This window comes from Sphingomonas sp. SORGH_AS_0789, assembly GCF_031453055.1.
Lineage (GTDB): Bacteria > Pseudomonadota > Alphaproteobacteria > Sphingomonadales > Sphingomonadaceae > Sphingomonas.
In genome coordinates this window covers 1-57,309 of the sequence record NZ_JAVIYV010000001.1, presented here as the reverse complement: position 1 = coordinate 57,309, position 57,309 = coordinate 1, and the positions used below count along the sequence as shown (strand labels likewise).

The 57,309-nt window shown below is 68.9% G+C and carries 49 protein-coding genes and 1 pseudogene; 27 read left to right on the top strand and 23 right to left on the bottom strand.

The genetic code is table 11. The annotated features are described in order from the left end of the window. The first annotated feature begins 120 nt into the window (after positions 1-120). The 11 genes from QE360_RS00250 (at position 121) to QE360_RS00200 (ending at position 14,617) form a co-directional block, all read left to right on the top strand. The gene (locus QE360_RS00250) at positions 121-2,292 is read left to right on the top strand and encodes a TonB-dependent receptor domain-containing protein (RefSeq protein ID WP_309698363.1); all 2,172 of its coding nucleotides are present in this window, start codon (positions 121-123) and stop codon (positions 2,290-2,292) included. Between the two features lie 116 nt (positions 2,293-2,408). Then, entirely contained in the window at positions 2,409-4,256 is a 1,848-nt protein-coding gene (locus tag QE360_RS00245) for a methyl-accepting chemotaxis protein (protein WP_309698361.1), read from the top strand. A gap of 147 nt (positions 4,257-4,403) precedes the next feature. After that, a complete protein-coding gene (locus tag QE360_RS00240) occupies positions 4,404-6,089 on the top strand; it encodes an ABC transporter ATP-binding protein (protein ID WP_309698359.1) in 1,686 nt (561 codons plus the stop codon). Further along, a complete protein-coding gene (locus QE360_RS00235) occupies positions 6,073-7,146 on the top strand; it encodes an HlyD family efflux transporter periplasmic adaptor subunit (protein WP_309698357.1) in 1,074 nt (357 codons plus the stop codon). The genes QE360_RS00240 and QE360_RS00235 overlap by 17 nt, the downstream gene beginning before the upstream one ends. Beyond that, positions 7,143-8,579 carry a TolC family protein gene (locus QE360_RS00230; RefSeq protein ID WP_309698355.1) on the top strand — a complete coding sequence of 479 codons (1,437 nt, stop codon included), beginning with the start codon at positions 7,143-7,145 and terminating at the stop codon, positions 8,577-8,579. The genes QE360_RS00235 and QE360_RS00230 overlap by 4 nt, the downstream gene beginning before the upstream one ends. Positions 8,580-8,962: 383 nt before the next feature. Then, a complete protein-coding gene (locus QE360_RS00225; RefSeq protein WP_309698353.1) occupies positions 8,963-11,125 on the top strand; it encodes a TonB-dependent siderophore receptor in 2,163 nt (720 codons plus the stop codon). After that, positions 11,119-11,949, top strand: a complete 831-nt coding sequence (locus QE360_RS00220) for an alpha/beta hydrolase-fold protein (protein WP_309698350.1) — start codon at positions 11,119-11,121, stop codon at positions 11,947-11,949. The genes QE360_RS00225 and QE360_RS00220 overlap by 7 nt, the downstream gene beginning before the upstream one ends. After that, a complete protein-coding gene (locus QE360_RS00215; protein WP_309698349.1) occupies positions 11,946-12,221 on the top strand; it encodes a hypothetical protein in 276 nt (91 codons plus the stop codon). The genes QE360_RS00220 and QE360_RS00215 overlap by 4 nt, the downstream gene beginning before the upstream one ends. Further along, positions 12,218-12,514 carry a hypothetical protein gene (locus QE360_RS00210; protein WP_307104233.1) on the top strand — a complete coding sequence of 99 codons (297 nt, stop codon included), beginning with the start codon at positions 12,218-12,220 and terminating at the stop codon, positions 12,512-12,514. Before QE360_RS00215 ends, QE360_RS00210 begins: the two co-directional genes overlap by 4 nt. A 6-nt stretch (positions 12,515-12,520) precedes the next feature. Beyond that, complete coding sequence (locus tag QE360_RS00205) at positions 12,521-14,119, top strand: PepSY-associated TM helix domain-containing protein (protein ID WP_309698347.1); 1,599 nt, start codon at positions 12,521-12,523, stop codon at positions 14,117-14,119. Positions 14,120-14,188: 69 nt separating this feature from the next. Then, complete coding sequence (locus QE360_RS00200; protein WP_309698345.1) at positions 14,189-14,617, top strand: hypothetical protein; 429 nt, start codon at positions 14,189-14,191, stop codon at positions 14,615-14,617. A 50-nt stretch (positions 14,618-14,667) separates the two neighbouring features. Here QE360_RS00200 and QE360_RS00195 read toward each other — a convergent pair whose 3' ends face one another. From QE360_RS00195 to adh, 8 genes are all read right to left on the bottom strand, one after another. Then, positions 14,668-15,834, bottom strand: coding sequence for a GTP-binding protein (locus QE360_RS00195; RefSeq protein WP_309698343.1), 1,167 nt, complete (start codon positions 15,832-15,834; stop codon positions 14,668-14,670). Continuing rightward, a complete protein-coding gene (locus QE360_RS00190; RefSeq protein WP_309698340.1) occupies positions 15,827-15,967 on the bottom strand; it encodes a hypothetical protein in 141 nt (46 codons plus the stop codon). The genes QE360_RS00195 and QE360_RS00190 overlap by 8 nt, the downstream gene beginning before the upstream one ends. A gap of 10 nt (positions 15,968-15,977) precedes the next feature. Then, positions 15,978-16,541: a superoxide dismutase[Cu-Zn] gene (gene sodC / locus QE360_RS00185; RefSeq protein ID WP_309698339.1), complete on the bottom strand. Its 564-nt coding sequence runs from the start codon at positions 16,539-16,541 to the stop codon at positions 15,978-15,980. Beyond that, a complete protein-coding gene (locus tag QE360_RS00180; RefSeq protein WP_309698337.1) occupies positions 16,538-17,785 on the bottom strand; it encodes a GTP-binding protein in 1,248 nt (415 codons plus the stop codon). The genes sodC and QE360_RS00180 overlap by 4 nt, the downstream gene beginning before the upstream one ends. A gap of 176 nt (positions 17,786-17,961) precedes the next feature. Beyond that, positions 17,962-18,474: a GNAT family N-acetyltransferase gene (locus QE360_RS00175; RefSeq protein ID WP_309698335.1), complete on the bottom strand. Its 513-nt coding sequence runs from the start codon at positions 18,472-18,474 to the stop codon at positions 17,962-17,964. A 50-nt stretch (positions 18,475-18,524) separates the two neighbouring features. After that, positions 18,525-20,039, bottom strand: a complete 1,515-nt coding sequence (locus QE360_RS00170; protein ID WP_309694043.1) for an acetyl-CoA hydrolase/transferase family protein — start codon at positions 20,037-20,039, stop codon at positions 18,525-18,527. A gap of 50 nt (positions 20,040-20,089) precedes the next feature. After that, complete coding sequence (locus QE360_RS00165) at positions 20,090-21,124, bottom strand: zinc-dependent alcohol dehydrogenase (protein ID WP_309694046.1); 1,035 nt, start codon at positions 21,122-21,124, stop codon at positions 20,090-20,092. Between the two features lie 86 nt (positions 21,125-21,210). Continuing rightward, positions 21,211-22,722 carry an aldehyde dehydrogenase gene (gene adh, locus QE360_RS00160; RefSeq protein ID WP_309698333.1) on the bottom strand — a complete coding sequence of 504 codons (1,512 nt, stop codon included), beginning with the start codon at positions 22,720-22,722 and terminating at the stop codon, positions 21,211-21,213. A 186-nt stretch (positions 22,723-22,908) separates the two neighbouring features. On the opposite strand from adh, the gene QE360_RS00155 reads away from it, so the two are divergent. Together QE360_RS00155 and QE360_RS00150 are read left to right on the top strand one after the other, a co-directional pair. Beyond that, positions 22,909-23,946 carry a GAF domain-containing protein gene (locus tag QE360_RS00155; RefSeq protein ID WP_309698331.1) on the top strand — a complete coding sequence of 346 codons (1,038 nt, stop codon included), beginning with the start codon at positions 22,909-22,911 and terminating at the stop codon, positions 23,944-23,946. A gap of 85 nt (positions 23,947-24,031) precedes the next feature. Further along, positions 24,032-24,568: a hypothetical protein gene (locus QE360_RS00150; RefSeq protein ID WP_309698329.1), complete on the top strand. Its 537-nt coding sequence runs from the start codon at positions 24,032-24,034 to the stop codon at positions 24,566-24,568. A 7-nt stretch (positions 24,569-24,575) separates the two neighbouring features. Here QE360_RS00150 and QE360_RS00145 read toward each other — a convergent pair whose 3' ends face one another. From QE360_RS00145 to QE360_RS00130, 4 genes are read right to left on the bottom strand one after another with little or no spacing between them, the layout of a single operon-like run. After that, positions 24,576-25,283, bottom strand: a complete 708-nt coding sequence (locus QE360_RS00145) for a Crp/Fnr family transcriptional regulator (protein ID WP_309703991.1) — start codon at positions 25,281-25,283, stop codon at positions 24,576-24,578. 57 nt (positions 25,284-25,340) lie between these two features. Further along, a complete protein-coding gene (gene cydX / locus QE360_RS00140) occupies positions 25,341-25,457 on the bottom strand; it encodes a cytochrome bd-I oxidase subunit CydX (protein ID WP_307104256.1) in 117 nt (38 codons plus the stop codon). A gap of 12 nt (positions 25,458-25,469) precedes the next feature. Beyond that, positions 25,470-26,609 carry a cytochrome d ubiquinol oxidase subunit II gene (cydB, locus tag QE360_RS00135; protein WP_309698326.1) on the bottom strand — a complete coding sequence of 380 codons (1,140 nt, stop codon included), beginning with the start codon at positions 26,607-26,609 and terminating at the stop codon, positions 25,470-25,472. A 16-nt stretch (positions 26,610-26,625) separates the two neighbouring features. Then, positions 26,626-28,194, bottom strand: coding sequence for a cytochrome ubiquinol oxidase subunit I (locus QE360_RS00130; RefSeq protein ID WP_309698324.1), 1,569 nt, complete (start codon positions 28,192-28,194; stop codon positions 26,626-26,628). 124 nt (positions 28,195-28,318) lie between these two features. Here QE360_RS00130 and cydD point away from each other — a divergent pair, with 124 nt between their 5' ends. Further along, positions 28,319-29,956: a thiol reductant ABC exporter subunit CydD gene (gene cydD / locus QE360_RS00125; RefSeq protein ID WP_309698321.1), complete on the top strand. Its 1,638-nt coding sequence runs from the start codon at positions 28,319-28,321 to the stop codon at positions 29,954-29,956. Continuing rightward, positions 29,953-31,554, top strand: coding sequence for an ATP-binding cassette domain-containing protein (locus tag QE360_RS00120; protein WP_309698319.1), 1,602 nt, complete (start codon positions 29,953-29,955; stop codon positions 31,552-31,554). The genes cydD and QE360_RS00120 overlap by 4 nt, the downstream gene beginning before the upstream one ends. Position 31,555: 1 nt before the next feature. Here the strand turns inward: QE360_RS00120 and QE360_RS00115 are convergent, their stop codons facing one another. Then, on the bottom strand, positions 31,556-32,245 hold the full coding sequence (locus QE360_RS00115; RefSeq protein ID WP_309698316.1) for a Crp/Fnr family transcriptional regulator: 690 nt from the start codon (positions 32,243-32,245) through the stop codon (positions 31,556-31,558). Then, positions 32,235-33,557, bottom strand: coding sequence for a radical SAM protein (locus tag QE360_RS00110; protein ID WP_309703989.1), 1,323 nt, complete (start codon positions 33,555-33,557; stop codon positions 32,235-32,237). The genes QE360_RS00115 and QE360_RS00110 overlap by 11 nt, the downstream gene beginning before the upstream one ends. Before the next feature lie 127 nt (positions 33,558-33,684). Between QE360_RS00110 and QE360_RS00105 the strand changes: the two genes are divergently transcribed. Continuing rightward, the gene (locus tag QE360_RS00105; protein ID WP_405052540.1) at positions 33,685-34,386 is read left to right on the top strand and encodes an OmpW/AlkL family protein; all 702 of its coding nucleotides are present in this window, start codon (positions 33,685-33,687) and stop codon (positions 34,384-34,386) included. Positions 34,387-34,409: 23 nt separating this feature from the next. Here QE360_RS00105 and QE360_RS00100 read toward each other — a convergent pair whose 3' ends face one another. Next, complete coding sequence (locus tag QE360_RS00100; RefSeq protein ID WP_309698314.1) at positions 34,410-35,513, bottom strand: FUSC family protein; 1,104 nt, start codon at positions 35,511-35,513, stop codon at positions 34,410-34,412. 103 nt (positions 35,514-35,616) lie between these two features. Between QE360_RS00100 and QE360_RS00095 the strand changes: the two genes are divergently transcribed. Both QE360_RS00095 and lldD read left to right on the top strand, forming a co-directional pair. Further along, complete coding sequence (locus tag QE360_RS00095; RefSeq protein ID WP_309698312.1) at positions 35,617-36,495, top strand: LysR substrate-binding domain-containing protein; 879 nt, start codon at positions 35,617-35,619, stop codon at positions 36,493-36,495. 141 nt (positions 36,496-36,636) lie between these two features. Further along, complete coding sequence (gene lldD, locus QE360_RS00090) at positions 36,637-37,818, top strand: FMN-dependent L-lactate dehydrogenase LldD (protein WP_309698310.1); 1,182 nt, start codon at positions 36,637-36,639, stop codon at positions 37,816-37,818. 12 nt (positions 37,819-37,830) lie between these two features. On the opposite strand, the gene QE360_RS00085 is transcribed toward lldD, so the two are convergent. The 7 genes from QE360_RS00085 to QE360_RS00055 form a co-directional block, all read right to left on the bottom strand. Continuing rightward, positions 37,831-38,952 (bottom strand): alpha-hydroxy-acid oxidizing protein, encoded by a 1,122-nt coding sequence (locus tag QE360_RS00085; protein ID WP_309698308.1) that lies wholly within the window; start codon positions 38,950-38,952, stop codon positions 37,831-37,833. A 1-nt stretch (position 38,953) separates the two neighbouring features. Further along, positions 38,954-40,666, bottom strand: coding sequence for a thiamine pyrophosphate-requiring protein (locus QE360_RS00080; RefSeq protein ID WP_309698306.1), 1,713 nt, complete (start codon positions 40,664-40,666; stop codon positions 38,954-38,956). 67 nt (positions 40,667-40,733) lie between these two features. Continuing rightward, on the bottom strand, positions 40,734-42,191 hold the full coding sequence (locus QE360_RS00075) for an aldehyde dehydrogenase family protein (RefSeq protein WP_309698304.1): 1,458 nt from the start codon (positions 42,189-42,191) through the stop codon (positions 40,734-40,736). 54 nt (positions 42,192-42,245) lie between these two features. After that, positions 42,246-43,523 carry an MFS transporter gene (locus QE360_RS00070; RefSeq protein ID WP_309698302.1) on the bottom strand — a complete coding sequence of 426 codons (1,278 nt, stop codon included), beginning with the start codon at positions 43,521-43,523 and terminating at the stop codon, positions 42,246-42,248. Next, positions 43,520-44,524 (bottom strand): carbon-nitrogen hydrolase family protein, encoded by a 1,005-nt coding sequence (locus tag QE360_RS00065; RefSeq protein WP_309698300.1) that lies wholly within the window; start codon positions 44,522-44,524, stop codon positions 43,520-43,522. Before QE360_RS00065 ends, QE360_RS00070 begins: the two co-directional genes overlap by 4 nt. Positions 44,525-44,639: 115 nt before the next feature. Further along, a complete protein-coding gene (locus tag QE360_RS00060; protein ID WP_309698298.1) occupies positions 44,640-45,614 on the bottom strand; it encodes a hypothetical protein in 975 nt (324 codons plus the stop codon). Positions 45,615-45,671: 57 nt separating this feature from the next. Beyond that, a complete protein-coding gene (locus QE360_RS00055) occupies positions 45,672-48,458 on the bottom strand; it encodes a TonB-dependent receptor domain-containing protein (protein WP_309698296.1) in 2,787 nt (928 codons plus the stop codon). A 351-nt stretch (positions 48,459-48,809) separates the two neighbouring features. Between QE360_RS00055 and QE360_RS00050 the strand changes: the two genes are divergently transcribed. After that, on the top strand, positions 48,810-49,754 hold the full coding sequence (locus QE360_RS00050; protein WP_309698294.1) for a helix-turn-helix domain-containing protein: 945 nt from the start codon (positions 48,810-48,812) through the stop codon (positions 49,752-49,754). A gap of 40 nt (positions 49,755-49,794) precedes the next feature. Here QE360_RS00050 and QE360_RS00045 read toward each other — a convergent pair whose 3' ends face one another. Further along, positions 49,795-50,670, bottom strand: a complete 876-nt coding sequence (locus QE360_RS00045) for a helix-turn-helix domain-containing protein (RefSeq protein ID WP_309698292.1) — start codon at positions 50,668-50,670, stop codon at positions 49,795-49,797. A gap of 127 nt (positions 50,671-50,797) precedes the next feature. Here QE360_RS00045 and pobA point away from each other — a divergent pair, with 127 nt between their 5' ends. The 8 genes and pseudogenes from pobA to QE360_RS00005 all read left to right on the top strand — a co-directional run. After that, the gene (gene pobA, locus QE360_RS00040) at positions 50,798-51,985 is read left to right on the top strand and encodes a 4-hydroxybenzoate 3-monooxygenase (protein WP_309698290.1); all 1,188 of its coding nucleotides are present in this window, start codon (positions 50,798-50,800) and stop codon (positions 51,983-51,985) included. Beyond that, entirely contained in the window at positions 51,982-52,695 is a 714-nt protein-coding gene (locus QE360_RS00035) for a CoA transferase subunit A (RefSeq protein WP_309698288.1), read from the top strand. Before pobA ends, QE360_RS00035 begins: the two co-directional genes overlap by 4 nt. Next, on the top strand, positions 52,692-53,330 hold the full coding sequence (locus QE360_RS00030) for a 3-oxoacid CoA-transferase subunit B (RefSeq protein ID WP_309698285.1): 639 nt from the start codon (positions 52,692-52,694) through the stop codon (positions 53,328-53,330). Before QE360_RS00035 ends, QE360_RS00030 begins: the two co-directional genes overlap by 4 nt. After that, positions 53,327-54,034, top strand: coding sequence for a protocatechuate 3,4-dioxygenase subunit beta (gene pcaH, locus QE360_RS00025; protein ID WP_309698283.1), 708 nt, complete (start codon positions 53,327-53,329; stop codon positions 54,032-54,034). The genes QE360_RS00030 and pcaH overlap by 4 nt, the downstream gene beginning before the upstream one ends. Beyond that, complete coding sequence (gene pcaG / locus QE360_RS00020) at positions 54,024-54,719, top strand: protocatechuate 3,4-dioxygenase subunit alpha (RefSeq protein ID WP_309698281.1); 696 nt, start codon at positions 54,024-54,026, stop codon at positions 54,717-54,719. Before pcaH ends, pcaG begins: the two co-directional genes overlap by 11 nt. Beyond that, positions 54,716-55,858 (top strand): lyase family protein, encoded by a 1,143-nt coding sequence (locus QE360_RS00015; protein ID WP_309698279.1) that lies wholly within the window; start codon positions 54,716-54,718, stop codon positions 55,856-55,858. The genes pcaG and QE360_RS00015 overlap by 4 nt, the downstream gene beginning before the upstream one ends. Before the next feature lies 1 nt (position 55,859). Beyond that, complete coding sequence (gene pcaD, locus QE360_RS00010; protein ID WP_309698277.1) at positions 55,860-57,041, top strand: 3-oxoadipate enol-lactonase; 1,182 nt, start codon at positions 55,860-55,862, stop codon at positions 57,039-57,041. After that, positions 57,041-57,309: pseudogene (locus QE360_RS00005) on the top strand (acetyl-CoA C-acyltransferase); the annotation flags it as partial. The gene pcaD and the pseudogene QE360_RS00005, both read left to right, overlap by 1 nt.

Below are 57,309 nucleotides of genomic sequence, written 5' to 3'. Positions count from 1 at the left end.
CGCCTGCCATGAAAGAATTTGGGGGCAGGGCGGACAATTGTTCGTTGGTGCGCCGCTTTCCACTGCGATAGCCAAACAGTGCTCCGCAAGAGGGAGCGTCGCCATTCTCGCAGGTTCGCCATGTCTTCGTTCGTGCATGCCGCATGTCCGATCCCGCAACGTCGATCATGGCTCGCCCGGCTGACGTCGGGTATTTCCCTCGCGCTGGTCGCGCCGGGTATCGTGCTGGCCCAGACCTCGCCGCTCCCGCCGCCATCCAAGGGGGAGGACAAGGAGGTACTGGTGCGGGGCCGCCGCCTGCCCGCCAAGCGGACGCTGGAGGGTGTGGTCTATTCCACCGCCGATCGTGTCCAGGGCGAGGGCGGAAGCGCGGTCGACCTCCTTAACACCATCCCCTCGGTCCATATCGCGCCGGATGGGCGGGTGACGATGCGCGGCAGCGACAAGGTCCGCATCCTTATCGACGGACGCCCTTCCGCCGCGCTGAATGGCCCGGAACGGGTCATGGCGTTGGAGGCATTGTCGGGCGGGTCGATCGAGTCGGTGGAATTGCTGACCAACCCTTCGGTCCGCTACGACGCGAATGGCGGCATGATCCTGAACATCCGCCTGAAGAAGCCGAAAGAGGAGGGGTTGCGCGGCAAACTCGCCGCCAGTGCCGGCGGTCGCGGCCGCCGGACACTGTCCGCCAACGGCACGTTGCGGTCGGGCCGGTGGAAGGCGTCAATCGATACCGCCCTGCGGCAGGATGTGCGGCTTACCACCGTCCGCGATGATCGGCGTCTGTTGGATCGCGACGGCGGCGAGATCGGTCGATTTGCCACGGTCGCGCGCTTTACCCCGACGTTCAGCCGATCGGCCAGTCTTACCGGCACCCTATCCTATACCGCGACCGCCAACGCCGAGATCGGACTGGAGGCGATGGGCTCACGCGGGACGCCGATCAATACCGTATTCGAGGATCATCGCGACCGACTGCGTGACGGTGTGACGGCCCTCTATCGGCGCGTCCGGGGCGGAACCTATTGGAACGACGCGCGCGACGTTTCGCTCTATTACCGGGAAAAGGTGGCGGCCGACCGTCCGTCCCTGTCGGTCGAGGCGCAGCATAGCGAGACGGGGCTGCGGTGGGACCGTCCCTTCACCACGATCCATGACAGCCCGGTACGACCGGCTTCGGGTCAGATCGTCCTGTTCCGCAGCCGCTCGACCATCGACCGCGTCGCCATCGACCATAGCCTGCCGCTCGGCAAACGGTGGACGCTGCAATCGGGGGCGGAGTGGAAACGCGAGGGGGAACGGGTCGCGAACGGCGCGGCGGCCTTCGACCCCGCCCAGGCGGGCGCGCTTCCCATGCCGTCGCTCGCCACCTTCGATGGCGTTCAGACCATCGCGGCCATCCATGCTGCGGCAGCCTATCGTGACCAGGACTGGGCGATCGAAGCGGGGACACGGGTAGAGGCTATTCGCATTACGGCCGCGACCTCACCCGAAGCGACGTCGGTACGGCGCAGGGGCGCGGGATTTGCGCATCGCTTGTCGGTCACGCATGACCTGGGACGCGACCATCTCGCGTTTCGCATGTCGCGCAGCCGCGAGCGGATCGATCCGACCGAGCTTAGCCCGGTCGTCGTGACCATCGATCCGCAGAACCTGTTGATCGGCAATCCGCTGCTCCGCCCGCAGGACGTCACGGGTGTCGAGGTCGAATATGGCTTCGACCATGCGGGCTTTCGGGCGACGGCAACGCTCTATTCGCGGCGGACCGACCGGTTGATCGGAAACTCCTATGTGTTCCAGTCGGACAATGTCCTGCTTCGCATCGCGCGTAACAACGGCACATGGCATTCGGTCGGGGGAGAGGTCGTGCTGTCGGGCCCCGTCGTTGGGACGCTGCGATATTCGCTGACGGGGAATTTGCGGACCGACTGGACGGCGAGCGGCGATCAGGCGGGCACGTATCGCGCCGCGCTTCTGAGCTATGCGCTCCAGGGCTCGCTCGACTGGCAGGCGACGCACCGCGACACATTGCGTGTCGACGCCGACCGGCAAGGGCCGGAGCTGATTCCGCTGGGCCCCCGGACCGGCACCAGCGCGGTCAATCTGGTCTGGCGGCACAAGATTTCCCCGCGCTGGTCCACATCGCTGACCGCGCGCGGCCTGGTGCAGGACAGCGCGATCCGCACGGTGATCCGGACGCCACTGGCGATCGCCGTGAACGATCGCATCACCGATACCCGCGCGATCCTTTTCGGCCTGTCCCATGACTGGGGGCGAAGGCGGCAGCGGTGACGCTTCGGCACGGGTAGGGTTTGATTGCAAAGGTTTTTGTTAACCCGGCATGTCTATCGTCCCACGCCACTATGCGGGGGCATGGCGACGAATTCGAGGGACACAGGGAGTTTGCAATGAAGAACCTGCGGATCGGTACGAAGCTGATAAGCTGCTTCGCCGTCGTGCTGGTGGCCTTGCTGATCGTCGGCGGGCTGTCCATTCGCAATCAGACCGCCCTGAGCGCCAATGCCGCCGACATCGCCCAGCGGCTGGCACGTCTCCAGAAGCTGACCCACAGCATCGATACGCAGACGTCGAACACCCGCGCCGAGGAAATGACCCATATCGTCAGCACCTCGCCCGAGGTGATGGACGCGCATGAAAAGGCGATGCGCAAGGCGGCCGACATGATCAACACGTCGCTGGTGAAGGTCGCGTCGCTGGAACAGGACCCGACCGCGAAGGCCGCCATGCAGGACTTCGCCGCCGTCTGGCAACGCTATTTCGACCATGTCCCCGCCACGATCGCCCTGTCCCGCCAGGGTGAGGTCGCCGCGGCGCAGGCCAGCGCGCTGACCGAGGTCAAGGACTATGACGCGCAGAACGCCGCGCTCGGCCGGGCGGAGGAAGCCTATACCGCCGCGATGGACGCGGCGCGTGCCAAGGCGGATTCGATCGCCTCGACCGGGCGACTGATCACCCTCGCGATGATCCTAGCGGCGGTGGCGCTGACGGTGGCGCTGCTCGTGCTGTTGATCCGCCAGATCGCCAAGCCGTTGGGCACGATGACCGAAGCGATGGGCCGACTGGCGGCGGGCGACATGCATGTGTCCGTCCCCGAAGCCGATCGCCGCGACGAGGTCGGCGATCTGGCCCAGGCGATGACCCGGTTCCGCGACCAGCTCGCGGCGGCGGAGCGCGCCAAGGCTGAGCAGACCACGCTGATCGTCGACAGCATCGGCCATGGCCTGTCGGAACTGGCGCGCGGCGACCTGCTGACCCGGATCGACACGCAGCTGACCGGCCCGTTCGCCAAGCTGAAGACCGATTTCAACGCCGCCGCCGAGGCCTTGCAGGACGCGCTGGGCCGGGTGTCGACCGCCGTGTCGGGCATCAACGGCGGCGCGAGTGAGATCCGCACCGCCTCCGACGACCTGTCGATGCGCACCGAGCAGCAGGCGGCGAGCCTGGAGGAAACCGCCTCGGCGATGGACGAGATCACCGCGACGATGCGCTCGACCGTCGAGCGGACCGCCAGCGCCAATGCGGCGGTGCGCAACGCGCGCGAGCTGGTCGAGCGGTCGGGGGGCATCGTCCGCAACGCGGTCGAGGCGATGAGCGGTATCGAGCGGCGGTCCAACGAAATCTCCGAGATCATCGGCGTCATCGACGGCATCGCCTTCCAGACCAATCTCCTCGCGCTGAACGCCGGTGTCGAAGCGGCGCGCGCGGGCGATGCGGGCAAGGGCTTCGCCGTCGTCGCCTCCGAAGTCCGCGCACTGGCGCAACGTTCGGCCGACGCCGCCAAGGACGTCAAGGACCGGATCAGCGCTTCGTCCGAACAGGTGGCCGAGGGTGTCCGTCTGGTCGGCGAAACCGGGGACGCGCTGACCGGCATCATCGACCGGATCGTCGAGGTCAGTAACCTGGTCGGCGAGATCGCCAGCGCCGCCGAACAGCAGGCGGCCGGGCTCCAGCAGGTCAATACCGCGGTCGGCGAGATGGACAGCGTGACCCAGCAGAATGCCGCGATGGTCGAGGAAGCGACCGCCGCCGCGCGCAGCCTGGCGGCGGAAGCCGATGGCCTGGCCAACCAGATCGCCCGTTTCCGCATCGGGCCCCCCGCGCCCGCGCCGACCTCGCCGGTCCATGCGCTTCAGGACCGGGTGGCAACCGCGGCACCGCGCATCCGCAGCAGCGCCCCGGCGCCGCGTGTCCAGGGCAATGTCGCGCTGGCCGACGATGACTGGGATGCCTTCTGATCCGTCCGTCTCGCTGCGGTCGTGCAGGAAGGCATGATGGGAAAAACGACATAGATTAGGCCGCTTCGTACCTTTCTTTACGCCGCAGAAACGATCCAGAAAAATTTCGGTGCGATGGGGCGCGTCGAAACGGAAAAGGGGGCCTTCGTGGCAGCGAAGCGGTTGGGATTTCGGGACGCGGTCGGCTGGCTGGCGCAGATCATGGGGCCGGACGCGGCCTATGTGCGGCTGGGCATGGTCTATACCATCGCGATCAGCCTGTTGGCGCTGGCCACGCCCATCTCGGTCCAGCTGCTGATCAACAGCGTGGCCAACACCGCGATGCCCGCCCCGCTTTGGGCTCTGTCGGGCGTGCTGCTGTTGTTGCTCCTGCTGGTCGCGGGGCTCAGCGCGCTCCGGGTGTGGATCATGGCCGCGTTCGAGCGCCGCCTGTTCTCGCGCGTGGTGGCCGAGGTCACGCTGCGCGCGGTGCATGCGCAGGACCCGTTCTTCGCCGACGGCAATCGCGGCGACCTGTTCAATCGCTTCTTCGATCTGGTCGTCGTCCAGAAATCGGTGCCCAGCCTGGTGATCGGGGCGTTCACCATCATGTTGCAGGCGGCGATCGGGCTGACGATCACCAGCTTCTACCACCCGGTCTTCCTGGCCTTCAACGCCGTGCTGGTAGCGGCGGTGCTGCTCGTCTGGCTGCTCTGGCGGCGCGGGGCGATCAGCGGCGCGGTCGCGCTCAGCCATGCCAAGCACAATGCCGCGCGCTGGCTGGAGAGCGTCGGCGGATCGAACGGCTTCTACAAGTCGCTGCGCCACCTCGACTTCGCGATGGCGCGGTCGGAGGCGATGACCGCCAGCTATGTCGACACGCATCGCCGCTATTTCCGCTATCAGTTCGCGCAGACGATCGCGTTCCTGCTGATCTATGCCTTTGCCAGCGCCGGGTTGCTGCTGCTGGGCGGGATGCTGATCCTGCGCGGGCAATTGTCGCTGGGCCAGCTGGTCGCCGCCGAGCTGATCCTGTCGGGCGTCTTCTACGGCATTTCGCAGCTCGGCTTGTACCTCGACACCTTCTACGACCTGGTCGCCAGTTCCGAGGAGCTGTCGCTGCTGTTCGCCATTCCGCAGGAGCCAAAGGTGCTGGGCGACAACGGCCCGCGCGACGGCGCGGTGAAGATGACCGATGTCCGGTTCGACCAGGCGCGGTACAATCTGACCCTGGCGGCGGGCGAGCAGCTCGTCACCGTCGCCGAACCCGGCGCGGAGCGGCGGCTGGCCATGTTGTTGAAACGGCATGTGGTGCCCGAACGCGGGCTGGTGCGGATCGGCGGCAGCGATCTGGGGTCGTTCGACATGTACCATCTGCGCTCGGACGTGACGGTGCTCGACCGTTCGACCATCGTCGAGGTCACGATCCGCGAATATCTGCGCCTGGCTTCGGGTGAACGTGCCGAGGATGCGATGGCGGCGCTCGCCATGGTCGGGCTCGAGCGGCGCCTGGCCAGCCTGCCGCAGGGTCTGGACACCCTGCTCGGCTCGACCGGCTATCCGCTCAGCGTCGGAGAGACCATGGCGTTGAAGCTGGCCAATGCGCTGCTCGTCCGGCCCCGGCTGTTGCTGCTCGGCCAGTTGTTCGACCTGTTGCCGCCGCAGCGGCTGCTGGCGGCGCTGCGCCTGCTGAAGACGCATGGCACCACCGTGTTGCTCTGCACCGGCCGACCCGAGGATCTGACGCTGGACGGGTATCTCTATCTGGGCCTGACCGAACAGCGGCGCTTCGACCATCTCGCCGATCTTCAGGCCGCCAATCGTCAGGAGGGTGGCGATGTCGCATCTGCCTGAGCATCTCGCGCATTTCCGCACCCTGGCCTCGCTGCGTCCGCCGCGCGTGGCGGTGGCCATCGCCTGGATCCTGACGGTCGGCATCGCGGTGGTGGTCTTCATCCTGTTCGCGGTGCCATGGCTCCAGACCGCGCAGGGGCGGGGGCAGGTCGTCGCGCTCGACCCGGAGGACCGCGCGCAGGACGTGACCGCGCTGGTCCCCGGACGGGTCGAGCGCTGGTATGTCCAGGACGGCCAGCCGGTGAAGCGCGGCGACCCGATCGCGCGCATCGTCGATCTCGACCCCAACCTGCTGTCGCGCCTGGCCGCCGAGCGTGCGCAGGTCGAGGCGGAGATCGCGTCGGTCCGCCAGTCGCAGGCGGTGGCGCAGATCGACGTCAACCGCACCCGCCAGCTGTTCGCCGAAGGGCTGGCCTCGCGGCGCGACTATGAACAGGCGCAGATCAAGGTGTCCGACTCCGGGGCCAAGCTGGCGGAGTCGCGCGCCAAGCTCAACCGGATCGACGTCCAGCTGAACCGCCAGTCGGCCCAGCTCGTCCGCGCCCCGCGCGACGGCCGTATCCAGAATTTGAACGCCACCGCCGGTGGTGCGCTGGTGTCCGCCGGGACGGCGCTGGCGGTGGTCGCGCCGGAACAGGTCGAACGCGCGGTCGAGCTGATGATCGACGGTCGCGACGTGCCGCTGTTGCGCCCCGGCCGCCCGGTGCGGCTGGAGTTCGAGGGGTGGCCCGCGATCCAGTTCAGCGGCTGGCCATCGGTCGCCTACGGCTTTTTCGACGGCCGCATCCGCAGCATCGACCCGACCGCCAACGCCCAGGGGCTGTTCCGCATCCTGGTCGAGCCGGTGCCGGGAAAGCCCGCCTGGCCCGAGCGGCGCTTCGTCCGGCTGGGCGGCAAGGTGCAGGGCTGGGTGCAGGGGGAAACGGTCAGCGTCGGCTATGAACTCTGGCGCCAGCTGAACGACTTCCCGCTGGAACTCGGCAAGGTAGCGACCGACAAGGCCACCGAGAAGGAGGACGACAAGAAGATCGCGGCCAAGGCGGGCAAGCCCAAATGATCCGGCCGCTGCTGATCCTGTCGATGCTCGCCGCGCCCGCCACGGCACAGCGGATCCAGCCCAACCCGGTGCCGGTGCAGGCCACCGGCGCGGGGCCGCTGACCCTGGACGAGGTGCTGCGCGCCTCCGCCCGCGCAGCGCCGCAGATCGTCGAGGCGCTGGCCAAGGTCCGCGCGGCCGAGGGGCGGGCCCTGACCGCGAACGGCGCGTTCGACACGGTGTTCGAGGCGGAGGGCCGGTCACGCACGCTGGGCTATTATGACGGCACCGTCGCCTCGGCCACCGCGACCCGTCCGCTGGGCGACAATGGCGGCTATGTCTATGGCGGCTACCGCGTCAGCCGGGGCGATTTCCCGGTCTATGAGAATCAGAACTATACCAACCGCCTGGGCGAGGTGAAGGTCGGCGCGCTCTATTCGCTGCTGCGCGACCGGCTGGTGGACGAGCGTCGGACCCGCCGCACGCTGGCCTCGGGCGATATCGACATTGCGCGGTTCGAGCGCGAGGCGGTGGCGATCGGGGTGCAGCGGCGCGCGATCGACGCCTATCAGAACTGGGTGGCGGCGGGCCTGCGGCTGCGCGCCTATCGCGACCTGCTGGCGCTGTCCGAGAGCCGTCGCGGCGGCCTGGCGCGTCAGGTCCAGCTGGGCGCGCGGCCCGACATATTGCTGGCGGAGAACGACCAGAATCTCGTGCGCCGCCGGGCGCTGGTGGTGCGGGCGGAGGGCGATTTCCAGGCGGCGGCCAATGCGCTGTCGCTCTATTTCCGCGATGCGGCGGGCGAGCCGCTGCTGGTCGGACCGGACCGTCTGCCGCAAGGGGCCGAGGCGCTGTCGGGGGTCGCGGCGGCCGCGCGCGCCGACTTCGCGCAGCAGCGGCCCGACATCCAGATGCTGCTGGCGCGGATCGACCAGGGGACGGCGCGGCTGGCCCTGGCGCAGAACGACCTGCGCCCCCGGCTCGACCTGCGGGGCGAAGCGGGCAAGGATATCGGCCCGGTCGGGCTGGGCGGACCGTCGCGCACCCCGCTGGAGGCGGCGGTCGGCTTTCGCTTCTCGCTGCCGCTCCAGAACCGCGCGGCCAAGGGTCGGATCGCGGAGGCGCAGGCGGAGATGGACGCGCTGGCGGCGCGCAGCCGGTTCCTGCGCGACCAGATCGCGGTCGAGGTGGAAGGGATATTGATCGGCGTCGGCGCCGCCGAGAAGCTGGCCGGGATCGCCGACCAGGAGCGGCAACTGGCCGAGCGGCTCGCGGCGGCCGAGCGGCGCCGCTTCGAACTGGGATCGAGCGACTTCTTCCTGGTCAACCAGCGCGAGGAAACCGCCAATGACGCCCGTGTCCGCCTGATCGACGCCCAGGCCCGGATCGCCGCCGCGCGCGCCGAACTGGCCAGCGCCACCGCCGATCGCGCTGCGCTGGGGCTCGACCCCTAGGTCGGATCGACATTCAGGATTGCGTCTTCTTTCCTCTCTCCTGGAAAGGGGAGAGGGTTAGCGAAGCTTGCCAGCCTGCTGGCTAGCGCAGCTTGGGTGAGGGGTTGAGCGAGCCCAAGGGCTCGCGCGCTGCGCGCATTCACCCCTCACCCAGCTCCGACTAAGCCTTTGCTCTCGCAAAGACCAAGTCTGCGCAACCCTCTCCCCTCTACGAGGGGCGAGGGAAGGAAGGCGTCGCCCTTTGCCGGATGTGGCCGATATTCCTCAAACATTACAACATCCTGTCTATATGAGATTGACTCTCATTAGCTGACGCTATTAGACGCTCCCAAATTATCACGGAAGCGCCGTCAGGGCGGCGCGTACCAAGGGGCGGGAGACGTATGAGAATCTGTTTGGGTATCGGGTTGCTGCTGTCGGCGGCGACCTCGGCCGAGGCGGCCCAGGATAACAAGGGCGATGCGCTTCGCGATACCGACATCGTCGTGACCGCCACGGGGCAGACCCAGGCGACGTCGGGCACCAAGACCGCGACGCGCCTGATCGAAGTGCCGCAATCCATCTCGGTCATCACGCGCGAGGAACTCGACGTCCGCGCGGTGCACAGCGTGACCGAGGCGCTGGCCTATACCGCCGGGGTCCAGGCCGAGCAGGACGGCATCGACAGCCGCGCCGACAGCTTCTCGGTGCGCGGCTTTTCGGCGGGCAGCTTCAGCGACAATCTGTTCCTCGACGGCATCCGGTTGCCCGCGGGCGGTCAATGGACGCGCACCGCCTTCGATCCCTTCGCGCTCCAGCAGATCGAGGTGCTGAAGGGCCCCTCGGCGGTGCTGTTCGGCCAGGTGGCGCCGGGCGGTATCGTCAATCTGGTGACGAAGCGGCCTACCGCGACCCCGCGCGGCGAGATCATGTTGCAGGGGGCCGGGTTCACCAGCCTCGGCAAGTGGCAGTATCAGGGCGCGGCGGACGTGTCGGGGCCGCTGACCGCCGATGGCACGGTCACCGCACGGCTGGTCGGCTTGGCGCGTTACGGCGATGCCCAGATCGATTCGATCAAGACGGGCCGCTATTACATCGCGCCCAGCCTGACCTGGGCGCCCGATGCGGCGACCAGCGTCACGCTGATGGCGCAATATCAGCGCGACGAGGGCGGATCGACCTTCCAGTTCCTGCCCGATATCGGATCGCGCCAGCCGGGCGCGGGCGGACGTCATATCCGGCTGGACGCGTTTCTGGGCGAGCCGCAGTTCAACACCTATGACCGCAACCAATATCTGCTCGGCTACGAGCTGCGGCATGCCTTTTCCGATCGCTTCGAGCTGCGGCAAAATGGTCGCTACACCCGGGTCGAGACGCTGTTCGAGGGGACGGTGCTGCGCGGCGGCACCCTGTCCAACGGCAAGACGATCAACCGGCGCGCGGTGCGCGGCGTCGGCCATTCCGACGGCTATGGCCTCGATACCAAGCTGGAGGGGCGCATCGACACCGGGCGGCTGGCGCACCGGGTGCTGCTGGGCGTCGACATGCTCGACACCGAATGGCGGCACCTGCGTGACCTGTCGACCGACGTTCCGGCGATGCCCGACATCTTCAACCCCGTGTCGCAAGGGGTGGGGCGGATCCTCTCGACGCTCCGGCCGCAGGTCCATCTGAACGCGCGCCTGGAACAGGTCGGCGCCTATGGCCAGGATCAGCTCTCGCTTGGCCAGCTGCATGTCACCCTGGGCGCGCGCTACGACTGGGCCAAGAACCATCAGGTCAACGAACTGGCGACCGGCGCCACCGATCCGGTGACGGTGACCAAGGCCGACAAGATGACGTGGCGCGCGGGCGCGACCTGGATCTCGCCGAGCGGCGTGGCGCCCTATGCCAGCTACTCGACCTCGTTCCAGCCGACGACCGGGCAATATTTCGACGGCACGCCGTTTAAGCCGACGACCGGCGACCAATATGAGGTCGGCGTGAAATACCAGCCGCAGGGCAGCAACGCGCTGATCACCGCCGCGATGTACCAGCTGACCCAGAACAACCTCGCCAGCCCCGACCCGGACGAAAGCCATGTCTGCGCGGGCACGACCTGTCAGGTGCAGACCGGCCAGGGTCGCATCCGTGGCGTCGAGCTGGAGGGCAAGGCGACGCTGATCGGCGGCCTGAGCCTGATCGCGACCGGCACCTATATGGACAGCGAGATCACGCGCGGGGCAAAGGGGCAGCAGGGCAACCGGCTGACCCAGGTGCCCGACTGGATGGGGTCGCTGTTCGCCGATTATCGCTTTGCCGAGGGCGGGGCGCTGGGCGGCGTCGGCCTGGGCGGCGGGGTGCGCTATGTCGGCGTGTCCTATGGCGATACCGCCAACGCCTATCGCGTGCCGGGCTATACGCTGTACGACCTGTTCCTGCGCAAGGCCTTTGCCAGCGGCATCATCCTGTCGGTCAATGCGCGCAACCTGACCAACCGGCGCTATGTCGCCCTGTGCTCGGCGGCATCGGCCTGTTTCTACGGGTCGGGACGCACGCTGAACCTGCGGCTGCAATACCGGTGGTAAGCGCGTGGCTGGCGGGCCTGCTTGCGCTGGCATCGCCGGTTGCGGCGGCGATGCCGGAGCCGCCCGCAGGACCGCCCTATACGCTGCCGCGCAGCGTCGAGCGGGTCGTCCATGCGCCGGACGGAGAGGCGTATCGCCTCTTCGTAGCCTGGCCGGAGGCGCCGCCGCCGCCCTCCGGCTATCCGGTGCTCTATGTGCTGGACGGCGAGGATAATTTCGCGATCGCGGCGCTGACCGCGCGTCGGCTGGCCGGGGCGGGCGCGCGCAGCGGCGTGGGGGAGGGCATCGTCGTCGGGATCGCGGCGGGCTCGCTCCAGCGCCGCGCCCGCGACTATACCCCCGCCACGCCCGGCTGGACGATCCCCGCGAACAGCCCTGGCAGTGGATGGCCGACCGGCGGGGCCGAGGCGTTTCTCGACCTCGTCGAGCGACAGGTGCAGCCGTTCGTCCGCCAGCATTGGCGGGTCGATCGATCGCGCGAGACGCTGCTCGGCCACAGGTTCGGCGGCCTGCTCGCGCTGCATGCCGCGCTGACCCGTCCGGCGATGTTCGGCGGCGTCGTCGCGGTCAGCCCGTCGCTCTGGTTCGGCAACGGCCTGATCGCGCGCGAGGCCGCGACCGCCGGGGCCTCGCACCCTCGCATCCTGATCGCGGAGGGCGACGCGGCCGCGGCCCCTCCCGCCGAGCTGGCGCGGTCGTTCGATCGGGGCGGCGGTGCGGACCATGCCCGCTTCCTGCCGCTGCCGGGCCAGACGCACGGAACGACGATGCTGGCGGCGATGGCACCGGCGATCCGCTTCGCCTTTGCACGGGCCGCGCCGTGATCGCGGCCTGGTGCGCCGCCTTCGCCATGATCGGCGGAGCTCTATGCCTTTATGTGGGCACGCCGCATCAGGCCCTGATCGCCGGTGGCGGGGCGCGGCGGTCCGGTCGGATCGCCGGGATCGTGCTGCTGGCGGTCGCGCTGGTGCTGCTGATGACCGTGCAGGGTCCGGCGACCGCCGTCTTCACCGGGATGACGGGGGCGATGCTGGTCTGGAGCATCGTCCCGGTGGCGGTCCGCTGGTGGCGCTTCCGGCGGGAGGCGGCGCGATGAGCCGTCCGCTTCTCACCAGCCGCGACTGGTTCGGCAAGGTATCGGCCGCCGCCCTGCTGGGGCTGACGCTGGCCCTGGCGCTCACCTGTCTGTTCGCCGCGCTGTTCTCGACGGACGATGGCCCGTTCAGCGCGCAGAAACAGCTCGCCATGTGGCTGGTGTCGCCGATCTGGTGCCTGGTGCTGGGCCTATGTTTCCTGTTCCGCAGCGGCGCGCGCGCATGGGGCTGGCTGGCGCTCGCCAATCTGATGGCCTGGGCGGCCTATATCGCCGCGCGCCTGCTTCTGGGGTGATCGCCGATGCGCACCGATATTCTGAAGACCTATAAGGATGTGCATAGCTGGGTCGGCATCATCGCCGGGCTGGCGCTGTTCATCGCCTTTTATGCCGGCGCGATCACGATGTTCGCCGAGCCGCTGAACCGATGGGCCTCCGCCCCCGCCAGCATCGCGCCGCCGCCGTCGCTGGATCGCACGCCCGAGCTGATCGCCAAGGTGCTGCGCGCGCGGCCCGATGCGCGGGCCGCCTATACCGTCCATTTCGACACCGGCCCCGACATGCCCGCACGGCTGAGCTGGACCACCGGCAACCGCCGCGCGCCGGGCCCGACCTTCCTCGCCGCGCTGACCCCGGAGGGCGCGTTGCAGGTGGTCCGGCAGGACGCCTCGCCGGTCGCGGAGCTGGTCGACGTGCTGCACCAGCAGGTCGGCCTGCCGCTTGATCGCAGGACGGCGATGCCGATCATGGGGCTGGTCTCGCTGCTTTACGCCGTCGCGATCGTCTCGGGCGTCATCTGCCTGCTGCCCAGCCTGGCCAAGGACCTGTTCGCGCTGCGCTTCGGCAAGAATATCAAGCGGATGTGGCTCGACCTTCACAATCTTCTGGGGCTGTTCAGCCTGCCCTTCCATATCGTCATGGCCATCACCGCCGTCATCTTCGCGTTTCACGACCAGATCTATGCCGCCCAGGGCGCGGTGTATCGGGTCGGCGCGGCGAGGGTCGAGCGGCGAGCCCCGCCGCCGCCTGGCCCACCGGAGCCGCCCGCGCTCGAGGCGGTGCAGGGCACCTTGTCGCCCGTCGAACTGCAACGGCGGATCGCGGCACAGGCGCCCGGCTTCGCGCTACGCTCGATCACCTATCGCCATGATGCCAAGGGGGGCGGCCAGGGCGATCTCACGGGCGTCGACCAACGCTATGGCATGCGCGCGCCCACCTATGGCCGGGCGGAGATCGACACCCGCACCGGTGCGATTACCGAGGCGGATTATATGCCGGGGCGGCAGGGGCCGTGGTTCGCGGCGGTCACCTCCTTCTTCGCGCTGCATTTCGGCAGCTTCGGCGGCGCGCCGGTGCGCTGGTCCTATTTCCTGCTGGGTCTTGCCGGTGCCTTCCTGTTCTACTCGGGCAATCTGCTGTGGATCGAGAGCCGCCGCCGCAAGGAGCGCAAGGCGGCTATGGTGGAGCAGACGCGCGCGACCCGCATCCTCGGCAGCCTGACCGTGGGCGTGCCGCTGGGCTGCGTCGCCGGAATCTCGCTGACGATCGCCGCCGCCAAGTGGCTGCCCGCCGACCGCGCCGATATCGGCGCATGGCATGGGCGCATCTATTATCTGGTGTTCGTCGCGGCGGTCGCCTGGGCGCTGATCCGCGGTGCGGCGCGCAGCGGGTCGGAGTTGTTGTGGGCCGCCGCCGGGGCGACCGCCGCCATTCCGCTGACCACGCTCCTGTCCCCCATATTCGCACAGGGTTGGAGCCATCCCGGTGCGAGCCAGTTGGTCGACGGGGTCGCGACCCTGGGAGCGATGGGCTTTGCCGTCATGGCGCGTGCCGCCCGGCGGCGTGCGGTGGCGTGGCCCCGCGACAGCGTCTGGGCCGCACCGCGCATCGCCACGACATGACTCTTTGTTGATAATGACTATCAAATGCTATAATGACGGAGTCCCAGTAAGGCGTCGAAGGAAACCGGCATGAGCCCATGTCCGAAGCGAGCGGAAAGCCTCATGAACCCGCCAGCGCCGATGGGCGCGGCCCCCGATGCCGCCGGGCTATTGACGGCCGCCGCGCGCTGCTGGCGCTATGCGCGCGACGGGGGCAGGCCGGTGCAACAGGCGTTGCACCGCATGCTGGCCCCGCATCGCTGCGAGATGCTGGCGCCGGTGTTCGACAGCTATCTGACCTTGTGCGAGGCCGCGCTCGGCCGTTGCATCGATGTGGGGGAGTGCGCGCGGTCGGCCGACGAATGCCTGCTGCTCGGGCTGCTCGACGGATCGATGCGCCGCCGCGCCTGTATCGACTGCAACAAGGGCGCGGCCAGCGCGCTCGACTGCGCCATCTGTTCGACGCGCATCATGCTGGCGATGACGCTGGGCGCGCCGCGAGGATATGGGCTTCAGTGACCGTCGCACCCTGGCCGCCCAAGACGATCGGGGCGGCAGGGGAGGGCGGGCTATGGAACGCCGAGCAGGCCGGAGGCGGGAACATCCTCGACCAGGCCCTGCAACCCGAAACAGTCCAGCCCCAGCGTCATCAGCGCCAGCGTGCCGCGCAGTTCGTCGGCGCTGACATCGCGGGTGATGAACACCAGCCGGGTGCGCCGGTCGTCGGACGGCCACGCTTCCAGCACCACCGGCGGGTGGAAGACATGCTGCACGCCGTGGATCACCACCGGGTTCGGCTCGTCCTCCAGATTGACGATGCCCTTGATGCGCAGGATGTCCGGTCCCTTGAACATGGCCAGGACATCGAGCCAGCGCTCGAACGCATGCGCCTTCAACGGTTCGTCGAAGGTCAGGCAGGTGGCGCGGATGCGATCGTCATGCCGGTTCACGTCATGATGATGGTCATGGTCGTGATGGTGGTGATCGTGCCCGTGATGATGATGGTCGTGGCCATGATGGTGCGGATCGTCATAGGCTTCGGCCGCCAGCCAGCGGCGGACATCGTTGGTCTTGGTCTCGGGATTGTAGAGACCGGCATCGAAGAGCATGTCCGGCGATACCGCGCCGTTGACCGCGACGATCAGCGGCGCGGCGGGGTTCAGCGCGCGCAGCCGCCCGGTCAGGACCTGCTGGTCCTGCGGAGAGGCGAGGTCGGTCTTGGTCAGGAGGATACGGTCGGCGACGGCGGCCTGCTTCACCGCCTCTTCCTGCGCGTCGAGCGTCGCCATGCCGTTGACCGCATCGACCGTCGCGATCACGCCGTCGAGCCGGTAGAGCGTGCGCAGCCGATGATCGGTCATCAGCGTGTGGAGGATCGGCGCGGGGTCGGCGAGGCCCGTGGTCTCGATCACCACCCGGTCGAACCAGCACAGGCCGTCGCGGGCGAAGCGCCAGGGCGCATCGCGCAGGGTGCGCGCAAGGTCGCCCCGGACGGTGCAGCACAGGCAGCCACCGATCATCTCGACCACCAGATCGTCATTCGACCGGGCGATGAGATCATGGTCGAGGCTGACCGCGCCGAACTCGTTGATGATGACCAGCGCGCGGCTCATCTGCGGCGCGCGCACCAACTGGTTGAGCAGGGTCGTCTTGCCGCTGCCCAGAAAGCCGGTCAGCACCGAAACGGGGATCAGCGACTCGGGACCGGAGAATAGCGCCGGATGCGACTCAGCCATGGGCGGTCCATCCCCGCCGAGCGAGGGCGCCGGAAAATGGCGCGATTGCCGGAGTGCGGGCCTTGCAGATCATGTCTTCATCCTTGTCGGGGGTGAACGGGTCGGACTTCGCGTCGTCGTGGAAGAGCGTCATGCGGAACGGCTCAGCGAAGGACGGCGCAGGCGATGCGCGCGCCTGCGCCGCCAATGGGCTGGGTCCGATAATCGTCCGGCTCGGCGTGGATGACGAGCGCGGCGCCGTCGGCATCGTTCAGCGCGGGGCGTCCGCCCGCGCCGGTCATCGATACCAGCGTGGAGTGCAGCTCGACGGTGGCGCTGCCGTCCGCCCGGACGAACAGGTTGGGCAGGTCGCCCGCGTCATTGGCGCCCGGCACCAGGAAACCGTGCACGACCGGCTTGGCGGCATGGACATGGCCGCCCGCCGAGGTGAAGCCCGCGCTGGAACAATCGCCCTTCTCGTGGAAGTGCATGCCGTGCCATCCCGGCGGCAAGCCGGTCGCCTCGATCCGCAGGAGCACGCCCGACGCCGTATCCCGCACGCTGACGCTGCCATGGCGCGTGCCGTCGGCGGCGAGGATCGGGCTCGCCTGGGGTTCGGTCGCCGCCACCGGGGCGGTCAGCGTCAGCATGAGCGGCAGGGCGCAGGCCAGCGAGGCGCGGAAGGGTAGGCGCGAAAGCACGTGCGCGGCGGTCGCGATCCGGCTCATTCGGCCATTTCCAGCGCGCGCTCGCCCCAGGCCGGGAAAGGATCGCGCAGGCCCATCCACAGGTCGGGCGTAAACGCCTTGACCGGCAACAGGCAGGCGTCGAGCCGGGCGCGGATCCGCGCCTCGTCCATGCCGATGCCGATAAAGACCAGTTCCTGCCGCCGATCGCCCCAGATCTCGTTCCAATGGCCCGCGACGAAACGCTCGAAACGGTCGTCGTCGGGCCACTGGTTCCGCGGGATGCTGGCCCACCAGCGGCCCAGGCGCGCGGTCATCGTCTGCGCGCCCGCGACCGCCAGTTCGCCGACCCAGTCGGGCCGCGTCGCCAGCCAGAAATGCCCCTTGGCCCGCACGACATGGTCCAGTCCGCCATCGGTCAGGAAGCCATGGAACTTCACCGGATCGAACGGCGCGTGCGCGCGGTAGACGAAGCTCTCAATGCCATATTCCTCGGTTTCGGGGACATGGCTGGCATAGCCATACAGCTCCTTCGCCCAGAGCGGATGCTGCGCGGCCTTTTCCTCGTCGAACAGGCCGGTGTCGAGAATGGCATCCAGCGGAACGCGCGCCTGGTCGCAGGCGATGATCCGGGCATCGGCATTCAGGCTGGCGACCAGCTTCTTGACGGTGGCGAGCTGTTCGGCGGACACCGACGACGCCTTGTTGACCACCACCACATCGGCGAACTCGATCTGTTCGACCAGCAGGCCGACCAGGCTGCGCGTGTCCTCCTCGCCCAGCGACTCGCCCCGATCGGCGAGGAAATCCTGGCTCGAATAATCCTTCAGCAGGTTGATGGCGTCGACCACCGTCACCATCGTGTCGAGCCGCGCGACATCGCCCAGCGACTGCCCCGCCTCATCGCGGAAGGAGAAGGTGGAGGCGACCGGCAAGGGCTCCGAGATGCCGGTGCTCTCGATCACCAGATGGTCGAACCGCCCGGCCTCGGCCAGCGCGCGCACCTCCTGCAACAGGTCGTCGCGCAGCGTGCAGCAGATGCAGCCATTGGTCATCTCGACCAGCGTCTCCTCGCTGCGCGACAGGGTGGCATCGCCGCCGCGCACCAGATCGGCGTCGATATTCACCTCGGACATGTCGTTGACGATCACCGCCACCCGCCGCCCTTCGCGATTGGCCAGGATATGGTTGAGCAGCGTGGTCTTGCCCGCCCCCAGAAAGCCCGACAGGACGGTCACCGGCAGGCGGGCCTGCCCGGTCTCGACGATCGAAAATGCGCTGTTCATACCAAGCTCTCATCATTGATATGATGTATCATTACGTCATCGAGGCGTGGCAAGTCAAAGCGTTTGACCCGGGCAGCCGTCGCATGGGTGGCGATCGGCCTGCCGACAGGAGGGGGAGGGCGGGTAGGTCCGCCCGCGGATCGCCGCCCCTGACGGGCGATCCGCGGGCCGTTCGGTCAGGGGATGGTGCGCTTCAGTCGGATCAGCATGGGGTCGCCCTCGACCGGATGGGGCTCGAAACCCATTTCGCGTTCCAGCGTGATGGCGGACCGGTTGTCGCGATCCTCCAGCGCCTCGATCGTGCGATATCCCTTCTGCCTGGCATGGCCGACCAGATGGTCGAGCAGCGTCCAGCCGATGCCCTGCGCCTTTCGGTCATGCCGGATCGCGATCGCCGCCTCGGCCGATTTGGTCGCGTCGTCGCCCACCAGCATCGCGGCCGCGAGCACCGACCCGTCATCGGCCAGGGCGATCAGGCTGGTGCTGGCGGCATCGTTGGCGCGGATCATGCCGGTCAACCGCTCGTGACTGACCTGCCGCACGCTGGTCAGGAAGCGGAAGCGCAAATCCTCGGGCGAGACGCGCGCGAAGAATTCGGCCAGCGCGGCCTCGTCCTCCTCGCGCGTGGGACGAACGTGCAGCCGCACGCCATGGCGAGTGACGAGCAACTCGGTATCCGCGATCATCATCCTGTCCTCCTGACTGGGTGCCATCATGGTCGGGGCGACCTTCGACATGGTCAAGATGGCCGCATCGTTCCCGTTTCCATGAAACGACGATGCCAGGACAACGCCTCGGCGGGCAGCGAGGGTGCATGAAGGCCATAGGAACCGCCCTCGGCCCGCAGCGCATAGTCGGCGAGCAGGGGGCGGTAATCGGGATGCGCGCAGCGTTCGATTACCGCCCGCGCCCGCTGGCGGGGCGACAGGCCGCGCAGGTCGGCGAGCCCCTGTTCGGTCACGATCACCTGCACGTCCTGCATGATGTGATCGACATGCGCCGCCTGCGGCACGATCGCGGAGATCTTGCCGCCCTTGGCGGTCGAGGGGGTCATGAAGATCGAGACATAGGCGTTGCGCGCGAAATCGCCCGATCCGCCGATGCCGTTCTGGATGCGCGATCCCATGACCAGCGTCGAGTTGACGTTGCCATAGATGTCCGCCTCGATCAGGCCGTTCATCGCGATGCACCCCAGGCGGCGCACCAGTTCGGGATGGTTGCTGATCTCCTGCGGGCGCAGGATCATGCGGTCGCGATAGCCCGCCATGTTCGCGTTCAGCCGCGCCGCCGCCTGCGGGCTGAGCGAAAAGGCGGTGGCGGAGGCCATGCGCAGCTTGCCGGCGTCCAGCAGGTCAAGCATCCCGTCCTGGATCACCTCGGTATAGGCGGTCATCGGTTCGAAGGGCGTGTCGATCAGCCCCGACAGCACGGCATTGGCGATGTTGCCCACCCCCGACTGGATCGGCAGAAGGGCAGGGGGCAGGCGCCCGCGCGACACCTCATGGGCGAGGAACTCGATGATATGCCCGGCAATGGCGCGCGCGGTATCGTCGGGCGCGGCGAAGGGCAGGTTGCGGTCGGGCGCGTCCGTCTCGACCACGGCGACGATCTTGTCGGGATCGCAGGCCAGATAGGGCGTGCCGATGCGGTCGTCGGGCCGCACCAGCGGGATCGGCACGCGGTCGGGCGGCAGGCGGGTGCCGTAATAGATGTCGTGCATCCCCTCCAGCGCCGCGTCCTGCCAGCGATTGACCTCCAGGATGACGCGCTTGGCCCGGTCGGCCCAGGTCTTGTTGTTGCCGACCGAGGAGGAGGGGATCAGCGAGCCGTCCGCGCGGATGCCCGACACCTCGATGATCGCGGTGTCGAGCGTGCCCAGCACCCCCTCCCACGCCATCGGCGCGACCTGGCTGAGATGCATGTCGAGATAGTCGATCTCGCCGCGATTGATCTTCTCGCGCGCGACCGGATCGCCGCTATAGGGCAGGCGCTGCGCGATGCCGTCGACCGCCGCCAGCGCGCCGTCCAGTTCGGGTCCGGTCGAGGCGCCGGTCCACAGGTTGACGCGGAACGGCCGCCCCTCGGCATGCTCCGCCGCCATCCGCCGCGCCAGCGCCTGCGGCACGGCCTTGGGATAGCCCGATCCGGTGAAGCCGCTCGTCGCCACCGTCTCGCCGGGGCGGATCAGGGCGGCGGCGCTATCGGCATCGGTGATACGCGAACGAAGGGTCGGGCAGGCGATACGATCGGTCATTGTCACTCCCAAAGCGGCGGGCGGCGCCGAAACCGCCGCCCGCCCTGATGTCAGGCGGCGAGGTCGAGGACGATGCGGCCCTCGATCTGCCCTTGGCGCATCCGGTCGAACACGTGATTGACCTCGGTTAGCGGCGCGGTGGAAACCGTCGCCCTGACCTTGCCGTCTGCCGCGAAGTCCAGCGACTCCTGAAGGTCGAGCCGGGTTCCGACGATCGACCCGCGCACGGTGATGCCGTTCAGCACCAGACCGAAGATGTTGAGCGGGAAGTCGCCGGGCGGCAGGCCGTTGAGCGCCACCGTGCCGCCGCGCGCCATCATGCCCACGGCCTGCGCGAACGCCTTTTCGCTGACTGCGGTGACGAGCGCACCCTGCGCCCCGCCGCCGGTCTCGCGCCTGATCGCCGCCGCCGGGTCCGCCTCCGTCCGCGCATTGACCGTGACCTTCGCGCCCAAGCGGCGGGCCAGGTCCAGCTTGGCATCGTCGACATCGACCGCCGCGACGTTCAGCCCCATCGCGACGGCATATTGCACCGCCATATGGCCCAGGCCGCCGATGCCGGAGATGACGACCGTGTCGCCCGGCTTGGTGTCGGTCATCTTCAGCCCCTTATACACCGTCACCCCGGCGCAGAGCACCGGCGCGATCTCGGTAAAGCCGATATTGGCGGGCAGGTGGCCGACGAAATTGGGGTCGGCGATGACATAATCGGCGAAACCGCCATTGACCGAATAGCCGGTGTTGAGCTGGCTTTCGCACAGCGTTTCCCACCCGCCCAGGCAATGCACGCAGTGGCCGCAGGCGGTGTAGAGCCAGGGGACGCCGACCCGGTCGCCTTCCTTGATGTGCTTGACGCCCTTGCCGACCGCCGAGACATAGCCGACGCCCTCATGCCCCGGAATGAAGGGCGGGTTGGGCTTGACCGGCCAGTCGCCCTCGGCCGCGTGCAGATCGGTGTGACAGACGCCCGACGCCTGGATCGCGACCTGGATCATGCCGTCGCCGACCTCGGGGACGGGGACTTCATCGATGCTGAGCGGTTCGCCGAACGCACGGACGACCGCCGCCTTCATCGTCTTCGCCATGGTGTTTCTCCTGTCGAATGAGGATAGGCCGGGGATGGGCGCGGCGGCCGATCCCCGCCTTGATCACGGTCAAAAGAAGCCTGGGGTCAAAAGAAGCCGAGCTTCTTGGCCGAGTAGCTGACCAGCAGGTTCTTGGTCTGCTGATAATGGTCGAGCATCATCCGGTGCGTCTCGCGCCCGATACCCGAGCGCTTATAGCCGCCGAACGCCGCATGGGCGGGATAGGCGTGATAGCAGTTGGTCCACACCCGCCCCGCCTGGATCGCGCGGCCCATGCGATAGGCGCGGGTGCCATCGCGCGTCCACACGCCCGCGCCCAGGCCATAGAGCGTGTCGTTGGCGATGCGCAGCGCCTCCTCATCGTCCCTGAAGGTCGCGACCGACACGACGGGGCCGAAAATCTCCTCCTGGAACACGCGCATCCGGTTGTTGCCGCTCAGCACCGTCGGCTTGACATAATAGCCCTCCAGCCCCTCGGGCCGGTTGCGCGTGCCGCCGGTCAGCACCTTCGCGCCCTCGTCGCGGCCGATGTCGAGATAGCCGAGGATCTTGTCCATCTGCTCCTGCGACGCCTGCGCGCCGACCATGGTGGCGGGGTCGAGCGGATCGCCCTGGATCATCGCCTCGACCCGCGCGACCGCCTTTTCCATGAAGCGGTCATAGATGGATTCGTGGACCAGCGCGCGGCTGGGGCAGGTGCAGACCTCGCCCTGGTTGAGCGCGAACATGGCGAAGCCCTCGATCGCCTTGTCCAGATAATCGTCATCCTCGGCCGCGACGTCGCCGAAGAAGATATTGGGGCTCTTGCCGCCCAGCTCCAGCGTCACCGGGATCAGGTTTTCCGACGCATAGGACATGATGAGCTGCCCGGTCGTCGTCTCGCCGGTAAAGGCGATCTTGGCGATGCGCGGGTTCTGCGCCAGCGGCTTGCCCGCCTCGACGCCATATCCGTTGACGATGTTGAGCACGCCGTCGGGCAGCAGGTCGGCGATCAGTTCGGCCAGCACCATGATCGACGCCGGGGTCTGCTCGGCGGGTTTCAGCACCACGCAATTGCCCGCCGCCAGCGCGGGCGCCAGCTTCCAACAGGCCATCAGCAGCGGGAAGTTCCACGGGATGATCTGCCCGACGACGCCCAGCGGCTCGTGGAAATGATAGGCGACCGTGTCGTGGTCGATCTCCGAAATCCCGCCTTCCTGCGCGCGGATACAGCCCGCGAAATAGCGGAAATGGTCGATGGCCAGCGGCAGGTCGGCGGCGGTCGTCTCGCGGATCGGCTTGCCATTGTCCCAGGTCTCGACGGTGGCGAGACGGCCGAGATTCTCCTCCATCCGGTCGGCGATGCGGTGAAGGATCAGCGCCCGCTCGGCGACGCTGGTGCGGCCCCAGCTGTCCTTGGCCTTGTGCGCGGCGTCGAGCGCGAGTTCGATATCGGCCGCCTGGCTGCGCGCGACCTGGCAGATGACCTGTCCGTCGATCGGCGATCGGTTGTCGAACCAGCGTCCGTCGACCGGATCGACCCAGCGCCCGCCGATGAAATTGGCATAGCGTTCCTTGAACGGCGCGGTGCGGGCCCTGATGCTTTCCTGGATCGTCATGAAACCTCTCCTTGGTCTGTTATGGTGCCAAGGCTCTGCCTGTGCGGCGCGCGGGGCAAGCCGATCCGCGACGAGATGCGCGGTGCCGATGGACTTTCCGTCGGCAAGGCGTAGCATGTGTCGCACGGCGCGACGCGAAAGCCGCGCCGGTGTCGCACTTTGCGACAGTCGGAGAAGGATGCGGCGATGGACGGCGCCGGGATAGAACAGGGCCGGCGAGCCTATTTCGACGAGGGGCAGCTGCCGCTCGAAAGCGTGCGCCAGCCGGTGTTGCGCTCCTGGCTGCGCTGTACCGACATGGGGCTGGCCCAGGGGCGGCTGCGCGACGGCGGGCCGCTGACCGAGGGCGAACTCCATGCGCTGCGCCAGCGTCGCGAGTCGCTGCGTCGCCTCTGCCGCCCCGAACTGGAGATGCTGGCGGGCGAGGCGCGCGACACGGGCAGCGTCGTGATCCTGGCGGATGCCGACGGCATGATCCTCGACACCATCGGCGACACCGGCTTCCTGTCGCGGGCGGCGCAGGTGGCGCTGCGGCCCGGCGTGTCCTGGACCGAGGCGAGCACCGGCACCAATGCGATCGGCACCGCCATCGCCGAGCGTCGTCCGATCGCGGTGCATGGCGGCGAGCATTTCTTCGCCGAACATGCGGTGCTGAGCTGCGCCGCGACGCCGATCCTCGATCCGCGCGGCGCGATCGTCGGGGCGCTCGACATTTCGGGTCCTTCGGTCAGCGGGCACGGGCATGCGCTGGGGCTGATCCGCCTGGCGGTCGACCAGATCGAGCACCGGCTGTTCCGCACCGGCTTTGCGGATTGCCGCGTGCTGCGCATGCACGACGATGCGGCGATGCTGGGCACGGCGCGAGAGGGGATATTGGTGTTTCGCGACGACCGGCTCGTCGCGGCCAACCGGCGCGGCCTCTCGCTGGTCGGGCGTAGCTGGGAGGCGCTGGACGACACCGCGCTCGCCGAGCTGGTCGACATGCGCAGCCAGGCGACGAAGGGGCAGCTGCGCCTGGCCAATGGCGCGACGCTGATCGGCGGTTGGGATGCGGAGGCGCGAAGCGGCGGCATCGAGCTGTCGGTCGCGCGTCCTCTGGCGGATGACCGGGCGGAGGCGATCGACGCGGCGCTGGCGGCCCATGGCGGCAATGTCTCGGCGGCGGCGCGGCAACTGGGCGTCCACCGCAGCACGATCCACCGGCATCTCGCCCGCCAGCGTTGAAGGGGCCGGGCGCCCGTATTTTGACCATCGTCAATGTCGGCGACGCTCTCCTGCGTCACGAGGGCGGCGAAGGAGACCCTGCGCGATGGACCGCAACCCGCTTCAAGGCAGCGTCGTGCCGTTCGCGCGTCGCTGGCACGTCATCCACGAAATCGACCTGGTCCGGCTGATTCAGGAACATCGCCGTCGCCTGGCCCTGTGCGACCAGGCGGAGGCGATCGCGGACAGCCTGCCGGCGCAGCCCGACGCGCCGATGACGGCGGCATTCCTGACGGCCTTGCAGGGGCTGGTGGCGAAGGGGGAGCGGGTCGATGGCGATTATCTGGCGGCGATGCTGCTCAACGGGCATGAAGACCCGCTCGCCTGGACGCTGCTCGACCATGTCCGGCATCGGCACATGGCGGACGGCGCGGCGGCGCGCGATCTGATCGAGGCTTTTGACGGGGCGGATGCCGCCATGGGGCCCGAGACGCTTGGCCATATGCTGCGCTGTTTCTTCACCGGGTGCCGCCGCGCGGTCGATTTCGAGCAGCTCACCATCATCGCCCTGGCCGGGCACCGCCTGACGCGCGAGGCCCGCGCGCTGCTGGTCGAGGCGCTGGCGGACAACGTCGCGGCCTGACCGCTTCTCAGGCTGCGGCGCGGGCGGCCAGCGCGTCGCGGTCGCTGATCGTGATGGCCCGGCCGCCGGGCAGGCCGATGATCCCGCTCTGCTTCATTTGGGTCAGCTGGCGGCTGACCGTCTCGATCGTCATGCCCAGCACGTCGGCGATCTGTCCGCGCGTCAGCGGCAGGTCGAAGGTAAGCGGCCCGTCGCGGCTGGCCCGGCACCCGCCGGCCCCGGCACGCGCCGCCATGTCGAGCAGGAACCCGGCCAGCTTCTCCCCCGCCGACTGGCGCGCCAGCACCAGCATCCGCCCGCGCGCCTCGTTCAGCGACTCGAAGGTCCGCTGGAGCAACAGCCGCTCCATGCGTTGGTGATCCTCCAGCACCCGCTCGAAGGCGACACGCGGAAAGACGCAAAGCTCGGCATCGGTCAGCGCGGTCAGGGTGAAGTCGACATCGCCCGCATAGGGCTGTCCGAAGAAATCGGCCGGATAGAGCAGGCCGACCGTCTGTTCGCGCCCGTCGGCGGTGGCGGCGACCAGTTTCAGCACCCCCGACAGCAGGTTGCCGCAGAGCACCGCCTCGTCACCCGCCCAGGCGATGGTCTGGCCCCGCGCGACATGGCGGCGCTGGCCTATCGTGTTGAGCGCGATCAGCTCGCGGTCGTCGAGGCTGCCGCACAGGGCCCGGTCGCGCACCGCGCAGTCGGCACAAACGTCGTTCGGGATCATGGCCTTGCCCGATAGCATGGCCATGATCCCTTGTCGTCGGACGGATTGTCCCATCCGTCAGTGTCGCGGCGACACATCCTCCTCCTGCGGCAAGTGGAATTCATGCCACATGCCGTTGAGGATGCCGAAGCCGATGGCCAGGCCGAGGCCGAGGACCCAGGAGAAATACCACATGGACGGGGCCTTTCAGTAGAAGTCGGGGTTGGTGCGCACCGCATCCGCCGTCACGCGGCCGAACATCACCCGGTAGGCCCAGGCGGTGTAGGCCAGCACGATCGGCAGGAAGACGATGGTGACGAACAGCATGATGCCCAGTGTCTTCTGCGTGGACGAGGCGTTCCAGACCGTCAGGCTGCTATGCGCATCGATGCTGGAGGGCAGGATGAAGGGGAAGATCGAACAGCCGACCGTGGCGATGATGCCCGTCGCGGCCAGCGACGACCCGGCAAAGGCGACGCTCTCGCGCCTGCTCCTGATACCGATCAGCGCCAGCATAGGCCCGGCAAAGCCCAGAATGGGCAGCGCCGTCATCCAGGGATAGGCGGCATAATTGTCCAGCCACGCGCCGCCCGCCGCTTCCGTCGTCATGTGCAGCGGATTGGACGGGCCGAGAGGATCGACCGTGCCGACGACATGATAGCCCATGCCGCCCCAGGCGACGAAGGCAAAACCGCCCGCGAACAGCAGGATCGCGGCGATCGCAGCCACCGTACCGAACGTCCGGGCGCGGTCGTGGACCGGCCCGTGCTCGACCTTGATCGACAGCCACGCCGCGCCGTGCAGCACCAGCATCGCCACCGACAACAGCCCGCACAGCAGCGTGAAGGGCGTGAACAGGCCCAGCAGCGTCCCGTCGTAAAAGGCGCGCAGATCGCTGTCGAGGCGGAAGGGCGCGCCCAGCAGGACGTTGCCGACCGCCACGCCGAAGACGAGCGCGGGCACCAGCCCGCCGACGAACAGCGCCCAGTCCCAGCGGGTGCGCCATGCCGGGTCGGGCCGCTTGCTGCGATATTTGAACCCCACGGGCCGCAGGATCAGCGCGGCGAGGACCAGGAACATCGCCAGGTAGAAGCCCGAAAAGCTGACCGCATAGACGAAGGGCCAGGCGGCGAAGATCGCCCCGCCGCCCAGGATGAACCAGACCTGGTTCCCCTCCCAGGTCGGCCCGATGGAATTGATGACCATCCGCCTCTCGGCATCGTTCCGCGCGACGAAGGGCAGGAGAGCGGCGACCCCCAGGTCGAATCCGTCGGTCAACGCGAAGCCGATCAGCAATATACCCAGCAGCGCCCACCAGATCAGGCGCAACATCTCGTAATCGAACATATCCCAGTCCTTTGGCTCAGGCGGCAACAGGAATGGCGGCGGGGATCGGGCCGGGGCCGGGCTGGTCGTCCCGTTCCTCCGGCCCGTGCGCGATGGCGGCCAGGATCAGCCGGACCTCGATCACGGCCAGCACGCCGTACAGCGCGGTGAAGCCCGCCAGCGTGGTCCAAAGCGCGCCGCGCGACAGCGAGCTGGTCGCGAGGAAGGTCGGCAGCACGCCCTCGATCGCCCAGGGCTGACGCCCCAGTTCGGCGACCAGCCAGCCCAGCTCGATCGCCACCCAGGGCAGCGGGATCGCCGCCACCGCCAGCTTGAGGAACCAGCGCGCATCCATGTGCATCCGCAGCGAACACAGGGCGAAGGCGGTCGCGAACAGCGCGATCATCGCAAAGCCGATCCCCGCCATGATGCGAAAGCTCCAGAAGAGCAGGCCGACATCGGGCACCGTGTCCCATGCCGCCGCCTCGATCTGCTGCGGCGTCGCGCTGCGCGGATCGGCCATTTGCCGCTTGAGGAGCAGCGCATAGCCCAGGTCGCGCTTATGCGCCTCGAACCGCGCCCGCTGGGCCGGGTCCTGCGGATCGGCCTTCAGCCGCTGTACCGCGTCATAGGCGATCACGCCCGATGCGATCCGCTCCTGCGCCTTCAGCACCAGTTCGGACATGCCCGTCACCGTGCCGTCCAGGCTGCGCGTCGCGATCAGGCCCAGGACCCAGGGGATCTCGACCTTGTAGCGGGTCTCATGCGCCTTGACGTCGGGCAGCCCGAACAGCGTCAGCCCCGACGGGCCGGGTTCGGTGTGCCAGACCGCCTCGATCGCGGCGAGCTTCATCTTCTGGTTGTCGGTCAGCGCATAGCCGCTCTCGTCGCCCAGCACGACGACCGACAGCGAGGAGGCGAGGCCGAACGCCGCCGCGACCGTCATCGACCGGCGCGCGACGGACACGAACCGCCCCTTCAACAGCCAGAAGGCCGACACGCCCAGCACCACGACCGAGGCGCAGACATAGCCCGCGCTGACCGTATGGACGAACTTGGCCTGCGCCACCGGATTGAACAGCACCGCGCCGAAGTCCGCGACCTCCATCCGCATCGTGTCGGGATTGAAGGTCGCGCCGACCGGGTTCTGCATCCAGCCATTGGCGATGAGGATCCACAGCGCCGACAAATTGGTGCCCAGCGCCACCAGGAAGGTGACGATCAGATGCCCCAGCTTCGACAGCCGGTCCCAGCCGAAGAACATCAGCCCGACGAACGTCGCCTCCAGGAAGAAGGCCATCAGCCCCTCGATCGCCAGCGGCGCGCCGAAGATGTCGCCGACATAATGCGAGAAATAGGACCAGTTGGTGCCGAACTGGAACTCCATGGTCAGCCCGGTGGCGACCCCCAGCACGAAGTTGATGCCGAAAATCTTGCCCCAGAAGCGCGTCGTCACCCGCCACACCGGGCGATTGGTCATGACATAGACCGATTCCATGATGACCAGCATCATCGACAGGCCCAGAGTCAGCGGCACGAACAGGAAATGATACAAGGCGGTGGCCGCGAATTGCAGCCGCGACAGGTCGACGACCCCGGGGTCCATGGCATGTCTCCATAAAAGGAGCCGCCCCCCGGCCCCTTGTCCACGGATTCGCTACGCCTCGGTCCACCCCCCGACATTGACCGCGGTCAAAGACGACCGCCCACGCCGCTGCGACGGTCGCGGCATGACGACGATCGCCCATGATGCCCCCGCCGCCCGGATGCGGAGCCGCTGGTTGAAGGATGCGGCCGCGGGCCGTGACGGGACGCCGGGCCTGCTGCTCCTCGATACGCTGGCCGCCATCGGCTTCGCGGCCGGGATCGCGGGGGGCGTCGCGGCGGTGGCGGGGCGGGGGGCGGTGCTGCCCTGGGCCCTGCTCGCGATCGGCATGGGGATGGCGCGCGGATGGCTCGCGATGCTGGCCGTGCGACAGGGGGCCGCGCGGGCGGGACTGGTCAAGCGGGCGCAACGGCGGCGCGTCGTCGCCGCCGCCCTGTACCGGCAGGCGGGCATGCCGATGGACAGCGGCCAGCTGGCGACGCAGGCCGTGGATGCGGTCGAGGCACTGGACGGGTTCGTCGCCCGTTTCCTCCCCGCACGCCGGGCCGCCGCCGTCGCGCCGATCCTGGTCCTGGCCGCGACGGCCTGTGCCAGCCCGGTCGCGGCCGTCATCCTGGCGGCGACGCTGCTGCCCTTCGTCGCGGCGATGATCCTGGCGGGCGGCGCGGCGGCGGACGAGTCGCGGCGGCAGTTCCTTGCGCTGCATCGTCTGTCGGCGCGTTTCGCCGACCGGGTGCGCGCCTTGCCCGTGGTGCTGGCCTTCCGCGCCGAGACACGCGAGACCCAGGCGATCGGCGCCGCCGCGCAGGAACTGGCGGAGCGGACCATGCGGGTCCTGCGGATCGCCTTCCTGTCGTCCGCCGCGCTGGAATTCTTCGCGGCGCTGTCGGTCGCGCTGGTCGCGGTCTATTGCGGTTTCTCGCTGCTCGGCCTGCTGCCCTTTGCGGCCCCCGAGACGCTGAGCTTGCCGCGTGCCTTCTTCGTGCTGGCCCTGGCGCCGGAATTCTATGCGCCGATGCGCCGCCTGGCCGCCGCCTATCATGACAAGCAAGGCGCGGAGACGGCCGCCGAGACGCTGATGCCGCTGGTCGAGCCGGGGCGCGCGGTTCCGGTCGCGGCGGCGGCGGCCGGGGTGCTGACCTTGCGCGATGTCACGATCCATTATCCCGGCAGCGACGCGCCCGCCGTCTCGCGTCTCTCCCTGTCCGTCGGGGCCGGTGAGACGGTGGCGCTGCTGGGGCCGTCGGGCAGCGGCAAGACCAGCGTGCTGCACCTGCTGCTGGGCCTTGCGCCGCTATCGGCCGGAACGGTCGAGATGGACGGCGCGGCCTTGACCTCGCTGGCGGGGCAGGCGAGCTGGGTCGGCCAGCATCCGTTGCTGATCGCGGGCACGATCCGCGAAAATCTGTTGCTGGCCCATCCCGAGGCCACGGCGCTGGCCCTGCAACGGGCCGTCGTCGTGGCGGGGCTGATGCCGATGCTCCGCCGTCGTCCGGGCGGCCTGGATGCGCCGCTCGATGCGCGGGGAAGCGGTTTGTCGGGCGGCGAACGGCGGCGCATCGCCCTGGCGCGCGCTTTGTTGAACCCCGCGCCCTTCCTGTTGCTCGACGAGCCGACCGCGCATCTCGACGCGGTGGCCGAAGCCGCGCTGATCCGGACGATCGGCGGGGCGGCGCGCGGGCGCACGACGGTGATCGCCACCCATAGCCCCGCGCTCGCCGCCATCGCGACGCGCGTCATCCATCTGGGACCCGTCGCATGACCCTTCGCACATGGATCGCCGCCGAACGCCGGAACGAGCGTCGCCGTCTGTGGCGGGCGGGCGGCTGTGCCGCGTCGGTGGCGGCCGCATCGGTGCTGCTGCTCGCGCTGTCGGGCTGGTTCCTGACCGCCGCCGCGCTGGCGGGCGGGGCCGGGATCGTGGCGGCGCAGGCGTTCAACTATATGCTGCCCTCCGCCGCGATCCGCCTGCTGGCGATCGTGCGGACCGGCGCGCGCTATGGCGAGCGGCTGGCGAGCCATGGCGCGGCGTTCGGCGCGCTCGCCCGGCTGCGGCCCGCGCTCTACCGCGCGATCACCGCCGCGCCGCCCCGGGTCGCGCTGGCGCTGGGGCGGGGCGAGGCGACCGCGCGGCTGATCGGCGATGTCGATGCGGTGGAATGGCGCTTCGTCCGTCTGTCGGGGCCGTGGGGCGCCGTCGCGGCGGTCATGGCGGGGGCGGCATTGACCCTGCTCGGCGGTTGGCCGGCGATGGTGGCGACGCTGGCCTGTGCCGGGGGCGTCCTGGCTCTGGCCCTTCAGGGCGCACGCCGGTTGGAGCAGCCCGGCCGCGCGGTGCAACGGGCGACGGGCGCGCTGCGCGAGGAGGTGGCGATGCTGGGAAGCGCGGCGGCGGAGCTGCGCTGCTTCGCGCTGGAGGACTGGGCGGCCGCGCGCGTCGCGGCGGCGAGCGATCGCCTGGCCGAAGCGCAGAACCAGCAGGCTGCGGTCGCCGCGCGGTTCGAGGCGCTGCACGCGACCGGCGTGGCCGTGGCGGCGGCGTCGGCCCTGATGCTGTCGCTCGACGCCGGTGCGCCGGTCGCCGCGCTCGCGGCGTTGGCGGCGGCGATGACCGTCGACGGGCTCGCGCCGATCCTGCGGGCGTCGACCGAAAGGGGGCGGCTGCGCGAGGCGGAGGCGCGGCTGGATGCGGTTTTCGATGCGGCGGCGGACCCGCGTCCCGCTGTCGGATCGCGCGGCCAGCCGATCCTCGTCCTCGATGGCGAGCTGTGCATGCCGGGCAGCCGGATCGCGCTGACCGGGCCATCGGGCTGCGGCAAGACGACGTTGATCGAAGGCTTGCTGGGGCTGCGTCCGCTACGGTCCGGCCGGATCGGGATCGACGGCCGGGATGCGGCCGATCTGCCGCCCGCGACGCTGCGCGCGCTCTTCGCCTGGGCGCCGCAGGAGGCGATGCTGATCGCGGGCACGGTTCGCGACAATCTGCGCATGGCCGATCCGCATGCGACCGAGGATCGCCTGTGGCAGGCGCTGGGCGACGCGGCGCTGGATGCGGTGGTGCGGGGCTTGCCGGACGGGCTGGACAGCTGGCTGGGCGAGGATGGCGCGCGATTGTCGGGCGGAGAGCGTCGGCGGCTGTCGCTGGCCCGCGCCTATCTGAGCGATGCGCCCTGGCTGTTGCTCGACGAACCGGGCGAGGGGCTGGACGCCGATGTCGCGGCGGAGGTTGCGCGTTGCCTTGCTGCCCGGCTGGAGCGGACCGGGCAGGGGATGATCCTCGTCAGCCATCGCCCCGTGCTGAGCGCGCTGTGCGAACGGCAATGGGCGGCGGACGATGCGTCCCGCCGATCCGCCGCCTGAGCTAACCCGCGACGATGGCGAGCCGCGTCCGGTCGATCAGGCGCACGCCGCGCAGACCGCAAAGCTGGATCACCCCGTCATTCTGGAGGGCGGTCATGTGGCGGCTGACCGTCTCGACCGCCAGGCCCAGCGCCTCCGCCATCGCGCCGCGTGACAGGGGCAGGCGAAACATGCCGTCGCCCTCCGCTCCGCAGCGCCGCGCCATGTCGAGCAGCAGCGCGGCCACCCGTGCGTCGGCGCGGGCGCGGGCCAGCATCGGCATCCAGCGCCGCACCTCGCCCAAGGTCGCCAGCGTCCGGCGCAGCAGCAGCCGCCCGGCGGCGGGATGGCGGATCAGCATCTCCTCCAGCGCCTGGCGCGGATAGACGCACAGATCGGCATCGCCCAGCGCCGTGATCGCATCGGCCGACCGGTCGGCGAAGAGCGTGCCGACGAAATCGCCGGGATAGAGCAGCCCGACGATCTGGACGCCGCCATCCGCCTGCATGCGCGTCACCTTCAGCACGCCGGAGACGAGATGCGCGCAATGGCGTGCGGGATCGCCGATCCAGCCGAAAGCCTGCCCCGCGCGTAGCCGACGGCGGTGACCGATCTGATGGATCGCGGCCAGGGCGGCCTCGTCCAGACCGTCGCACAGCGCCATGCTCCGCCCGGCACAGGCCGCGCAGCGTGGCGGAAGGTCAGACGGCATGGCTGAAGCGGGTATCGTCCTCGTTGCGCCAGGCATCCATGGCCGCCGCGATGGTGCGGGCATAGGGCAGGGCCTCCGCCGCCAGCCGCAGGCACGCCCCGTCCCAGGCGATCAATCCGATCTGCTCGAACCGACCGAGCCGTTCGCGAATGGCGGTCCGCTCGGGCAGGCCATCGAGGTTCGCGACGCCGTGACACAGCACGTCCGCAATCGCCCGCGCCCGGCGCTGCTCCAGGGGGCCGCGATGAAGGCCGCGCGTCGTCGCGAACCGACCCGCGCCGATCGCCTGATGCCATGCCCCCGCATTCTTGGCGTTCTGGAGCAGGCGGTCGGGAAAGGCGCTGATCGCGCTGGCGCCCAAGCCGATCACGATGTCGGCGGGATCGTCGGTAAAGCCCTGGAAATTGCGGCGCAGCCGTCCGTTCGCCGCCGCGCTCGCCAGCGGGTCATGGCCTTGCGCGAAATGGTCGAAGCCGATGGCGCGGTAGCCTGCACGCGTCAGCCGGTCATGCGCCAGCGCCGCCTGGCCGAAACGCGCCGCCGCACCCGGAAGCGCCCGTGCGTCGATACGGCGCTGGCGGGGGATGAGGTGCGGCACATGCGCATAGCCGAACACCGCCAGCCGTTCCGGGGCCAGCGCGATGGCCTCCTCAAGCGTCGCGGCCAGCGTCGCGTCGTCCTGGCCGGGCAGGCCGTACATCAGGTCGAAATTGATCGATCCGACCCCGGCGGCGCGCAACAGGGCGACCGCGCGGACGATCTGGTCGCGCGGCTGGACCCGACCGATCGCCGCCTGAAGTGCCGGGTCGAAGGTCTGCACCCCCAGGCTGGCCCGCGCGACGCCGGTTTCCGCGATGACGCTCGCCCAGTCCGCGTCGAAACCGCGCGGATCGATCTCCAGCGACAGCGTCGCCTCCTGGCTGGCGAAGGCGGTGCGCAGATGGGCGACCAGCGCGGCGAAGGCCACGGGCGGGATCGCATTGGGGCTTCCGCCACCAAAGGCGATCCGGGCGATCCGTCCGCGTCCCTTCAGCCGGGCGGCCACCAGATCGATCTCGGCGTGCAACCGCGCGAGATAGGTGTCCAGCCGCGCGGTCCGGTTCGCCGCCCCGGTGTTGCACCCGCAATACCAGCAGATCGCCCGGCAATAGGGGATATGGAGATAGAGCGACACGATCTCGTCCGCCCCGACCATGTCGAGCGCCGCCGCCATGTCGGCATCGCCCACATGGTCGCCGAACTCGGCGGCGGTGGGATAGCTGGTGTAGCGCGGCACGGGCCGGGCGAGCAGATCGGGATGATAGGGCCACATGCCCATGTCGTGCCCCGGCGGTGCGCGCATGCCTTTGACCGCCGTCAAACCGGCGCTTGTCGATGGTCAAGGCGGCGGGGCGGGGGCGCTCCTATCCCGATGCCCACAGCCTCACAGGAGACATGGGATGACCGTCATCAGAACCGCCGCCACCCTGTTCGCGCTCGCCGCGACGGGAATCGGTACGTCGGCATGGGCGCAGGATAGTGGGGGACGCGACGCTCGGGTCGGGACTCGCGCCGGGGACGTGCTGCTCCGCGCCCGCGCCATCCTCGTCGCGCCCAATGAGCGGTCGGGCAGCATCCTGCCCGGCTTCCCCGGCGAGCCGGTGAAGGTCGACGACCGCGTGATGCCGGAGGTCGACGCGACCTATATGGCGACCGACCATATCGGCGTCGAACTGATCGCCTCGACCACGAAGCATGCGATCGGCGGGGTGCGGGGCACGACCGGCGGCATCGGCAGGCTCGCCTCAACCTGGGTCCTGCCGCCGACCCTGACCGTCCAATATCACTTCGCACCGACCCGGCATGTCCGGCCCTATGTCGGTGCGGGCGTGAACTATACGATCTTCTGGAACGAGGCGGCTTCGGAGGGGCTCGAAAGCGCGGTGGGGCCGACCAGGGTCCATTTGAAGGACAGCGCAGGCTGGGCGGTGCAGGCGGGCGTCGATATGGACCTCACCCGCCGGGTCTTTCTGAACCTCGACGTCAAATATATCGATATCGACACCACCGCGCGGCTGGACAATGCGGCGCTGGGCCGCCAGCGGGTGAACGTCTCGCTGGACCCGCTGGTGTTCGGGGTCGGCCTGGGGCTGCGCCTGTGAGGAAGGCCGGTCGGCGTCGAGGCTTATCGGCGGGCTGAGGGCGCGGGGCTGCGCCTGGTGTCGATCCATCGCACGAGCCCCGCGATCAGCGTACAGATCACGAGGGCGATCGACGTGCCCACGATCGTATCGACGGCGCGGGCCTGGGGTGCGCCCGCGCTTTGCAAAGGAAGGGCGATCTTGGCGATCACGACGAACAAGGGCGTCACGCATCCGACGAAGATGGTATAGTTGACCGCACGCAGCGCGATCGTCAGCGCGGCCAGCGGCAGCACCAGTGCCTCCAGCGCGACCCGGCCGTTGGCGTGGCCGATCAGGACCATCACGATCGCGGTCCCGATCAACGTCCCCGCGATCCGCTCGACCGCGCGCCAGGACGAGGTGCGGATATTGACCGTGATGACGACCACCGCCGTCATCGTCGCCCATTGCGGATAGGCCAGCCCCAGTCCATGCGCCGCCAGGAAACAGGCGAACACCGCGACACCGGCGCTGGCGGCATGAAGCAGCGCCGACCGGGTCGAGGGAAGCTCGGGCGGGGCGGGGCGTGCCGCATCGCGGTCACGGTTTGGCCGCTCCAGCACATGGATGCTGCCGATCCGAAGCAGCAGCGCCAGACCCCCACCGGCCAGGAACGCGATGCCGACCGCCATCGGGCCTGCCGCATCGACCGGCCATTCCGCCGCCACGACCACCACGACACCCAGCAGCATGCCCACCGTGGCCATGCCATAGGACCGGCCGGCGACAAAGGTGATCGCCGCGACCGCCACCGCCGCCAGCGTGTCGGTCAGCGGAAGGGCGGGATGGACCATGGCCGTCATGGCCGTCGCCAGCACCGCGCCGCCGATGACGAACAATGCTATGGCCCGCAGGCGCGATGCGGCATGGAGCCGGTTGTCCGCCAGACAGGCCCAGAACGCGGCATAGGCCCCCCAGATATCCGCCGGGCGATGGGACGCCTGCGCCCACAGGATCATCGCCAGCACCGCGACGCTGCCCGATGCGCCCTCCAGCAGCGCGAACTCGCCCGCGCGGAACTGTACGCCACGACGCGCCAGCCCGGTGGCCAGGCGGCGGGCGATCGCCCGATCACGGGCAGGGACGGATGGGGGCTGCACGGGCACGACGGGCTCTTTGGATAACCGAGGGGAACACGCCCCGATAGCCGTTTTGCGGCCACGCCTGGAGCGACTTGTTGGCATGGGCGCTATTCCCTAAAGGAATGACATGGAGTTCCGAACGCTACGCGCCTTTGTCGAAGTGGTTCGCCAGGGCAGCTTTTCGCAGGCGGCCCGGACGATCTTCGCGACGCAGTCCACGGTCAGCAAGGCGGTCAAGCAGCTGGAGGACGAACTCGGCGCGCCGCTGTTCGACCGGATCGGCCCGCGCGTGAAGCTGACCACCTTTGGCGAGGCGCTGTATCCGCGCGCCGCGCGCCTGCTGGCGGAACGGAGCGACCTGCTCGTCGAACTGGACGAGATACGCGGATTGCAGCGGGGCAGCCTCCGGATCGGCCTGCCCCCGGTCGGCAGCGCGCGGATCTTCGCGCCGATGCTGGCCCGCTATCGCCGGACCTATCCGGGCATCGCCATCGAATTGCGCGAGCATGGCGGCGACCAACTCCTCGACATGGTGCGCACCGGCGAGATCGAACTGGCGGCGACGGTCGATCCCAGCGCGCCGGAATGGCATAGCCAGGAGGTCTGGCGCGATCCGGTGATGGCGGTCATGGCGCGCGATCATCCGCTGGCCAAGGCCGGGTCGCTGTCGCTCGACGCCTTGCGCGACGAGCCGTTCATCCTGTTTTCCGACAGATTCGTGCTGCATCGCATGGTGGTCGATGCGTGCCACCGCCATGGGTTCAAGCCGAACATCGCGGTCCAGAGCAGCGAGGTGGAATTCATCCTCGAACTGGCCGCGTCGGGGATCGGCATCGCCTTTCTGCCCCGGTTGCTGGTGGACCAGGTCGATGCGGAGCGTATCTGCGGCGTCCTGGTGACCGAACCCTATATCGAGTGGCGGCTGGCGATGGTCTGGCGCAACGGCGCCTTCCTGTCGCACGCCGCGCGCGCCTGGTTGCAGATGGTGGCCGACCAGGCGGATTAGCCGGTCGCCCGGGGGCGGCGATCCGTCCGGGTCAGTCGATTTGGGAATGGAGGCCAGTCAGAGCTTTCGTTTTTCGCAACCCGGCCCTTGGCCTATTTTCGTCGCTTACCGGGTCGGTGACCCGTCAAGCGAGGTCTTTCGATGATCATTTCCGCGCCCACGGATTTCCGCGAGGCGGCCCGGCGCCGCCTGCCGCGCTTCCTGTTCGACTATATCGATGGCGGTGCCGTCACCGAGTCCACCATGGTCGGCAATGTCGACGCCTTGCAGCGGGTGGCGCTGCGCCAGCGGGTCCTCAAGGGCGCGGGGGACCCGTCGCTGGCGGTGACGGTGCTGGGCCAGCCATGGGCGATGCCGGTCGCGCTGGGGCCGGTCGGGGCGACGGGAATGTATGCCCGGCGCGGCGAGGTGCAGGCGGCGCGGGCGGCGGGTCTTGCGGGCATCCCCTATGCCCTGTCCACCGTCTCGGTCGCATCGATCGAGGAGGTGGCGCGCGACGCGCCGGGGCAGCTCTGGTCGCAGCTCTATGTGCTCAAGGACCGCGGCTATATGCGCAACGCGCTCGACCGGGCCTGGGCGGCGGGGATGCGGACGCTGGTGTTCACCGTCGATATGCCGACGCCCGGCTCGCGCTATCGCGATCGGCGCTCCGGCATGGCCGGGCCCGCCGCGACGCTGCGCCAATATGCCCAGGCGCTCCGCCACCCGCGCTGGGCGGTCGATGTGGGATTGCGCGGCCGCCCGCTGTCCTTCGGCAATATCGAGGCCTATGTCGGCCATTCGATGAGCATGGCCGACTATACCGGCTTTCTGGCGCGCAATTTCGACCCCGCCATCCATTGGCGCGATCTGGAATGGGTGCGCCAGGACTGGAAGGGCGCGCTGATCCTCAAGGGCATTCTCGACCCCGAGGACGCGCGCGAGGCGGTCCGTTTCGGGGCGGATGGGATCATCGTGTCCAACCATGGCGGGCGGCAGCTCGACGGGGCCATGCCCACCGCCACGGCGCTTCCCCCCATCGCCGATGCGGTCGCCGGTGCGATCGCGGTGCTGGCCGATTCCGGCGTGCGCTCGGGGATCGACGTGGTGCGCATGATGGCGCTGGGTGCGGATGCGGTGCTGCTCGGCCGGGCCTATATCTATGCGCTGGCGGCGCGGGGGCAGCGGGGGGTGAGCGAACTGCTCGACCTGATCGCCGCGGACATGCGGGTGACGATGACCCTGATCGGGGCCGACCGTCCCGGCGCGATCACCCGAGACAGTCTCGCCGGGCTGCCGCCCTCGGTGCAGGGCCGGTCGGAGGCGCTGCGGGGCGGCGGGTGAACGGCGGCCGCCTCAGGCCAGGTGGCGGCGCTCCAGTCGGGTGACGTCGGGCGTCCCAAGCAGCGCCAGCGTCGTATCGACCTGCCGCCGCAGCATGGCGAGTACGGCATCGACGCCGCGCTCGCCATCCGCCGCCAGGGCATAGAGCAGCGGGCGGCCGACCAGCACGCCCTTCGCACCGGCGGCCATTGCCTTCACCACATCGGCACCGTCCCGAACCCCGCTGTCCATCAGCACGGGCAGCCCGCACGCATCCGCAACGGCGGGCAGAAGGTCGATGGGGGCGGGCGCGTCCTCCAGCTGGCGGCCGCCATGGTTGGAGACGACGACACCATCCACCCCCAGCCGTTCGCAATGCCGCGCATCTTCGGCGGAGACGATGCCCTTGACGATCAGCGTGCCGCGCCAGTCGTCGCGAAGCCGCGCCAGTGCCGCCCAGTCGAAGCTCGCATCCATCTGGCGCGCCATCAGCGCGGCCTGCGCCTCCACGTCCCCGTCACCCGCGGCGACGAAATGGGCGAGCTGCGGAAAGCCCTGGCGCACCTGCCGGAGCGACCAGACCGGATGGCGGACACCGTCGAGCAGGATGCGCGGCGTCATGCGCAGGGGGACGCCGAAGCCGTTGCGCCGATCGCGCACCCGGTCGCCGTTCACCGCGACATCGACGGTGAGGACCAGGGTCGTGCATCCCGCCTCGCGCGCGCGGGCCACCAGTCGATCCGCCAGCGCGCGCTGGACGACATAGAGCTGGAACCACAATTCCCCGTCCGAGGCGCGGCGCACCGCCTCGATCGTGCTGGTCGCCGCGGTGGACAGGCAGAAGGGGATGCCCGCCCGCGCCGCCGCACGCGCCAGGATCAGGTCCCCCTGCGGCCGCACCACGCCGGTCAGGCCCATCGGTGCGACCGCGAACGGGCTTTCCCAGGGGCGGCCGAACGGCGCGATCGCCTGTCGACGCTGCGAGACATCGGTCAGGCGATCCGGCAGCAGCCGGGTCCGCGCGAAAGCCTCGCGGTTGCGCGAAAGGCCGCGCTCGGAACCGGCGCCGCCCTCCAGATAGTCGAACACGATGCGCGGCAACCGGCGGCGCGCGGCGGCGCGATAATCGTCGAGTGTGATGAGCGCGCGGGTCATGTCAGTGATGGTCCAGCCACACGTCCAGCACGGCGCAGCGTCGTTCCTCGCGCACGACCCGCAGCGCCTCGGCGATGGCGTCGTCGATCTCCGCCGGGTCGCGAAGCTGCCGCCCCCATGCGCCGCCCGACGCGGCGGCGATGCCGACATAATCGGGGGCGGGGTCGAACGAGGTGTCCAGATCGTCGGCATGCGCGGCAAAGCCCTCCGGATGCACCGCCAGTGTCGACAGCTTGGGCGATTTCCAGCCGCGATTGTTGAAGACGATCTGCACGAACGGTGCGTCATAGCGTCGCGCCATCCAGTGCACCGAACTGGGCACGGTGAACAGGAACGAACCGTCGCCGGTCAGCGCCACCACCGTCGCATCGGGCCTGGCCAGCCGGACGCCGATCGCCGCCCCGCCGTTCCACCCCAGCGATCCGCCGCCGCTCGTGGAGATCGCCCCCGGCGTGTCGAGCCGCAGGTGATCGAACACCACGCCATAGTTGGAGATCGCCTCGTTGACGAAGAGCATGTCGTCGGTCTGGGCTGCACGCAGCCGCGACATGAAATATTCCGGAGTGATGGTTCCGACCGGAACCACCTCGCGCGTTCGCAGCACCGTTTCGCGCGCCGCGTGGCGATGGGCATAATGCGCGCGCCGCTCCTCGATGCGCGCGGCGGGGAGGGGCCGCGCGGCGAGCCAGTCGTCCAGCTGGGCGAGCGCGGTCGCGGCGTCGGCGCGGCACACCGCCTCCGCCGCGATCCGCCACAAAGGCATCTGTTCCTTCAGCGGGTCGACATCGATGTGGAAGATCCGCGCGCCGTCGCCCGGCGCCGACACGGTCGGGATCCACGGCACGTCGCTGTCGATCACCAGCACCATATCCGCCGCGGCCAGATCGGCATTCTGCTGCGGCTGATTCCATTGGTTGCCGAGATAGAGCGGGTGGCTGTGCGGGAAGTTCATCGCATTGGGCACGGATTCGAGCACCCCGATCCCCAACCGCTCGCACAGCGTCACCAGGGGCGCGACCGCCGCCGGATTGCGGCCCAGAAAGGACGTGACGACGAGCGGCCGTCGCGCCGTCAGCAGGGCCTCGCCGATCATCGCCACCGTTTCGGGCGGCAGGGCGCCCGGCCCGATGCAGCGCCAGGCCGCCGCCTCGTCGGGGGTCGGCGCGACCTCTTCCTCCATCACCTCGCGCGCGCCGATCAGATAGACGGGGCCCTTGGGATCGGACCCGGCGAACTGGAAGGCGCGGTGCACCAGTTCCTTGACGTTGCGCCCGGTGCGGATCTCGTTGTCGTAGCGCATATAGCCGCGCACCAGCCCGCGCTGGTCATGGACGTCCTGGATCCACTGGATGAACTCGTTGCGCGATCCCTTCAGCTCGCCATGCTGGGTGAAGGGGGACGCACCCGCGAAGATCAGCATCGGGGCGCGTCCCTTGGCGGCGTTGTGGACCGCGCCTGCCAGCGCCTGGGTTCCGCATTCGACATGCACCACCACCGCCTGCGCCACACCGCTTGCCAGCCAGAAGCCGTGCGCGGCGCTCATGCCGACCATTTCATTGGGGCAGGTGACGATGCGCGGGATCGGCCGCCCGGCGGCGCGCGCCTCCGCGATCGCCTCGACCAGCGCGGGGTGGTCGCTGCCGAGGTTGGCGAAGACATGGGAAACGCCATGCTCGATCAGGGCATCGAGGAAAGCGCTGGAGGTGGTGTACATCGGGAGCTGGGCCTTGTCGCATCGCCGGTCGCCCGGCGGGGGTCGTCGTCGGGGTAAGAGGCGGCGATCAGGGGATATAGTCGACCGCGCCGCGCCGGATCGTCACCCAGTGCGTCGTGGTCATCTCCTCCACGATCCAGTCGCCGCCGAAGCGGCCGATGCCGCTGTTCTTCTCGCCGCCGAACGGATTGAACGGCATGTCGGCGACGGTCATGTCGTTGACATGCGTCATCCCGACATCGAGCCCATGGGCGAAGCGCAGCCCGCGCGCCTCGTCGCGGGTGAAGACCGCGCTGGACAGGCCCGCATCGGTGGCGTTGGCGAGTTCGAGCGCATGCGCCTCGTCCCGCGCACGGATGATGAAGGCGATCGGCGCGAACATCTCGGCCTGTGCCAGCGGGTCGTCATTGTCGACATCGGCGAAGATGTGCGGCGGCACCACCGCGCCCGACGGCTCGCCCCCGAGGACGAGGCGGAAGCGGGATTTGGCGGCGGCGAGGTGGTCGAGGTTCGCGGCCAGCTGCTTCGCGTTCATCGCCGGGCCGATCAGCGTGTCCGGCTCGGCCGGATCGCCATGTTTCAGCCGTGCGGCGCAGGCGGCGAACTTCTCGACGAAGGCGTCGTGGACGCTGTCCTCCACGATCACGCGGTTGGTGCTCATGCAGATCTGGCCCTGGTGCAGGAACCGACCGAACGCTGCCGCCTGCGCCGCCTGGTCGAGGTCCGCATCGGCCAGCACCACGAACGGGTTGTTGCCGCCTAGCTCCAGCGCGACCCGCTTGATGACCGGGGCCTCGATGGCCAGCCTGCCGATGCGCCGCCCCACGCCGGTCGAGCCGGTGAAGGACAGGAAGCGCGGGACGTCGTGCGTGCAGAAAGCGTCGCCGATCACCCGCGAGCTGCCGGTGACGACGTTGAACAGTCCGGGTGGCAGTCCCGCCTCTTCATAGATGCGCGCCAGCAGCAGGCCGCCGGTGACGGGGGTGTCCTCGGCCGGTTTGACGACCACCGCATTGCCCACCGCCAGCGCGGGCGCGATCGTGCGGTGCGACAGGTGGAGCGGGAAGTTCCACGGGCTGATCACCCCGACGACGCCGATGGGGCGGCGATAGACGCGGCTTTCGGTGTCGGGCAGGTCGATCGGCAGGATGCGGCCGTTGATGCGATAGGGGATCGACGCGGCCTCGTTCAGACCGCCCATCACCGCCTGCCATTCGATCCTGGCCTTGATCCGGGTGGAACCCGATTCCGCGACCAGCCAGTCGATGATCTCGTCGCGCCGGGCCTGGACGATATTCGCGACGCGCCGGAACAGGTCGGCCCGGACCGCCGGGGGCGTTTGCGCCCATTCCCGCTGCGCCTTGGCGGCAGCGCTATAGGCGGCATCGACGTCGGTAAGGTCGGCGGCGCGCAGGCGGAGGAGGCACTCGCCCGAATAGGGGTTGCGGTCCTCCATGGTCTCCTCGCCCGAACCGGGCCGCCATGTCCCGTCGATATATTGCGCCTCGAAGCTGTAGCGGGTCATCCTCTCACTCCTTTTTCCTTGTCGGTCCATGCTATGCCGGTCGCGGGCCGGGCCTCAAACGGCGATGGCGGGCGTTTCGGGACGGGCCGCCCGATGGCCGCGCCGCGGCGCGGTCTCGATCAGTGCGATGCTGGCGACCGCGCCCAGGACCAGAACGCCCGACACGGTGAGCAGCGTCGTCGGCAGTCCGGTGGTGACGGCGATCCGCCCGGCGATGCTCGGCGCAATCCCGCCGCCGAAGATCTCGCCCAGCCCCACCACCAATCCCATCGCGGTCGAGGACAGCGTGTAGGGCACGGCCTCGCCCGCCACCGGCCCCGCGAGCAGCGCGTTCGCGCCACAGCAGCAAAAGGCGGCGAGGAACAGCAGCGCGAACAGCGGCAGCGGCGTGTGCGCGGTCAGCACCAGCGCGGCGAGCGCCGCCGCCCCGCCGAGAAAGGCGGCGACCAGCGCGGGGCGGCGACCGATCACGTCCGATATGCCGCACAGCGCAATCTGCCCGACGAAACCGCCAAAGCCCAGGCCCGACATCACCAGCCCCATTTGCGGGCCGTCCAGCCGCACGACATCGGTCAGGAACACCGGCGTCATTGCGCCGAGCACGAAGATCCCGCTCATCGAGCAGAAGATCGCCGGGATGGCGACCCGCACGTTGCGTCGCGCCAGCACGTCGCGCCACGATGCGCGGGGGGCGGGATCGTTCGTCACGGCGGGGCGGGCCGCGCGGGGAGGATCGCGCAGCACCACGAACATCGTGCCCGCCAGCACGAGGCCGGGCACCGCGACGATCTGGAACACGGCGCGCCACGACGGGACGATCGCGACCAGCTGCGTCGCGATGATCGGGCCGAGCGCCAGCCCGAACAGCGCGAACGCCCCCTGGATGATGCCGAGGTTTAGCCCGCGCCGCGCCGGGCGCGACGCATCCAGCGCGGCGGCGTAGCTCGCGGGACAATAGGCCCCCTCCGCGACGCCCATGGCCAGCCTTGCGACCATCAGCATCGCCAGGCTGCCCGCCAGTCCGCTGACCCCCGACAGCAGCGAGAAGCCGATCACGGAGGCGATCACGATCCGGCGACGCCCGATGCGGTCGGCCAGATTGCCCATCAGGATCGCGAACACGCCCCATGACAGGCCGACCGCCGCGGCCAGGTTGCCGAGGTCCTGATAATCCAGCTTCAGGTCGCGCATGATCTGCGGCGCGAGCGGCATCACCAGCCAGCGATCGAGCCCGACCAGCCCGAACCCCAAGGCGAGCAGCGCGATCGCGCGAAACTCATAGCGACGGTCGCCGCTCAGGGCGCCGCCATCGGCGGTGGGGGAGGGGGTCATAGCGCCTCCCATGTGCCAGCGTCGGGCAGCGACGCGCCGAACGGCTCCACCGGGCGGCGCGGTCGGGCGTTCAGCAGCAACCGCGTCGCATCGGCCCGGCAATAATGGCCGGTCGGATCGAGTGCGCTCTTGGCATGGACGATCGCGTCGAAATCGGCATCGGCATAGAGCAGCCCTTCCTCATCCTCCGGCATCGGCTCGGTCAGCGAGCGGCCATCGGGGCCGAAGATCATCGAATTGCCCCCGCCCTGCACCGCACCGGCGGAATTGAGCAGCGCCACCTTGTCGGGGGTGTCGCACAATGTGTCATAGACATCGGGCGACATCACCCCGGTCGCATGAAGGACGAAACACCCCCCCTCCAGCGCATAGACGCGGCTGGCGGCCAGGTTCGCCTCGGCGCTCAGACCATAGGCGATGCCCTTGTAGAGCGTGAAGGACGGCCAGGAGGCGACATGGATCTGCTCGCCCTGCGCATAAAGGGCGAACTTGCTCAGTGGCTGGACATGCTCGGCACAGCATAGGGCGCCCAACCGGCCGATGGCAGTGTCGACGACCTTCAGGTCGGACCCGTCGCCCTCGCCGAACACGGTGCGCTCGACATGGGTCGGCTTCAGCTTGCGCCGGTTGAAGACCGTCGTGCCGGTGTCGTCGATCAGCATCTGGCTGATGTAGAGCGTGCTGTCGGCGCGCTCGACATAGCCGATGACGCAGTGGATGCCATGCCGCGCGGCGGCCTCGCGGATGCGGCCCAGTTCGGGGCCGTCGGCGGCCAGGGCGTTGCGGTGGTAGCGCGGCAGGAACTGCGCGCCCCATGCCGGTGCGCCCAGCCATATCCACCAGGGATAACCCGGTATCCAGATTTCCGGAAAGGCGATCAGCTTCGCGCCGTTCGCCGCCGCCTGGGCGATCAGGCCGATGGCCTTGTCGGTGGACGCCTGCGCGTCGAGATAGACTGGCGCCGCCTGTACGACGGCGAGCCGAACCATGGGCTTCGTCAACGCACTCTTCCCCCTCGCTGATATGGAATGAAGGCTAGCGGCGGCATCGAACCGCGCTTGCCGCCTGCGGCCCGAAAAATGGCCCGGACCGGCATGGCGCGCCGCCGCATGCGGGCTATTTCGCGGCGGGCGAGGCCGCCCGCCGATAGGGATGGAGCTTTTCGTAGAACGGCCCCACCGGCCAGATCGAGCGCCGGTCCTTGGGCGTGATCATGAAGCATTCGATGTCGAGGATGCGGCCGTCGACGATCTTGAAGATCTCATAGATCACGAAGGTGAAGGGCGCATCGGCCCTGGGGCCGTTGTTGCTGCTGATGCCGGGCACCACGTCCAGATGGCTGATGCCGATGACCAGGCCGCGCGCGGTGTCGACGATCGGGAAGCGGCGTTCGCGGACCACCGGGATCCAGCCGAACTTGGTGACGCCGATGTCGCAACTGTCGGAGGTGATGACGTCGGGCCGGTTGGTATTGGTGGTCGGCGTCCCGTTTTCGGTCCGGTTGCAGTCGGGATGGAACGGCACGATCGTCGGATCATGTTCCTGGATCGACTGGAAATACAGGTTGGCGATGCGCCGCAGCTCGGCGGCGGGGACGCGTTCCTCCGGCGGCAGGACGTCGGACCAGATCGGCTTGGGGAAATGAACGCCGTCCGGGTTGAAGAGCAGGTCGTCCTTGCCTGCGGTCAGCTGCTCTACCTCGGTGATCCGGCCGTCCGCGACCTTCAGCCGGGCGACGTACAGCGCCTGTCCTGCGTCCTTGCGCCGGACGATGCCGAAGAAGATCGCCTGCCCGGCCTCGGGGTCGACGATCGTCGATCGGCCGGTGATGATCGTGGCGTCCTTCCACACGCCGTCGTCGAGCCGGCCGGGCCGGCCATTTTTATACACCATCGCGCCGGGGGCGAGGGGCAGGCGGGCGGCGTCATGCGCCTCCAGCGCCAGCAGATAGCGGTTCGTCATGTCGAGCAGGCACCCGCGATCGCAGCCCGATCGGGCGGCGGGCGCTGGGGATGCGGGCGTGCGGGGCATGGCGGCAGCGGGTGTCGCCGCCGCCACCACCGCCACGATGGCCGGGAACCATGATTTCATCGAATGATCCTCTCTGGCGGACAGGAAGGGGGCCGACGCGCGATCGGCCCCGATCCATCAGAATTTGCCGCGAATGCCGAAGGTGACGTAGCGTCCGACGACATCGTGCAGGCTCTGGTTGACCGGATAGGACAGGCCCGGCAGCGCGCTGGCGTAGAGCGGGGCCTGTCGATCGAACAGGTTGCGCACGTTGATGAACGGCGAGAACTGGCCGCCCGCGACATCGTAGCTGATGTTCAGATCGGTGTAGAACACGTTCGGCATCCGGTTGGACGCGTCGGCGATCACATAGCTGGCCCGCGTCGAGCGGTCATAGCGGCCGATCCAGCGTTCCTGCACGTTCAGGTTGAAGCCGCCGTTCGCGTAGTTCACCGACAGGTTGCCCCGCCATTTGGGATAACCCGCGCCGTTGCCGCCGACGGAGGTGTTCGCGGTGCCCGCCAGTTCCTCGGCCGGCTGCGTCGCGCTCGTCTGCAACCTCAGCACCGGCACATAGCTGGCGAAGGCGCGCAGGGCCAGTTGCCCCTGACCCACGCCGAAGGTGTAGGAGGATTCGAAATCGAACCCCCGCGTCCGCAGCGAGGCGCTGTTCAGCGGCGAGACTAGGATGGCCGTGGGGACGGTCGAGCCGGACGTGCGGACGATCAGGTTGCACACCGGGGCGTTTCCACCGCTGGCCTGGCAATCGTCATAGGCCTGTTGCGCGTCCTGCACGGTGATCGCATCGCGCAGCTTCAGGTCGAAATAGTCGATGGCGAGGCGGGCGCCGGGCAGCCAGGAAGGCGAGTAGACGAAGCCCGCGCTGGTGGTCAGGCCCTTCTCGGGCTTGAGCGCGGCGTTGCCGCCCGAAATCGCCTGGGTGGGGAAATTGCCCACGCCGGGGATCGACAGGCCGAAGACGTTGATCGAGCGCGAGGCGAACAGGTCGTACAGGGTGGGCGCCCGGATGTCGCGCGAGCGCGTCGCCCGGATGACCAGATCGTCGACCGGCTGATAGACCAGGCCCGCCTTCCACGTCGTCACGCCGCCGCTGGTGCTATAGTCGGTATAGCGGACCGCACCGTTCAGGTTGAGCGAGCGGCCGAGCGCGCTGTCCTTGGCCAGCGGAATGTCGACCTCGCCGAACACCTCCTTGACGTCGTAACGGCCCTTGGCGCTGCCGACGTTCGTGAAGCTGTGGCCGAGCGTCCCGCTGGGCACGAAACGGATGCCGGTGAAGTCGGTCGCCACGCCGGGATCGGAATTGCTGGTCTCGACCAGCGACTGGCGCCGATATTCGCCGCCGACCGCCACCGACACCGGCCCCGCCCATGACGAGAAGGGCGAACCCGAGATCGAGCCGCTGACCACGTCCAGTTCGTTGACGACGCGGTAGCGCGAATAGTCGTTGACATAGGCGACCGCCGCGGCCGACGGCGAACCCTCTCCGAACAGGTTGAGCGGAACGCAGCCCGGATAGAGACCGGGATTGGTGAGGCTGACCCGGCATACGATGTTGCCGCTGCCGTCCCTTACCGCGTCGAGCGCGGCGTAGAATTTCTGGTTGTTGACCTCCAGCCCCTTCACGTCGAGCTGGGTGCGGCCATGGGAATAGGACAGGTTCCAGCGATAATCGCCAAAGCGCCCGTCGACGCCCGCCGTGACATTGTAGCTGCGGTTGAACGCGTCGGACACGCGCTGGCCCAGATCGCGGCTGTAGCGCGACATCGTGATCGGCGCGCCGCCCGACGCGGCGGTGAGCTGCGCCTGTTGCTGCGCCGACAGGAAGGCGTTGGTCGGCGAGAACAGGATGCTGCCGAAATGGAAGTCGGAGCCGTAATAGCCGATGTTGCGCGAGTCGGCGTAGCTGCCCTGGACGAAGGCGTTGACGCCCGGCGCGACGTCTATCGACAGGCGCGCAAAGGCCTGGTTGGTCTTCAGGCTGCCGGTCAGGCCGAGCTGATCGAAATAGGCCCCGTCGCCGCCGATATTGATCGACGGATTGCCCGTCGCCGTCCCCCCGTTGAACGCGGTCAGCGCGCCGCCCGGCTGGAAGGCGAGGCCAAGCGCAGGCAGCAACCCGCCGAACGACGAAAAGCTCAGCCGGGTATTGGCCGCGGTGACATAGGGATTGGCGGCGGTCCCGGCGCCCACCAGGCTGTAGAGATTGCCCGCATAGCGTCGGTCGTAACGGCTGAAGATACCGGCCGAGTCGTAATGTTCGAAGCTCGCGATCAGGTGCGCCCGGTCGCCGAGCAGCCCCGTTCCGACCGCCACGCCCGCGCGCAGGCTGGGCGCGTCGCCGCGCGTCGAGACGCCCTTTTGCAGCGTGTATTTGACGCCCGTGAATGTCTTGTCGAGGACATAGTTGACCACGCCGCTGACCGCGTCCGAACCATAGGTCGCCGACGCACCGGCCGTGACCACGTCGACGCGCTGGACCAGCATCTGGGGCAGGGTGTTGACGTCGACACTGCCGTCGAAGCTGGTCGGCGGCAGCCGCCGCCCGTCGAACAGGATCAGCGCGCGGGCGGGCCCGATACCGCGCAGGTTCAGATAGTTGCCGTTGCTGGGCGTGTTGGCGTTGGTCTGGCCATAGCTGGTCTGGCTGACCGAATTGCTGAACTGCGGCAACTGGTTGAGCCCGTCGGCGATGTTGCTGGGCGCGGTGCGGGTCAGTTCGCCCGCGCTCAGGACGGTCACGGGGCTGGGCGACTTGCTGCCGTCGCGCACCACGCGCGATCCGGTGACGACGATGTCCTTCTGCCCATCGGCGCCGTCGTTCGCCGGGCTGGCCTGGGCCTCGATCCCGGTGGCGGTCGTGGGTGTCGCCTCCTGCGCTAGTGCCGCGTGCGGCAACGCCATCAGGGAAACACCGGCCAATAACATCGAACTATATTGCACGCGCATAACGCCCCCTTCCTATGAACCAGGACCTCCTGACGGCGCCGCTCAAGCCTCTTTCGGGCTGGATGTCGGCTTATGGTGCGAACCTGCAAAGCCCGACCCACAAGACGGATAGTCTGCGAGGACGATCGGAAAAACTTGTACGGGACGGCCTGTTTTCAGGTTTGGAGCGGCGCAGGACAGGGGGGCTGGCGTCCCTAGGGGCCGGTCGGGGCGCTGGCGACCGGGCCATGGAATAAGGGCTTGCGGCCGAACCGGTCCCTATGAGAGCATCGCTGCTTTGAGCCCTCCGGCACACGAGGATGCATCGTGGACGTTGAAAGCATGAAGCGCAGGCAGGTCGATGCCGTCAGCTTTGCCGCTTGGCGGGAGACGGTGCGCGAGCAGATCGTCGATCTCGATTGCGCGCGCGCGGACGACGGCCCGTTCCACGCCTCGATCAGCAGCTGCGACCTGTTGGGAACCCGCATCGCCAAGGTCGCCGCCGGGCGCCACCATGTCTCGCGCGATCGCCGCCGGATCGCATCCGACCATGACGAATATGTCCTGCTGACCGTGCTGGTCGAGGGCCGGGTGACGATCTGCCAGGGCAGCCGCGAGGCGCGTCTTCAGGTCGGCGACATGGCGATCTACGACAGCACGCGGCCCTATGATTTCTTCGTGGAGGAACCCTTCGTCCAGACCGTCCTGCGGCTCAGCCGCAAGGACATGGCCCGCCAGATCCGCAGCCTGGACGATCTGACCGCTTGCCCCATCTCGGGCGCGCGGGGCACCGGACGGCTGGCGGCACGCTTTATCTGCGATCTCGAGGATCAGCTGGGCCATATCGATCCCCGCAGCGCGCCCGCGCTCCATGGTGCGCTGATCGACCTGGTCGGCGCGGCCTTCACCGAACAGACCTCCGACCGGCGCCCGCCGCTGCGCGAACAGCGCCACGTGCTGATGACCCGTATCGTCCAGTTCGTCGACACGCATTTCTGCGAAGAGACGCTGACGTGCGAGCGCGTCGCGGAAACCTTCGGATTGTCGGAACGCTATCTGCGCAAGCTGTTCGCGGAAAGCGAACGGTCGCTGTCGGAACGGATCTGGCACCTCCGGCTGGAAAAGGCCAAGCGCGACCTTCGCGGCAATCTGGCCTATCGGTCGTCCGTCACGTCGGTCGCCTATGATTGCGGGTTCAAGGATCCCGCGCATTTCAGCCGCGCCTTCAAGGAGAAATATGGTATGACCCCGCGCGATTACGCACGGGGCTGACATTCCGCTCCGCCGGAAAGGCCGATGCCGCCTTCGGGCGTCAGTCGCCCGCGGCCTTGCGATAGGCGCTGGGAGACACGCCCGCATGGCGGCTGAAAAAGCGGGTGAAATAGGCCGGGTCGGAAAAGCCGATCGCATAGCCGACCTCCGCCACCGACATATTGGTATAGAGAAGCGCGCGCTTGGCATCGAGCATGGCGCGCTGGTCCAGCATCGCGGCGGGTGACAACGCCGCGACCCGCGCGCAGGCGACGCGCAGGCGGCTTTCGCTGGTCCCCAGCGCCTCGGCATAATCGGCGATCGGCTCGCGCAGGCGGAAACGCTCGTCGATCCTGGCGCGGAAGCGGGCGACCAGGCTGTGGTGATGGCCGGGGATGGCGGGGGCATGGTCGCGCATCCTGTCGAGCGAGCGCAACGTCTCGACAAGGATCGTCAGCAGCGCGGCATCGACCGCCGCGCGGTGCCCCGGTCCCGACCATAGCAGCTCGCGCATCAGCGTCGCGATCTGCGCGCCGATCCGGTCGGTCGGCATATCGTCCGAACCGATGACACCAGCCTGTTCGAAGACGGCGGCGAGCCCCGGATAGCGGCTGTCGAGCAGCGTCAGATGCCGGACCGACAAGGTCACGACCGCGCCCGCCGACTCGTGATGCCAGTCGAAACCATGCACGATCCCCGCCGGTACGATCACCAGCGCGGGCGCGCTGACGGCCAGGCTCTTCGTCTCGGCGCGCATGGTGCCGCCGCCTTCTTCCAGCAGGAAGAGCTGGACCAGATCGGCATGGGCGTGCGGCAGAATCGTCCATTCATGCGGGCGCGAGCGGCTGTCCAGCCGTTCGGCATGGACGAAGCCCTCCTCCACCGCGCGGTGCGGTTCGCCATAGAGATAGAAGCTGGGAATGGCCGCGGACACCATCCGGCCATGCTATTGCGCGGCAACCGGATCGTCCAACTTTTTGCGCGCCCCGTCCATCGCACGCCGACATCGCAAAGCGCATGATCGGCACAAGTCGGCGGACAGGCCGACAGTCGAGAGGATGGATATGAGGCACCGGACACAGGTGGCGATAATCGGGGCGGGACCGGCGGGCATGTTCCTGGCCCATCTGCTCCACGCCGAAGGGATCGACGCCGTCGTGATCGAGCGACGCGACCGGCCCTATGTCGAGGGGCGGGTCCGCGCGGGCGTGCTGGAACAGGGGACGGTCGCGCTGATGCGGCGGCTGGGCCTGTCGGCGCGGCTGGAGCGCGAGGGGCTGGTCCATGGCGGCACCAATCTGGCGCTCGACGGCGAGGTCTTCCGCATCGACATGGCGGCGCTGACGGGCGGATCGACCGTCACCGTCTATGGCCAGCAGGAGGTGATGCGCGACCTGTTCGACGCCGCCGAGGATCGCGGCGTGTCGATCGTCTGGAACGCGGCGGATGTTACGCTGGCCGGGCTGGACAGCGATCGGCCGAGCGTGACCTGGCGGCAGGATGGCGCGGAACACCGGCTCGATTGCGACTTCGTGGTCGGCTGCGACGGCTTTCACGGCATCAGTCGCGCGGCCATCCCGGCCGACGTCCTGCGGGTGTTCGAGCGGGTCTATCCCTTTGGCTGGTTGGGGGTGCTGGCCGATGTGCCGCCCGCCGATCACGAACTCATCTATGCCAATCACGAACGCGGCTTCGCGCTGGCGTCGATGCGCTCGACGACGCGCAGCCGCTATTATGTCCAGTGCGCGCTGGACGAGGACCTGGCGCAATGGTCCGACGATCGCTTCTGGGACGAGCTTTGCGTCCGCCTCGGCCCGGACATGGCGGCCAGGGTGACGCGCGGACCCTGCTTCGAAAAGGCGATCGCGCCGCTTCGCTCCTTCGTCGCCGAGCCGATGCGCTGGGGGCGGCTGTTCCTGGCCGGGGACGCGGCGCATATCGTGCCGCCGACGGGGGCCAAGGGCATGAACCTGGCCGTGTCCGACGTGACGATGCTGGGTCGTGCGCTGACCGAGCATTATCACGAACGGTCGGATGCGGGGATCGACCATTATTCGGCCCGCGCGCTGGCGCGGGTGTGGAAGGCGGAGCGCTTTTCCTGGTGGTTCACCTCGGTGACCCACCGTTTCCCGACGATGGATGGCTTCGACCGGCGCATCCAGATAGCCGAGCTGGAATATCTGCGCGGTTCGCCCGCCGCGCAGCGGACGCTCGCCGAGAATTATGTGGGCCTGCCCCTGGAGATGGCATGAAGAGCAAGATCTATGACAGCCCGGCGGCCGCGCTGGCTGGGCTGCTGTTCGACGGCATGACGATCATGTCTGGCGGTTTCGGCCTGTCGGGCAACCCCGAAAGCCTGATCCCGGAGGTCCGCGCGAGCGGGGTGACGGGCCTGACCGTCATTTCCAACAATGCGGGCGCGGACGGCTTCGGCCTGTGGATGCTGCTGGAAAGCCGCCAGGTCGCCAAGATGATCTCCAGCTATGTCGGCGAGAACAAGCTGTTCGAGCAGCAATATCTGTCGGGCGAGCTGGCGCTGGAACTGAACCCGCAAGGCACGCTGGCCGAGCGGATCCGGGCTGGCGGCGCGGGCATTCCGGCCTTCTACACCAAGACCGGCGTCGGTACGGTGGTGGCCGAGGGCAAGCCGGTCGAGACGTTCGAGGGGCAGGACTATGTCCGCGAGACCTGGCTGCGCGCCGACCTGTCGATCATCAAGGCGTGGAAGGCGGACCCGGCCGGCAACCTCATGTTCCGCAAGACCGCGCGCAACTTCAACCCGAACATGGCGACCGCCGGAAAGGTGACCGTGGTCGAGGTGGAGGAGATCGTCGAAGCGGGCGCGCTCGACCCCGACTGCATCCACACGCCCGGCATTTTCGTTGACCGGATCGTCCGCTCCACCATCAACGAGAAGCGGATCGAGAAGCTGACGACCCGCGCACGGGAGGATGCGGCATGAGCTGGACCCGCGACGAGATGGCGGCGCGCGCCGCGCGCGAGCTTCAGGACGGCTTCTACGTCAATCTGGGCATCGGCATCCCGACCCTGGTTGCCAACCACGTGCCGGAGGGCATCGACGTGACCTTGCAGTCGGAAAACGGACTGCTGGGCATCGGGCCCTTTCCCTATGAGGGCGAGGCGGACCCCGACCTGATCAACGCGGGCAAGCAGACGGTGACGACGCTGCCGACTTCCAGCTTCTTTTCCAGCGCGGACAGCTTCGCGATGATCCGGGGCGGCCATATCGACATGGCGGTGCTGGGCGCGATGGAGGTGTCGGCCGGGGGCGACATCGCCAACTGGACGATTCCGGGCAAGATGGTGAAGGGCATGGGCGGCGCGATGGACCTGGTCGCGGGCGTCAAGCGCATCGTCGTGGTGATGGACCATGCCAGCAAGTCCGGCAGTCCGAAGATCCTGCCCGAATGCACCCTGCCGCTGACCGGCAAGGCCTGTGTCGACCTGATCGTCACCGACCTGTGCGTGATGGCGTGCGACAAGCCGGGGCTGCGGCTGGTCGAACTGGCGCCCGGCGTGACGCTGGACGAGGTGCGCGCGAAGACGGGTGCGCCCTTTGCGGAGCAGCCGGCATGATCGGCTATAGCAAGGACGATGCGGGCGCGCCGCCGCTGCTGGTGCCCGACTATCGCTCCACGGCGACGCGGGCGCCGCTTCGGCCGCCGATCGCGATCCCGCCGACGCTGACCGAGACGACCGGGCCTGGCGGCTGCTGGGAGCGGCTGATGGGATCGGCGCTCGCCGACCTGACGACGCAGCATAAGGCCGAGCCGCTGGGCCAGCGGATCATCGTCGCGGGCCGCGTGCTGGACGAACAGGGGCGCGCGGTGCCCGATACCGTGATGGAAATCTGGCAGGCCAATGCCGCCGGACGCTATATCCATGCCAAGGACCAGTGGGACGCGCCGCACGACCCCAATTTCACCGGCGCGGGGCGGGTGGTGACCGATGCGGAGGGGCGGTATCGCTTCGTGACGGTGCGACCCGGCGCCTATCCCTGGGGCAATCACCGCAATGCCTGGCGCCCCGCGCATATCCATCTCTCGCTGCTGGGCCCCGCCTTTGCGACGCGGCTGGTGACGCAGCTCTATTTCCCCGACGATCCACTGATCGAGATCGATCCGATCGCCAATGCGGTCCCGATGCCCTACCGCCAGCGGCTGGTCGCGCGGCTCGATATGGATGTGACCGAGCCCAATTGGGCGCTCGGCTATCGGTTCGACGTGGTGCTGAAGGGACGCGACCAGACGCCCTTCGAGGAGGATCATCATGACCATTGATCCCGCCGACCTGCGCCCCCAGGCGCGCGCCGACAATCAGGACCCGGCGCTGTTCGGCCAGACGCCCAGCCAGACGGTCGGGCCGTTCTTCCATTACGGCCTGCCCTGGCGGGGCGGCGCGGACCTGGTCGGCCGGTCGGACATGGGCGCGCGGCCCGAACTGATGCCCGAGGCGCATTATGTGCTGAACCTGTCCTCGCCCACCGGCACGCCCGAGGGGCAGGTCATCGAGGTCACCGGCCGCGTGCTCGACGGACAGGGCGCCGTGGTGCCCGATGCGATGGTCGAGATCTGGCAGGCCAATGCGGCGGGTCGCTATCGCAGCCTGGACGATACACGGCAGGAGGTGCCGATCGATCCGCATTTCGTCGGGTTCGGCCGGTCCGCGACCGATGAGGAGGGCCGCTTCCGTTTCCGTACGATCATGCCCGGCCGGGTGCCGGGACCGGCCAATGGCCTTCAGGCGCCGCATCTGGCGGTGTCGATCTTCGCGCGCGGGCTGCTCAGGCGGCTGGCGACCCGCATCTATTTCGACGGGGCGGACGGTAACGACACCGATCCGGTGCTTGCCTGCGTCCCGCCGGAGCGTCGCGCCACCCTGATCGCGGTGCAGGGCGCGCCGGGCGTCTGGTCGCTCGACCCCCTGCTGCAGGGGGAACGCGAAACGGTGATGTTCGACCTGTGACCAGCCTGTTGCGCCTCCGCCCGGTCGCGACGCCGGACATGATCGCGATATTCGATGACGCGGCGGCCATCGCCCATGCCTGCGCCTTCGAGGTGGCGTTGGCACAGGCGCAGGCCGCCCATGGGCTGATCCCGGCAGCGGTGGCGGAGGCCATCGCCGTGGGTGTCTCCCAGGTCCGGATCGACCCGGCCGTGCTGGCGGATGCGGCGGCCCTGGCGGGGACGCTGGCCATTCCACTGGTCGAGCATCTGCGTGGTGCGCTGTCGGGCGAGGCGGGCAGGGCGCTGCATCGCGGCGCGACCAGCCAGGACGTGGCGGACAGCGTGATGATGATGCAAGTCCGAGCCGCGCTTCCCCTGGTCGCGCGCGATGCCCGCCGGGTGGTCGCGGCCCTGGCGGACCTCGCTGCGACGCATCGTGCGACCCCGGCGATCGGGCGCACGCTGCTGCAGGACGCGATCCCGGTCGCCTTCGGCCTGCGACTGGCGCAGGCTGCGGCAGGAATCGCCGAGGCGCTCGATCAACTGGAAGAGGCGGTGGCGCACCATGCCATCATCCAGTTAGGCGGTGCGGCGGGAACGCGCGCCGGATCGGGCGGGCAGGGCGCGGCGGTCGCGGCGCATATGGCGCAGGCCCTGGGGCTGACGGCGGGGGCGCCCTGGCATGCGCGGCGGACGGGCGTGGCGTCGATCGGCGCGGCGATCGGCATCCTGATCGGCGCGCTGGGCAAGCTGGCCCGCGACGTGTCGCTGCTGGCGCAGAACGGCGTTGGCGAGGCGCGGGAACCGGTCATCGCCGGACGCGGCGGCTCCTCGGCGATGGCGCATAAGCGCAATCCGACCGGCTGTCAGGTCGCGCTGTCCGCCGCGATCCGCGCGCCGGGCCTCGTCGCCGCGCTATTGGCGGGGATGCCGCAGGAACAGGAACGCGGGCTCGGCGGCTGGCAGGCGGAGGGCCCGGTCCTGGCCGAGCTCTTCCTGCTCGCCTCGGGCAGCGCCGCCGCGATGGCGGTGGTGGCCGAGGGGCTGGAGATCGACCGCGCGGCGGTGGCGCGCAATCTGGCCAGCGCGGGCATGGGCGACGACCTGGGCGAAAGCGCGGCCATCATCGCCGAATTGCTGGGGTTCGAAGGGAACTGATATGGCGTTCACGACACGCGACGGCACCCGCCTGCACTGGCGGCTGGAGGGCGCGGAGGATCGTCCGGTGCTGGTGCTGCTCAACTCGATCGGCACGGATATCGGCCTTTGGGACCGGACCGTCCCGTTGCTGCTCCCCGCCTTTCGCCTGCTGCGCATCGATGCGCGCGGGCATGGCGGGTCGGATGCCCCGGACGGCGACTATAGCCTGGCGATGCTGGCCGCCGATGTCGCCGCGATCATGGACGATGCGGGCGTCGGGACGGCGGCGGTGGCGGGGGTGTCGCTGGGCGGCATGGTCGCGATGCAACTGGCGCTCGACCATCCGGAGCGGGTTTCGGCGCTGGCGCTGATCTGCACCTCGGCGACGATGGACCCCGCCGCGTGGAGCGCGCGGATCGACACGGTGCGCGCCCAGGGCACCGGCGCCATCGCCGAGATGGCGGTCGGGCGGTTCCTGTCACCCGACTTCGCCGCGCAGCATCCCGACATCGCCGCGACGCTGCGCGACGGCATCGCGCGCCAGGCCGATACGGGCTATGCCGGGGCGGGCGCGGCGATCCGCGACATGGCGCTGATCGACCGGATTGCGGGGCTTGCCGTGCCGACCCTGGTCGTCACCGCGATGCGCGACGTCTCCACCCCCTATGCCGGGCATGGCGAGCATCTGGTCGCGACCATCCCCGGCGCGCGTCATGCCGGGGTCGAGGGGGCGCATCTGCCACCGATCGAGGCTCCCGGTGCGCTGGCCACCGCGCTCCGCCGGTTCCTGACCACCGACGAAACGGTCGAGGCGGCGAGTGACACCCTGTTCGAGGCCGGGCTGATCAACCGCCGCCGGGTGCTGGGCGATGAATGGGTCGAACGCAGCCTGGCGAGACGCACCCCCCTGACGGCCGATTTCCAGGCCATGATCACCCGGATCGCCTGGGGCGAGATCTGGGGGCGGCCGGGGCTGGACGATCGGACCCGCCGCCTGATCGTGCTGGCGATCACTTGCGCACTGGGGCGTTGGGAGGAATTCGCGCTGCATGTCCGCGCCGGGCTGACCCAGGGCGGCTTCACGCGCGACGAGCTGAAGGAAGTGCTGATGCAGGCCGCCATCTATGCGGGCGTACCCGCCGCCAATACCGGCTTTGCCGAGGCGCAGAAGATCATCGACATGCTGGAACAGGACGCCTGATGCCCGACGCTTATATCTGCGACGCGATCCGCACCCCCATCGGCAAGCTGAACGGCGCGCTGGCGGGCGTTCGGGCCGACGACCTTGCCGCCATTCCCCTGCGTGCGTTGATGGAGCGCAACCGCCACGTCGACTGGCAGGGCGTCGAAGACGTGCTGCTGGGGTGCGCCAATCAGGCGGGCGAGGACAATCGCAACGTCGCGCGCATGGCGGTGCTGCTCGCCGGTCTGCCGGAGGTGGTGCCGGGCGGAACGATCAACCGGCTGTG

What these genes read in the sequence shown, in the direction of transcription:
- QE360_RS00250 (WP_309698363.1), top strand. Translation starts at nt 121, where the DNA reads ATGTCTTCGTTCGTGCATGCCGCATGTCCGATCCCGCAACGTCGATCA.
- QE360_RS00245 (WP_309698361.1), top strand. Translation starts at nt 2,409, where the DNA reads ATGAAGAACCTGCGGATCGGTACGAAGCTGATAAGCTGCTTCGCCGTC.
- QE360_RS00235 (WP_309698357.1), top strand. Translation starts at nt 6,073, where the DNA reads ATGTCGCATCTGCCTGAGCATCTCGCGCATTTCCGCACCCTGGCCTCG.
- QE360_RS00230 (WP_309698355.1), top strand. Translation starts at nt 7,143, where the DNA reads ATGATCCGGCCGCTGCTGATCCTGTCGATGCTCGCCGCGCCCGCCACG.
- QE360_RS00225 (WP_309698353.1), top strand. Translation starts at nt 8,963, where the DNA reads ATGAGAATCTGTTTGGGTATCGGGTTGCTGCTGTCGGCGGCGACCTCG.
- QE360_RS00210 (WP_307104233.1), top strand. Translation starts at nt 12,218, where the DNA reads ATGAGCCGTCCGCTTCTCACCAGCCGCGACTGGTTCGGCAAGGTATCG.
- QE360_RS00205 (WP_309698347.1), top strand. Translation starts at nt 12,521, where the DNA reads ATGCGCACCGATATTCTGAAGACCTATAAGGATGTGCATAGCTGGGTC.
- QE360_RS00200 (WP_309698345.1), top strand. Translation starts at nt 14,189, where the DNA reads ATGAGCCCATGTCCGAAGCGAGCGGAAAGCCTCATGAACCCGCCAGCG.
- QE360_RS00195 (WP_309698343.1), bottom strand. Translation starts at nt 15,834, where the DNA reads ATGGCTGAGTCGCATCCGGCGCTATTCTCCGGTCCCGAGTCGCTGATC.
- QE360_RS00190 (WP_309698340.1), bottom strand. Translation starts at nt 15,967, where the DNA reads ATGACGCTCTTCCACGACGACGCGAAGTCCGACCCGTTCACCCCCGAC.
- sodC (WP_309698339.1), bottom strand. Translation starts at nt 16,541, where the DNA reads ATGAGCCGGATCGCGACCGCCGCGCACGTGCTTTCGCGCCTACCCTTC.
- QE360_RS00180 (WP_309698337.1), bottom strand. Translation starts at nt 17,785, where the DNA reads ATGAACAGCGCATTTTCGATCGTCGAGACCGGGCAGGCCCGCCTGCCG.
- QE360_RS00175 (WP_309698335.1), bottom strand. Translation starts at nt 18,474, where the DNA reads ATGATGATCGCGGATACCGAGTTGCTCGTCACTCGCCATGGCGTGCGG.
- QE360_RS00170 (WP_309694043.1), bottom strand. Translation starts at nt 20,039, where the DNA reads ATGACCGATCGTATCGCCTGCCCGACCCTTCGTTCGCGTATCACCGAT.
- QE360_RS00165 (WP_309694046.1), bottom strand. Translation starts at nt 21,124, where the DNA reads ATGGCGAAGACGATGAAGGCGGCGGTCGTCCGTGCGTTCGGCGAACCG.
- adh (WP_309698333.1), bottom strand. Translation starts at nt 22,722, where the DNA reads ATGACGATCCAGGAAAGCATCAGGGCCCGCACCGCGCCGTTCAAGGAA.
- QE360_RS00155 (WP_309698331.1), top strand. Translation starts at nt 22,909, where the DNA reads ATGGACGGCGCCGGGATAGAACAGGGCCGGCGAGCCTATTTCGACGAG.
- QE360_RS00150 (WP_309698329.1), top strand. Translation starts at nt 24,032, where the DNA reads ATGGACCGCAACCCGCTTCAAGGCAGCGTCGTGCCGTTCGCGCGTCGC.
- QE360_RS00145 (WP_309703991.1), bottom strand. Translation starts at nt 25,283, where the DNA reads ATGATCCCGAACGACGTTTGTGCCGACTGCGCGGTGCGCGACCGGGCC.
- cydX (WP_307104256.1), bottom strand. Translation starts at nt 25,457, where the DNA reads ATGTGGTATTTCTCCTGGGTCCTCGGCCTCGGCCTGGCCATCGGCTTC.
- cydB (WP_309698326.1), bottom strand. Translation starts at nt 26,609, where the DNA reads ATGTTCGATTACGAGATGTTGCGCCTGATCTGGTGGGCGCTGCTGGGT.
- QE360_RS00130 (WP_309698324.1), bottom strand. Translation starts at nt 28,194, where the DNA reads ATGGACCCCGGGGTCGTCGACCTGTCGCGGCTGCAATTCGCGGCCACC.
- cydD (WP_309698321.1), top strand. Translation starts at nt 28,319, where the DNA reads ATGACGACGATCGCCCATGATGCCCCCGCCGCCCGGATGCGGAGCCGC.
- QE360_RS00120 (WP_309698319.1), top strand. Translation starts at nt 29,953, where the DNA reads ATGACCCTTCGCACATGGATCGCCGCCGAACGCCGGAACGAGCGTCGC.
- QE360_RS00115 (WP_309698316.1), bottom strand. Translation starts at nt 32,245, where the DNA reads ATGCCGTCTGACCTTCCGCCACGCTGCGCGGCCTGTGCCGGGCGGAGC.
- QE360_RS00110 (WP_309703989.1), bottom strand. Translation starts at nt 33,557, where the DNA reads ATGTGGCCCTATCATCCCGATCTGCTCGCCCGGCCCGTGCCGCGCTAC.
- QE360_RS00105 (WP_405052540.1), top strand. Translation starts at nt 33,685, where the DNA reads ATGACCGTCATCAGAACCGCCGCCACCCTGTTCGCGCTCGCCGCGACG.
- QE360_RS00095 (WP_309698312.1), top strand. Translation starts at nt 35,617, where the DNA reads ATGGAGTTCCGAACGCTACGCGCCTTTGTCGAAGTGGTTCGCCAGGGC.
- lldD (WP_309698310.1), top strand. Translation starts at nt 36,637, where the DNA reads ATGATCATTTCCGCGCCCACGGATTTCCGCGAGGCGGCCCGGCGCCGC.
- QE360_RS00085 (WP_309698308.1), bottom strand. Translation starts at nt 38,952, where the DNA reads ATGACCCGCGCGCTCATCACACTCGACGATTATCGCGCCGCCGCGCGC.
- QE360_RS00080 (WP_309698306.1), bottom strand. Translation starts at nt 40,666, where the DNA reads ATGTACACCACCTCCAGCGCTTTCCTCGATGCCCTGATCGAGCATGGC.
- QE360_RS00075 (WP_309698304.1), bottom strand. Translation starts at nt 42,191, where the DNA reads ATGACCCGCTACAGCTTCGAGGCGCAATATATCGACGGGACATGGCGG.
- QE360_RS00070 (WP_309698302.1), bottom strand. Translation starts at nt 43,523, where the DNA reads ATGACCCCCTCCCCCACCGCCGATGGCGGCGCCCTGAGCGGCGACCGT.
- QE360_RS00060 (WP_309698298.1), bottom strand. Translation starts at nt 45,614, where the DNA reads ATGAAATCATGGTTCCCGGCCATCGTGGCGGTGGTGGCGGCGGCGACA.
- QE360_RS00055 (WP_309698296.1), bottom strand. Translation starts at nt 48,458, where the DNA reads ATGGCGTTGCCGCACGCGGCACTAGCGCAGGAGGCGACACCCACGACC.
- QE360_RS00045 (WP_309698292.1), bottom strand. Translation starts at nt 50,670, where the DNA reads ATGGTGTCCGCGGCCATTCCCAGCTTCTATCTCTATGGCGAACCGCAC.
- pobA (WP_309698290.1), top strand. Translation starts at nt 50,798, where the DNA reads ATGAGGCACCGGACACAGGTGGCGATAATCGGGGCGGGACCGGCGGGC.
- QE360_RS00035 (WP_309698288.1), top strand. Translation starts at nt 51,982, where the DNA reads ATGAAGAGCAAGATCTATGACAGCCCGGCGGCCGCGCTGGCTGGGCTG.
- QE360_RS00030 (WP_309698285.1), top strand. Translation starts at nt 52,692, where the DNA reads ATGAGCTGGACCCGCGACGAGATGGCGGCGCGCGCCGCGCGCGAGCTT.
- pcaH (WP_309698283.1), top strand. Translation starts at nt 53,327, where the DNA reads ATGATCGGCTATAGCAAGGACGATGCGGGCGCGCCGCCGCTGCTGGTG.
- pcaG (WP_309698281.1), top strand. Translation starts at nt 54,024, where the DNA reads ATGACCATTGATCCCGCCGACCTGCGCCCCCAGGCGCGCGCCGACAAT.
- pcaD (WP_309698277.1), top strand. Translation starts at nt 55,860, where the DNA reads ATGGCGTTCACGACACGCGACGGCACCCGCCTGCACTGGCGGCTGGAG.